This is a genomic window from Spirillospora sp. NPDC049024 (assembly GCF_040649235.1).
Classification (GTDB): domain Bacteria; phylum Actinomycetota; class Actinomycetes; order Streptosporangiales; family Streptosporangiaceae; genus Spirillospora.
This window is the reverse complement of record NZ_JBEZFD010000021.1, coordinates 1-56,398: the sequence shown is the minus strand read 5'-3', so window position 1 is coordinate 56,398 and position 56,398 is coordinate 1. Positions and strand designations below refer to the sequence as shown.

50 protein-coding genes (1 of these 50 cut by a window edge) are annotated in these 56,398 nt (G+C 72.7%); 28 read left to right on the top strand and 22 right to left on the bottom strand.

The features are described 5' to 3' along the window. From AB0C21_RS32165 to AB0C21_RS32155, 3 genes are all read left to right on the top strand, one after another. Positions 1 to 1,442: the 3' portion of an amino acid permease gene (locus tag AB0C21_RS32165; protein WP_500209304.1), read on the top strand. It extends 52 nt beyond the left edge of the window; 1,442 of the gene's 1,494 nt are visible here — the last part of the coding sequence; its start codon lies off the left edge, out of view; the stop codon is at positions 1,440 to 1,442. Positions 1,443 to 1,493: 51 nt separating this feature from the next. Next, complete coding sequence (locus tag AB0C21_RS32160; RefSeq protein WP_500209303.1) at positions 1,494 to 2,852, top strand: FAD-dependent oxidoreductase; 1,359 nt, start codon at positions 1,494 to 1,496, stop codon at positions 2,850 to 2,852. Positions 2,853 to 2,918: 66 nt separating this feature from the next. Beyond that, positions 2,919 to 3,284, top strand: a complete 366-nt coding sequence (locus AB0C21_RS32155) for a hypothetical protein (RefSeq protein WP_500209301.1) — start codon at positions 2,919 to 2,921, stop codon at positions 3,282 to 3,284. Here the strand turns inward: AB0C21_RS32155 and dxs are convergent. Continuing rightward, positions 3,281 to 5,203, bottom strand: coding sequence for a 1-deoxy-D-xylulose-5-phosphate synthase (gene dxs, locus AB0C21_RS32150; protein ID WP_149264841.1), 1,923 nt, complete (start codon positions 5,201 to 5,203; stop codon positions 3,281 to 3,283). The genes AB0C21_RS32155 and dxs overlap by 4 nt on opposite strands. Before the next feature lie 150 nt (positions 5,204 to 5,353). Here dxs and idi point away from each other — a divergent pair, with 150 nt between their 5' ends. The 6 genes from idi (at position 5,354) to AB0C21_RS32120 (ending at position 10,580) form a co-directional block, all read left to right on the top strand. Next, positions 5,354 to 5,932 carry an isopentenyl-diphosphate Delta-isomerase gene (gene idi, locus AB0C21_RS32145; protein WP_500209299.1) on the top strand — a complete coding sequence of 193 codons (579 nt, stop codon included), beginning with the start codon at positions 5,354 to 5,356 and terminating at the stop codon, positions 5,930 to 5,932. Between the two features lie 129 nt (positions 5,933 to 6,061). Further along, a complete protein-coding gene (locus AB0C21_RS32140; protein WP_500209297.1) occupies positions 6,062 to 7,366 on the top strand; it encodes an ABC transporter substrate-binding protein in 1,305 nt (434 codons plus the stop codon). After that, on the top strand, positions 7,363 to 8,271 hold the full coding sequence (locus tag AB0C21_RS32135; RefSeq protein WP_500209296.1) for a carbohydrate ABC transporter permease: 909 nt from the start codon (positions 7,363 to 7,365) through the stop codon (positions 8,269 to 8,271). Before AB0C21_RS32140 ends, AB0C21_RS32135 begins: the two co-directional genes overlap by 4 nt. Next, a complete protein-coding gene (locus AB0C21_RS32130) occupies positions 8,268 to 9,188 on the top strand; it encodes a carbohydrate ABC transporter permease (RefSeq protein WP_500209294.1) in 921 nt (306 codons plus the stop codon). Before AB0C21_RS32135 ends, AB0C21_RS32130 begins: the two co-directional genes overlap by 4 nt. A gap of 262 nt (positions 9,189 to 9,450) precedes the next feature. Then, on the top strand, positions 9,451 to 9,879 hold the full coding sequence (locus AB0C21_RS32125; RefSeq protein WP_500209293.1) for an ASCH domain-containing protein: 429 nt from the start codon (positions 9,451 to 9,453) through the stop codon (positions 9,877 to 9,879). A gap of 92 nt (positions 9,880 to 9,971) precedes the next feature. Further along, positions 9,972 to 10,580, top strand: a complete 609-nt coding sequence (locus tag AB0C21_RS32120; protein WP_500209291.1) for a Uma2 family endonuclease — start codon at positions 9,972 to 9,974, stop codon at positions 10,578 to 10,580. Here the strand turns inward: AB0C21_RS32120 and mug are convergent. From mug to AB0C21_RS32105, 3 genes are all read right to left on the bottom strand, one after another. Next, positions 10,567 to 11,130, bottom strand: coding sequence for a G/U mismatch-specific DNA glycosylase (gene mug / locus AB0C21_RS32115; RefSeq protein ID WP_500209289.1), 564 nt, complete (start codon positions 11,128 to 11,130; stop codon positions 10,567 to 10,569). The two genes, AB0C21_RS32120 and mug, sit on opposite strands and share 14 nt — an antisense overlap. 131 nt (positions 11,131 to 11,261) lie before the next feature. Next, positions 11,262 to 11,981, bottom strand: coding sequence for a sulfite exporter TauE/SafE family protein (locus tag AB0C21_RS32110; protein WP_500209287.1), 720 nt, complete (start codon positions 11,979 to 11,981; stop codon positions 11,262 to 11,264). 22 nt (positions 11,982 to 12,003) lie between these two features. Further along, positions 12,004 to 12,942 (bottom strand): aldo/keto reductase, encoded by a 939-nt coding sequence (locus AB0C21_RS32105; protein ID WP_500209285.1) that lies wholly within the window; start codon positions 12,940 to 12,942, stop codon positions 12,004 to 12,006. Positions 12,943 to 13,016: 74 nt separating this feature from the next. Here AB0C21_RS32105 and AB0C21_RS32100 point away from each other — a divergent pair, with 74 nt between their 5' ends. Next, positions 13,017 to 13,637, top strand: coding sequence for a LysE family translocator (locus AB0C21_RS32100; protein ID WP_500209283.1), 621 nt, complete (start codon positions 13,017 to 13,019; stop codon positions 13,635 to 13,637). Positions 13,638 to 13,667: 30 nt separating this feature from the next. Here the strand turns inward: AB0C21_RS32100 and AB0C21_RS32095 are convergent, their stop codons facing one another. Then, complete coding sequence (locus AB0C21_RS32095; protein ID WP_500209281.1) at positions 13,668 to 14,057, bottom strand: hypothetical protein; 390 nt, start codon at positions 14,055 to 14,057, stop codon at positions 13,668 to 13,670. An 81-nt stretch (positions 14,058 to 14,138) separates the two neighbouring features. Further along, positions 14,139 to 16,904 carry an aconitate hydratase AcnA gene (acnA, locus tag AB0C21_RS32090; protein ID WP_500209279.1) on the bottom strand — a complete coding sequence of 922 codons (2,766 nt, stop codon included), beginning with the start codon at positions 16,902 to 16,904 and terminating at the stop codon, positions 14,139 to 14,141. Between the two features lie 384 nt (positions 16,905 to 17,288). Between acnA and AB0C21_RS32085 the strand changes: the two genes are divergently transcribed. Then, positions 17,289 to 17,582 carry a DUF1905 domain-containing protein gene (locus tag AB0C21_RS32085; protein WP_500209277.1) on the top strand — a complete coding sequence of 98 codons (294 nt, stop codon included), beginning with the start codon at positions 17,289 to 17,291 and terminating at the stop codon, positions 17,580 to 17,582. Positions 17,583 to 17,713: 131 nt separating this feature from the next. On the opposite strand, the gene AB0C21_RS32080 is transcribed toward AB0C21_RS32085, so the two are convergent. Continuing rightward, positions 17,714 to 18,409 carry a hypothetical protein gene (locus AB0C21_RS32080; protein ID WP_500209275.1) on the bottom strand — a complete coding sequence of 232 codons (696 nt, stop codon included), beginning with the start codon at positions 18,407 to 18,409 and terminating at the stop codon, positions 17,714 to 17,716. 80 nt (positions 18,410 to 18,489) lie between these two features. Beyond that, positions 18,490 to 19,929, bottom strand: a complete 1,440-nt coding sequence (locus tag AB0C21_RS32075) for an HNH endonuclease signature motif containing protein (RefSeq protein WP_500209273.1) — start codon at positions 19,927 to 19,929, stop codon at positions 18,490 to 18,492. Between the two features lie 490 nt (positions 19,930 to 20,419). Here AB0C21_RS32075 and AB0C21_RS32070 point away from each other — a divergent pair, with 490 nt between their 5' ends. Further along, positions 20,420 to 21,226, top strand: a complete 807-nt coding sequence (locus tag AB0C21_RS32070; protein WP_500209271.1) for a hypothetical protein — start codon at positions 20,420 to 20,422, stop codon at positions 21,224 to 21,226. Positions 21,227 to 21,353: 127 nt separating this feature from the next. Here the strand turns inward: AB0C21_RS32070 and AB0C21_RS32065 are convergent, their stop codons facing one another. From AB0C21_RS32065 to AB0C21_RS32055, 3 genes are all read right to left on the bottom strand, one after another. Next, positions 21,354 to 21,515, bottom strand: a complete 162-nt coding sequence (locus AB0C21_RS32065; RefSeq protein WP_500209269.1) for a hypothetical protein — start codon at positions 21,513 to 21,515, stop codon at positions 21,354 to 21,356. A gap of 267 nt (positions 21,516 to 21,782) precedes the next feature. Next, positions 21,783 to 23,330 (bottom strand): carboxylesterase/lipase family protein, encoded by a 1,548-nt coding sequence (locus AB0C21_RS32060; RefSeq protein WP_500209488.1) that lies wholly within the window; start codon positions 23,328 to 23,330, stop codon positions 21,783 to 21,785. Between the two features lie 309 nt (positions 23,331 to 23,639). After that, positions 23,640 to 24,623 carry a DUF2804 domain-containing protein gene (locus tag AB0C21_RS32055; RefSeq protein WP_500209267.1) on the bottom strand — a complete coding sequence of 328 codons (984 nt, stop codon included), beginning with the start codon at positions 24,621 to 24,623 and terminating at the stop codon, positions 23,640 to 23,642. A gap of 134 nt (positions 24,624 to 24,757) precedes the next feature. Between AB0C21_RS32055 and hpnC the strand changes: the two genes are divergently transcribed. The 6 genes from hpnC to hpnH are packed head-to-tail and all read left to right on the top strand — an operon-like array spanning position 24,758 to position 31,872. Beyond that, positions 24,758 to 25,621 carry a squalene synthase HpnC gene (gene hpnC, locus AB0C21_RS32050; protein ID WP_500209265.1) on the top strand — a complete coding sequence of 288 codons (864 nt, stop codon included), beginning with the start codon at positions 24,758 to 24,760 and terminating at the stop codon, positions 25,619 to 25,621. Continuing rightward, positions 25,618 to 26,535 carry a presqualene diphosphate synthase HpnD gene (gene hpnD, locus AB0C21_RS32045; protein WP_500209264.1) on the top strand — a complete coding sequence of 306 codons (918 nt, stop codon included), beginning with the start codon at positions 25,618 to 25,620 and terminating at the stop codon, positions 26,533 to 26,535. The genes hpnC and hpnD overlap by 4 nt, the downstream gene beginning before the upstream one ends. Next, positions 26,532 to 27,851 (top strand): hydroxysqualene dehydroxylase HpnE, encoded by a 1,320-nt coding sequence (hpnE, locus tag AB0C21_RS32040; protein ID WP_500209262.1) that lies wholly within the window; start codon positions 26,532 to 26,534, stop codon positions 27,849 to 27,851. Before hpnD ends, hpnE begins: the two co-directional genes overlap by 4 nt. Further along, entirely contained in the window at positions 27,848 to 28,873 is a 1,026-nt protein-coding gene (locus AB0C21_RS32035; protein ID WP_149264820.1) for a polyprenyl synthetase family protein, read from the top strand. The genes hpnE and AB0C21_RS32035 overlap by 4 nt, the downstream gene beginning before the upstream one ends. Next, positions 28,873 to 30,867 (top strand): squalene--hopene cyclase, encoded by a 1,995-nt coding sequence (gene shc / locus AB0C21_RS32030; RefSeq protein WP_500209260.1) that lies wholly within the window; start codon positions 28,873 to 28,875, stop codon positions 30,865 to 30,867. The genes AB0C21_RS32035 and shc overlap by 1 nt, the downstream gene beginning before the upstream one ends. Continuing rightward, positions 30,868 to 31,872: an adenosyl-hopene transferase HpnH gene (gene hpnH, locus AB0C21_RS32025; RefSeq protein WP_500209258.1), complete on the top strand. Its 1,005-nt coding sequence runs from the start codon at positions 30,868 to 30,870 to the stop codon at positions 31,870 to 31,872. 123 nt (positions 31,873 to 31,995) lie between these two features. On the opposite strand, the gene AB0C21_RS32020 is transcribed toward hpnH, so the two are convergent. Then, complete coding sequence (locus AB0C21_RS32020; RefSeq protein ID WP_500209257.1) at positions 31,996 to 33,978, bottom strand: bifunctional phosphatase PAP2/O-acyltransferase family protein; 1,983 nt, start codon at positions 33,976 to 33,978, stop codon at positions 31,996 to 31,998. 214 nt (positions 33,979 to 34,192) lie between these two features. Between AB0C21_RS32020 and AB0C21_RS32015 the strand changes: the two genes are divergently transcribed. Then, complete coding sequence (locus AB0C21_RS32015) at positions 34,193 to 34,837, top strand: PadR family transcriptional regulator (RefSeq protein ID WP_353820597.1); 645 nt, start codon at positions 34,193 to 34,195, stop codon at positions 34,835 to 34,837. A gap of 2 nt (positions 34,838 to 34,839) precedes the next feature. Further along, complete coding sequence (locus tag AB0C21_RS32010; RefSeq protein WP_500209255.1) at positions 34,840 to 35,382, top strand: DUF1707 SHOCT-like domain-containing protein; 543 nt, start codon at positions 34,840 to 34,842, stop codon at positions 35,380 to 35,382. Positions 35,383 to 35,393: 11 nt separating this feature from the next. Here the strand turns inward: AB0C21_RS32010 and AB0C21_RS32005 are convergent, their stop codons facing one another. Then, a complete protein-coding gene (locus AB0C21_RS32005) occupies positions 35,394 to 36,038 on the bottom strand; it encodes a response regulator (protein WP_500209253.1) in 645 nt (214 codons plus the stop codon). After that, positions 36,035 to 37,387 (bottom strand): sensor histidine kinase, encoded by a 1,353-nt coding sequence (locus tag AB0C21_RS32000; protein WP_500209252.1) that lies wholly within the window; start codon positions 37,385 to 37,387, stop codon positions 36,035 to 36,037. The genes AB0C21_RS32005 and AB0C21_RS32000 overlap by 4 nt, the downstream gene beginning before the upstream one ends. A 130-nt stretch (positions 37,388 to 37,517) precedes the next feature. Here AB0C21_RS32000 and AB0C21_RS31995 point away from each other — a divergent pair, with 130 nt between their 5' ends. Next, positions 37,518 to 40,112 carry an FtsX-like permease family protein gene (locus AB0C21_RS31995; RefSeq protein ID WP_500209250.1) on the top strand — a complete coding sequence of 865 codons (2,595 nt, stop codon included), beginning with the start codon at positions 37,518 to 37,520 and terminating at the stop codon, positions 40,110 to 40,112. Positions 40,113 to 40,120: 8 nt separating this feature from the next. Here AB0C21_RS31995 and AB0C21_RS31990 read toward each other — a convergent pair whose 3' ends face one another. Next, entirely contained in the window at positions 40,121 to 41,041 is a 921-nt protein-coding gene (locus tag AB0C21_RS31990; protein WP_500209248.1) for a LysR family transcriptional regulator, read from the bottom strand. Positions 41,042 to 41,114: 73 nt separating this feature from the next. Here AB0C21_RS31990 and AB0C21_RS31985 point away from each other — a divergent pair, with 73 nt between their 5' ends. Continuing rightward, positions 41,115 to 41,285, top strand: a complete 171-nt coding sequence (locus AB0C21_RS31985; RefSeq protein WP_200842446.1) for a hypothetical protein — start codon at positions 41,115 to 41,117, stop codon at positions 41,283 to 41,285. On the opposite strand, the gene AB0C21_RS31980 is transcribed toward AB0C21_RS31985, so the two are convergent. The 4 genes from AB0C21_RS31980 to edd form a co-directional block, all read right to left on the bottom strand. Beyond that, a complete protein-coding gene (locus AB0C21_RS31980; RefSeq protein WP_500209246.1) occupies positions 41,266 to 41,655 on the bottom strand; it encodes a PPOX class F420-dependent oxidoreductase in 390 nt (129 codons plus the stop codon). The two genes, AB0C21_RS31985 and AB0C21_RS31980, sit on opposite strands and share 20 nt — an antisense overlap. Positions 41,656 to 41,691: 36 nt before the next feature. After that, positions 41,692 to 42,318: a bifunctional 4-hydroxy-2-oxoglutarate aldolase/2-dehydro-3-deoxy-phosphogluconate aldolase gene (gene eda, locus AB0C21_RS31975; RefSeq protein ID WP_500209245.1), complete on the bottom strand. Its 627-nt coding sequence runs from the start codon at positions 42,316 to 42,318 to the stop codon at positions 41,692 to 41,694. Beyond that, entirely contained in the window at positions 42,315 to 43,253 is a 939-nt protein-coding gene (glk, locus tag AB0C21_RS31970) for a glucokinase (RefSeq protein ID WP_500209243.1), read from the bottom strand. The genes eda and glk overlap by 4 nt, the downstream gene beginning before the upstream one ends. Positions 43,254 to 43,330: 77 nt before the next feature. Next, positions 43,331 to 45,142, bottom strand: coding sequence for a phosphogluconate dehydratase (edd, locus tag AB0C21_RS31965; RefSeq protein WP_500209241.1), 1,812 nt, complete (start codon positions 45,140 to 45,142; stop codon positions 43,331 to 43,333). A gap of 150 nt (positions 45,143 to 45,292) precedes the next feature. On the opposite strand from edd, the gene AB0C21_RS31960 reads away from it, so the two are divergent. The 6 genes from AB0C21_RS31960 to AB0C21_RS31935 all read left to right on the top strand — a co-directional run bounded on the left by AB0C21_RS31960 (position 45,293) and on the right by AB0C21_RS31935 (position 55,385). Further along, on the top strand, positions 45,293 to 46,423 hold the full coding sequence (locus AB0C21_RS31960; RefSeq protein WP_500209240.1) for an ROK family transcriptional regulator: 1,131 nt from the start codon (positions 45,293 to 45,295) through the stop codon (positions 46,421 to 46,423). A gap of 461 nt (positions 46,424 to 46,884) precedes the next feature. Next, complete coding sequence (gene lanL, locus AB0C21_RS31955; protein ID WP_500209239.1) at positions 46,885 to 49,740, top strand: class IV lanthionine synthetase LanL; 2,856 nt, start codon at positions 46,885 to 46,887, stop codon at positions 49,738 to 49,740. Beyond that, entirely contained in the window at positions 49,737 to 51,635 is a 1,899-nt protein-coding gene (locus AB0C21_RS31950; protein ID WP_500209238.1) for an alpha/beta hydrolase family protein, read from the top strand. Before lanL ends, AB0C21_RS31950 begins: the two co-directional genes overlap by 4 nt. A 5-nt stretch (positions 51,636 to 51,640) precedes the next feature. Beyond that, positions 51,641 to 51,796 (top strand): VenA family class IV lanthipeptide, encoded by a 156-nt coding sequence (locus AB0C21_RS31945; RefSeq protein ID WP_168221299.1) that lies wholly within the window; start codon positions 51,641 to 51,643, stop codon positions 51,794 to 51,796. Between the two features lie 146 nt (positions 51,797 to 51,942). Beyond that, a complete protein-coding gene (locus AB0C21_RS31940; RefSeq protein WP_500209236.1) occupies positions 51,943 to 53,679 on the top strand; it encodes an ABC transporter ATP-binding protein in 1,737 nt (578 codons plus the stop codon). Beyond that, entirely contained in the window at positions 53,676 to 55,385 is a 1,710-nt protein-coding gene (locus tag AB0C21_RS31935) for an ABC transporter ATP-binding protein (protein ID WP_500209234.1), read from the top strand. The genes AB0C21_RS31940 and AB0C21_RS31935 overlap by 4 nt, the downstream gene beginning before the upstream one ends. Before the next feature lie 93 nt (positions 55,386 to 55,478). Here the strand turns inward: AB0C21_RS31935 and AB0C21_RS31930 are convergent, their stop codons facing one another. From AB0C21_RS31930 to AB0C21_RS31920, 3 genes are read right to left on the bottom strand one after another with little or no spacing between them, the layout of a single operon-like run. Beyond that, positions 55,479 to 55,586, bottom strand: coding sequence for a DUF397 domain-containing protein (locus AB0C21_RS31930; protein ID WP_500209233.1), 108 nt, complete (start codon positions 55,584 to 55,586; stop codon positions 55,479 to 55,481). Further along, positions 55,583 to 55,774, bottom strand: coding sequence for a DUF397 domain-containing protein (locus tag AB0C21_RS31925; RefSeq protein ID WP_500209232.1), 192 nt, complete (start codon positions 55,772 to 55,774; stop codon positions 55,583 to 55,585). Before AB0C21_RS31925 ends, AB0C21_RS31930 begins: the two co-directional genes overlap by 4 nt. Next, the gene (locus AB0C21_RS31920) at positions 55,771 to 56,334 is read right to left on the bottom strand and encodes a DUF5753 domain-containing protein (RefSeq protein ID WP_500209230.1); all 564 of its coding nucleotides are present in this window, start codon (positions 56,332 to 56,334) and stop codon (positions 55,771 to 55,773) included. Before AB0C21_RS31920 ends, AB0C21_RS31925 begins: the two co-directional genes overlap by 4 nt. Positions 56,335 to 56,398 lie beyond the last annotated feature (64 nt).

Sequence of the window (56,398 nt, the reverse complement as noted above, 5' to 3'; positions counted from 1 at the left end):
AGCCGGAGCACCGGCTCCGCCGCGACCTGTCGGCGTTCGATCTCACCGTCTTCGGAATCGGCGTGATCATCGGAACCGGCATCTTCGTGCTCACCGGCGAGGTCGCCAAGGACAAGGCCGGTCCGGCGGTCGCGCTGTCGTTCATCCTCGCCGCCGTCGTGTGCGGCCTCGCGGCGCTCTGCTACGCCGAGTTCGCCTCCACCGTCCCGGTCGCCGGCTCGGCCTACACGTTCTCCTACGCCACGATCGGGGAGTTCCCCGCCTGGATCATCGGCTGGGACCTCATCCTGGAGATGGCCCTCGGCGCGGCCGTGGTGTCGGTCGGCTGGTCGGGGTACTTCGCCTCGCTGCTGGACGACGTCGGGATCACGATCCCGACGGCGCTCGCCGCCCCGCCGGGCGAGGGCGGCACGGTGAACATCCCCGCCATCTGCCTCGTGCTGGCGGTGACCGCGCTGCTCGTCCTCGGCGTCAAGATCTCCTCGCGGGTGAACGCGGTGGTCGTCTCGATCAAGGTGGCCATCGTGCTGCTGGTGATCTTCGCCGGGCTGTTCTTCGTCAAGGGCGCCAACTACCACCCCTTCATCCCGCCGTCCAAGCCGACGCCGAGCGTGGAGGGCCTCAAGGCGCCGCTGATCCAGGTCCTGACCGGCAGCGCGCCGGTCAGCTACGGCTGGCTCGGCATCTTCTCCGCCGTCGCCATCGTGTTCTTCGCCTACATCGGGTTCGACATCGTCGCGACCGCGGCCGAGGAGGCGCGGCGCCCGCAGCGGGACCTGCCGGTCGGGCTCATCGGCTCCCTCGTCATCACCGCCGTCCTGTACGCGGCCGTCGCGACCGTCGTCGTCGGCATGCAGAAGTACACCGAGCTGAGCGTCGCCGCGCCGCTCGCGGACGCGTTCAAGGCCGTCGGCCATCCCGTCTTCGCCACGATCATCAGTATCGGCGCGGTCGTCGGCCTCACCACCGTCGTGCTCATCCTGCTCCTCGGGCAGAGCCGCATCTTCTTCGCGATGGGCCGCGACGGCCTGATGCCGCCCTGGCTCTCGGCCGTCCACCCGCGCTTCGGCACCCCCTACCGCGCGACCATCATCATGGGCGTGATCGTCGCGGTGCTCGCCGGGTTCATCCCGCTCGCCGAGCTGGCCGAGCTGGTCAACATCGGCACGCTGTTCGCCTTCCTCGTCGTCTCGGTCGCCGTGGTGGTGCTGCGCAACACCCGCCCCGACCTGCCGCGCGCGTTCCGCACGCCGTGGGTGCCGGTCATCCCGATCCTGTCCGTGCTCGCCTGCCTGTTCGTGATGATCAACCTGCCGGTGGAGACGTGGCTGCGGTTCCTCGCCTGGATGGTCATCGGCGGCGTCGTCTACGCTCTCTATGGGTACCGGCACAGCATGGTGGGACGCCGGGGGGACGGGGAGCGCATCGTCTACAAGTCCTGACGCCCCCAGTGACGGGACTCACGGTGTCCTTTCGACCGACGGGTGGGCACAATGACCCGCATGGCTTCTCCAGCGCGCGTCGCGGTGATCGGTTCGGGCCCGGCGGGGATCTACGCCGCCGAGGCCCTCGTGAAGCAGGGCGGCGACGACGTACGGGTGGACGTCTTCGACCGGCTGCCGACACCGTACGGGCTGGTGCGCTACGGCGTCGCGCCCGACCACACGTCCATCAAGTCGATCGCCAAGTACCTGCAGCGGGTGCTGGAGAACCCGGCGGTCCGGTTCTTCGGGTGCGTCGAGCTCGGCCGCGACCTCACCCGCGACGACCTGCTCGGATGCTACGACGCCGTCCTCTACTCGACCGGCGCGATGGTCGACCGGCACATGCGGATCCCGGGTGAGGAGCTGCCCGGCAGCATCGCCGCGACCGACTTCGTCAACTGGTACTGCGGGCACCCCGACGCCGCCGACCACGCGTTCGACCTGTCGGTCGAGGAGGTCGCGGTGGTCGGCGTCGGGAACGTCGCGGTGGACGTCGTCCGGATCCTCGCCAAGACGGCCGCCGAGCTGCGCGACACCGACGTGCCCGAGCAGGTGATCGAGGCGCTGTCGCGGAGCCGGGTGAAGCGCATCCACATGATCGGGCGGCGCGGGCCGGCGCAGGCGAAGTTCACCACGAAGGAGGCGCGCGAGCTGGGCGAGCTGCCCAACGCGAGCATCCACGTCAGCCCGCAGGACATGGAGCTCGACCCGGCGAGCGCCGAGCTGGCCGAGAGCGACCGGCACGTCCGCGGCAACGTCAAGGTGCTGAACGGCTGGACGGGCGAGCCCGCCCCCGGGCGCGCCCGCCACATCGACGTGCGGTTCTGGCGCGCCCCCGCCGAGATCCTCGGCACCGACCGGGTGGAGGGCCTCCGGCTGGAGCGGACCCGGCTGGACGAGTCGGGCCGCGTCACCGGCACCGGCGAGTTCGAGACGCTGCCGGTCGGCATGGTGCTGCGGTCCGTCGGCTACCAGAGCGTCCCGCTGGAGGGCGTCCCGTTCGACGAGCGCTCCTTCGTCGTCCCGAACGAGGGCGGCCGCATCCTCGGCCCGGACGGCGGCTACGTCCCGCGCGAGTACGTCGCCGGCTGGATCAAGCGCGGCCCGTCCGGCGTCGTCGGGACCAACAAGTCCGACGCCGCCGAGACCGTCCGCAACCTCCTGGAAGACCTCGCGGACGCGAGGACGGCGCCGGAAGGGGCCATCGAGGAGCTGCTGGAGTCGCGGGGGCTGCCCGTCGTCACCTACGACGACTGGCTGAACCTCGACGCCGCCGAGATCGCCCTCGCCCGCAGCCTCGACCGCGGGGAACGCGTCAAGCTCGCCCGCTGGGAGGCGATGCGGTCCGCCTGCCGGGGGTCCGCGTAATCCACCGGTGAAGTCCCCACCGGGAAACTAGTGACTCGACGGTGAGGCTGGCGCTACGGTGCGCGTGTGACCGGCGGTCCAGAACTGTACGGGTTCCCCCCACCCGAGACGGTCCCCGACCTCAGGTGGCTCGGCCCCGACTACGTCTCCGTACTCGTGTACGACCTGACGCAGGGTCTCCTGCGCCAGGACCCGCACACGCTCGTGATGGGCGTGCGCTGCGAGGGCGCGCCCAGCCTCGCGCCCGTGGTGGACCCGGCGGGGGTCATCCGGGCGCACGACGCGTGCTTCCCGCTCAAGGTCTACGTCCAGGACGGCGCGGGGCGCCTCTGGTGCCTGCGCGGGCGATGGACGTACTCGGGACGTGAGCTCGGCACGTCCGCCGCGTCCATCACCCACGCGTGGCGGCTGCTGTCGGCGGAAGGCGGCTAGGACCGCTCCTCCGAGGCGGCGGGCTCGTCGGCGTCGGCGGTGAGGCGGGCCACCGACTCGGTCACGTCGCGGGCGAGGGCCTGCGGGGTGAGCCCGATGTCGGCGAGGATCTGCCCCCGGGACGCGTGGTCGAGGAACTCCTGCGGGATGCCGAAGGTGCGGAGGGGCGCGTCGACGCCGGCGTCGCGCAGCAGCCGGGCCACGGCGTCGCCGACGGCGCCGGTGCGGCCGTTGTCCTCGGCGACGGCGACGAGCGTGTGCTCGCGGGCGAGGTCGAGCAGCGCCGGGTCGAGCGGCTTCACCCACCGGGGGTCGACGACGGTGACGCCGATGCCCTGCGCGGCGATCAGCTCGGCCGCCTCGACCGCGGGCGTCGCCATCGAGCCGACCGCGACCAGCAGGACGCGGGCGCCGTTGGAGCCGTCGTGGCGGGCCAGCACGTCCATGCCGCCGGCCTTGCCGACCGCCTCGATGTCGGCGGCCGCCGGGCCCTTGGGGTAGCGGATCGCGGTCGGGCCGTCGGAGACGGCCACGCACTCGCGCAGCAGCTCGCGGAGCCGGGCCCCGTCGCGCGGGACGGCGATGCGCATGCCCGGGACGAGCTGCAGGATCGACATGTCCCACATGCCGTTGTGGCTGGCGCCGTCGCTCCCGGTCACGCCGGAGCGGTCCAAGGCGAAGGTGACGGGCTGGCGGTGCAGCGCCGTGTCCATCAGGACCTGGTCGAAGGCGCGGTTCAGGAACGTGGCGTACAGCGCCACGACCGGGTGCAGGCCGCCCATCGCGAGGCCGGTGGCGGAGGTGACGGCGTGCTGCTCGGCGATGCCCACGTCGAAGATGCGGTCGGGGAACGCCTCGGCGAACGGCGCGAGCCCGACCGGGTAGAGCATCGCGGCGGTGATGCCGACGACGTCGCGGCGCTCGCGCCCGATCGCCACCATCTCCTCGCCGAAGACCTTCGTCCAGTCGGGGCCGCCCTTGCCGGTGACGAACTTGCCGGTGGCGGGGTCGAACGCGCCGCCGCCGTGCATGCAGTCCTCGGTGTCGTTCTCGGCGGGGGCGTAGCCGCGGCCCTTGGTGGTGATGCAGTGCACGATCACCGGGCGGCCGAACCCGCGGGCGCGGCGCAGCGCCCGCTCGACGGCGTCCTCGTCGTGGCCGTCGATCGGGCCGACGTACTTCATGCCGAGGTCCTCGAACATGGCCTGCGGCTGGAGAACGTCCTTGAGGCCCTTCTTGATGCCGTGCAGCGCCTCGTAGGCCACGTTGCCGACCACGGGCGCCCGCGGCACCGTCTTCTTGATCAGGTCGAGCGCGTTCTCGTAGCCCTGGGTGACGCGCAGGTCGGCCAGGTGCGAGGCGAGGCCGCCGATGGTCGGCGAGTAGGAGCGGCCGTTGTCGTTGACGACGACGATGACGGGCCGGTCGACGCCCGCGGCGATGTTGTTCAGCGCCTCCCAGCACATGCCGCCGGTCAGCGCGCCGTCACCGACGACCGCGACGACGGCGCGGTCGCTCTCGCCGCGCAGCTGGAAGGCCTTGGCGAACCCGTCGGCGTAGGACAGGGCGGTCGAGGCGTGCGAGTTCTCGATGATGTCATGCTCGGACTCGGCGCGGCTGGGGTAGCCCGAGAGCCCGCCCCGCTGGCGCAGCAGCTCGAAGTCGTGCCTGCCGGTGAGCAGCTTGTGCACGTAGGCCTGGTGGCCGGTGTCGAAGAGGATCTTGTCGTGCGGCGAGTCGAAGACGCGGTGCAGCGCGATCGTCAGCTCGACCGCGCCGAGATTGGGGCCCAGATGGCCGCCGGTCTTGGAGACCGCCTGGACGAGGAACTCGCGGATCTCCTCCGCGAGCCGAGACATCTGAGCGGCGTCCAGTCGTTTGAGGTCGTCGGGACCTGTGATCGACTCCAGCAAGCTCACTCGTTTCAACTCCTCCGTCGGGGATTCGGTCTCCCCTGGCTCGGGCCGTTCTGAGTTTAATCCCGGTTCGCCCGCGACGCGCCGCGGACCACCCGCCCGGGGGGTGTGAAAAGACTGACCCCGGTAGGAGGGATGGGGTAGGAAGTGAGCATGGGCGTCGAAGAGATTGTGCTGCTCAACGCGGACGACGAGGCGGTCGGGACCGCGCCCAAGAGCACCAGCCACCACAGTGACACGCCGTACCACCTGGCCTTCTCCTGCTATGTCACGGATACGGACGGTCGCGTCCTGATCACTCAGCGCGCGCTGGACAAGCGGACCTTCCCCGGCGTCTGGACGGGAAGCTGCTGCGGCCATCCGGGGCCCGGCGAGAAGCTCCGCGACGCGGTGCTCCGGCGCCTGCAGGACGAGCTCGGCATCCAGGACGCGACGCTCACGTCTGTTCTGCCCCGGTTCCACTACCGCGCCGTGGCCGACGACGGGACGGTCGAGCACGAGCGCTGCCCCGTCGTGCGCGCCGTCGTCCCCGCGGGCACGGCCGTCCGCCCGAACCCCGAGGAGGTCGAGCACGCGGAGTGGTGGACGTGGGAGCGCTGCCTGGAGCTGGCCCGCCGGCCCGAGTCCTCCCTCTGGTACCGGCTCCAGCTGGCCGAACTGGCGCCGCTCGGCGCGCCGCTCGACTGGCCCGACGCCGGGCTCTCCGGCCTGCCGCCCGCCCTCGGCTGGTAGCCGCGGGCGCCCGCTCCGGCGGGGCCGCGGGCCGCCGCATCACCGAAAGATCACTATTCGGCGACCGGTGTTGACCGTCCGTCCGTCCAAGCAGACGCTTGTTTTTCGGGGTAACCGAAGGGACGGACGATGCGAGTACGTGCTCCCCGGCGGCGCCTGAAGGCGGTCGCCGCCGTGACGATGACCGCCGCCCTCGCCGTGTCGGGCTGCGGCGGCAGCGACGACAAGGGCTCCGACGACAAATCCCAGGTCGAGGTCTTCTCCTGGTGGACCGGTCCCGGTGAGGCGGACGGCCTCGCCGCGATGCAGGCTGACTTCGAGAAGAAGAACCCCGGCACCAAGTTCGTCAACGCCGCCATCGCCGGCGGGTCGGGCACCCAGGCCCAGGCGGTGCTGGCGAGCCGGCTGCAGAACCGCAAGCCGCCGGACTCCTTCCAGGGCCACGCGGGCGCCGAGCTGCTCGACTACATCAAGGCCGGGCAGATCGAGGCGCTGGACTCCTTCTACGACGACAACAACCTGAAGTCGGTCTACCCGCAGCAGCTCCTCGACCAGATCAGCTACAAGGGCAAGATCTACTCGGTGCCGGTGAACATCCACCGGTCGAACATGCTCTGGTACAACCCGGGCATCCTCAAGGACGCCGGGATCGCCGGGCCGCCCAGGACGATCGCCGAGTTCATCACCGCGCTGAAGGCCGTCAAGGACAAGACGAAGAAGGTCCCGCTGTCGCTCGGCGCGCAGTGGACGGCCGACCACCTGCTGGAGAACGTCCTGCTGGGCGACCTCGGCACCGACGCCTACAACGCGCTGTGGAAGCCGGGCGCCGACTGGAGCAGCCCGGCCGTCACCAAGGCGCTGACCGACTACGCCGAGATCATGAAGTACACGACGCTGGAGGCCGCGTCCACCGACTGGCAGGGCGCCGCCAAGGCCGTCGTGGACGGCAAGGCCGCGTTCAACATCATGGGCGACTGGGCGTACGGGTACTTCGTCGGCAGCGCGCCGAACGGCCTCGGCAAGAAGCTCGACACCGACTTCAAGTACGCGGCCTCCCCCGGCACGGACGGCACCTACATGTGGCTGTCGGACAGCTTCACCCTCCCGAAGGGGGCACCCCACCGCGGCGGCGCCCTCGCCTGGCTGAAGGAGGTGTCCAGCAAGGAGGGGCAGGACCTGTTCAACCCGAAGAAGGGTTCCGTCCCCGCCCGCAAGGACGCCGACAAGAGCCTCTACAAGGGCTACCTCCAGTACGCGTTCGAGCAGTGGAACAAGCCCGACATCAAGCTGGCGGGCTCGTTCTGGCACGGCGTCAACGCCAGTAAGAAGCAGCACACCGACATCGACACGGCGGTGGGCCTCTTCCTGCAGAACAAGGACGTCGCCAAGCTCCAGCAGGGGCTGGTGAGCGCGGCCAAGAACAGCGGCCAGTGAGCTCTCCCGGTTCCAGGTGGGCCCGTAGCCGCAGGTGGCTGCCCGGGCTGCTGCTGGTCTCGCCGTCCATCGTCGCGATCGGCCTGTTCGTCTACGGGCTCATCTTCTGGAACACGCGGGTCGCGCTGAGCGGCAAGCACGACGAGGTCACCGAGTACGGGTTCGACAAGGGCAGGAACTTCGTCGACCTGTGGGACCAGCCCAGCTGGCCCGGCGCGGTGAAGCACGCGCTGCTGTTCACGGCGGTGTTCGTCGTCGGCGCCCTGCTGCTCGGCGCGTTCCTGGCGTTCCTGATGGACAAGGGCATCAGGGGCGAGGCGTCCTTCCGCGTCGTCTACCTGTTCCCCATGGCGGTGTCGTTCATCGCCAGCGGCGTCGTGTGGCGCTGGCTGATGAACCCGGCGCCGCCGGAGCGCGCGGTCGGCTTCAACCAGCTGTTCGACAAGCTGCACCTCGGCGGGCTGGCGAACAGCTGGTGGCAGGACCCGAGCTGGGGCATGGCCGCCATGGCCCTGCCCGCGATCTGGCAGATGTCCGGCTACGTGATGGCGCTGTACCTCGCGGGGTTCCGCAGTGTGCCCGGGGAGCTGCGCGAGGCGGCGCGGGTGGACGGCGCGTCCGAGTGGAAGGTGTACCGGTACGTGGTCCTCCCGCAGCTCCGCCCGGTGACGCTGTCCGCGCTGATCATCCTCGGGCACATCTCGCTGAAGGTGTTCGACCTGATCATGGCGATCGCGGGCAAGCAGATCATCACCTACGTGCCGGCCGTCGCCACCTACGTCGAGATCTTCGACCGGCACGACCCGGCGAACGGCGCCACGATCGCCACCTACCTGCTGTTCGCGGTGGCCCTGCTGGTGATCCCCTATCTGGTCTGGTCGGTACGTTCGGAGCGGACGCGATGACGCGCGTGGAGGCGGCGCCCCCGGCGCCGGTGTGGCGGCGGCTGGCGCGCGGACTGCGCGGCCGGGGCGGCGGAGCGGCGGCGGAGCCGGGCGGGTCGTCGCGCGGCTGGCAGGCCGTCAAGCTGGTCGTCCTGCTGGCGTTCGTGCTGCTCTTCCTGATCCCCGTGTACGTGCTGGTGGTCACGAGCTTCAAGCCGCTGGACGAGGCGGACCCGAGCAGCGCGTGGAGCCTGCCGAGCAGCTGGAGCATGTCCGGCTGGACCTCCGCGTGGGACGCGCTGCGCCCCGGCCTGGAGAACAGCGTCAAGATCGCCGTCTCCGGGTCGCTGATCTCGGCGGTGCTCGGCTCGCTGAACGGCTACGTGCTGTCCAAGTGGCGGTTCCCGGGCGCGGACGTGGTCTTCACGCTGTTCCTGTTCGGCATGTTCATCCCCTACCAGGCGGTGATGATCCCGCTGGCCGGGCTGCTCACCGACATGGAGCTGGTGGGGACGATCCGCGGCCTCGTCCTCGCGCACGTCGTCTACGGCATCCCGATCTGCACGCTCATCTTCCGGAACTACTACGTGACGATCCCGGACGAGCTGGTCGAGGCGGCCCGGGTCGACGGCGCGGGGATGCTCCGCACCTACTGGTCGGTCGTCCTGCCCGTGTCGGGGCCGGCGTTCGCGGTGACGCTGATCTGGCAGTTCACCTCGATGTGGAACGACTTCCTGTTCGCGGTGTTCCTCGGCGCCCCCGACAGCTGGCCGGTCACGGTGATGCTGAACAACACGGCCGGGTCGGGCGCGGTGGCCGTCCAGTACAACCAGCAGATGGCCGAGGCGCTCCTCGCCTCCCTGCCGACCCTGCTGGTCTACCTGCTGCTCGGACGGTTCTTCATGCGCGGCCTCATGGCGGGCGCGCTGAAGGGCTGAGAATCGCACCGAAAGACGAGAATCACGCGCCACGTCAACCACATATGGGTCTCAGGCGTCACATGGGTGATCAATTCCACCATGGGTTCGAACAGCCCATGACGGACAACGACCCGTTCGCCTCGTACGTTGGCATTTCCTGCGGGATGCGCCTAGCCTCTCGGGCATCGTCGCGCGACCCCCGGCGTCCACCGCCGGGCGTCCCGGCGATACCCGGGGGCGCAGAGACCGGGCGAACACTGGAGGTGACCGCGTGCAGGCGATGAGTGTTCAGCAGCCCTGGGCGTTCGCGATCGCGCGTGGTGGCAAGGCCGTGTCCAACCAGAGCTTCCCGACCGCCTACCGCGGTCCGCTGCTCATCCACGCCTCGATGCGCGTCGACCTGAAGGCGTGCGACTCCCCGCTGATCCAGGCGGCCGGATGGGACCCCCGCGACCCGCTCGCCACGATCGGCGCCGTCATCGCGGTCGCCGAACTCGACGACGTCTGCTCGGCCGCCGTCCGCGGCGCCGCCTGCGACTGCGGCCCCTGGGCCGACCCCACGGCCCACCACTGGCGCCTGGCGGACATCCGGGCCCTCCCCCGCCCCATCATCGCCCTGGGCCGCACCGACCTGTGGCAGCCGACCCCCACCCTCGTCAAAGAGGTCGAGACGATGTTCGCCACCGCCGCCCTCAACAACGCCAACTGAGCGTAAAGAACTCGCTACGCTAGGTCGCGAAAGTCGGGCGGGGTAACGTAGTCCCTGCATGGATTCGGCACGCCACCAGCGGGAGCGGAAACGTGAGCGTCGCGCACGGTCATGGCGGGTTCGGCCCGTACACGGCGGAGGACCTGCACGCCCGAGAGGACGAAGGCCGCGGCCTTGAACTCGAAGACGGGTGGCTGATCGAGTTGTCCCCGAGCGCCCCTCACAATTGGGCCGCAAGGCAGGTGCAGGACATCCTCCAAGAGGCGGCGACGGACGCGAAGGCCTCCGTCTTCATCGCCGGCGGAGGCGAATGGGAGATCAGCACACCGGCGGGCATTCGCAAACCCGACGTGTTCGTGGTGCCGAGGAGCGTCGCCCGCGCCTCGATCGTCGACCGCAACCCCGTCGTGATTCCAGGCATCGAGGTCATGCTCGTCGTCGAGGTCGTGTCTCCGGGCAGTGGCAGCGAGCGCACCGACCGCGTGCGCAAGCTCAAGGAGTACGCGACCCTGGGCATTCCTCAGTACTGGCTCGCCGAGTTCGCTCCCAGCCCCAGCGTCCAGATCTTCGCCCTGGACGACGCCGCTGCCACCTACCGTCGAGTCCAAACGGTGGGCGCTGGGAACCTGGTAGACGCGAAGGTGGAGGCGGACACCACCATCACCATCCGGTTCGATCCGCGGGTTCTTACGGAGTTCTGAGGGCTTCGGCGGCTTTGCGGAGGCGGCGGAACTCGGCGGCGATGCGGTCGAGGGGCCAGCTCGCGTTGAGGCCGCTCGGGTTGGGCAGGACCCAGAGGCGCGCGGGGCCGAAGTCCTCGTCCTGCGGGCCTATCTGCGTCTTGGGGCGGCCGAAGGCCGTGCGGTAGGCGGTGACGCCGGCGACGGCCAGGTAGGCGGGGCGGTGGCGTTCGACCAGCGCGGCCAGGCGCTGTCCGCCCTCGCGGAGCTCGGCGTCGGTCAGCTCGTCGGCGCGGGCGGTGGTGCGCGGTGCCAGGTTGGTGATGCCGAGGCCGTAGCCGGGCAGGAGGTCCTGCTCGGACGGGTGCAGCCGGCGGTCGGTGAAGCCGGAGAGATGCAGCGCGGGCCAGAAGCGGTTGCCGGGGCGGGCGAAGTGGTGGCCGGTCACACCCGAGTACAGGCCCGGGTTGATGCCGCAGAACAGGACGCGGAGCGTTCCTGTGCCCTCGGGCAGGATGTCGGGGATCACGCGATCGCGGGCGGCCTCCAGATCGGCCTTGGTGGGGCGCATCAGAACAGGCTACGGGCGACCAACACCACCGCGAGCGGCCCCCAGGTCGGCCTCGGTGGGACACGTCAGATCAGGCTACGGGCGACCAACACCACCGCGAGCGGCCCCCAGGTCGGCCTCGGTGGGACGCGTCAGATCAGGTTGCGGACGATGAGCACCGCCGCGGACGTCCCGACGACTACGAGGAGCGCGACGCGGAGGCGTCCCGCGTCGAGGTAGCGGCGCAGCGGCCCGGCGGCGAGGAACCCGGCGAACACGAACGGGACCAGTTCGGCGCCCGCGACGACCTGCCGGGCGGGGAGGCGGCCGGCGGCGGCGAGGGTGAGGAGCGACAGCAGGGCGCCGGCGATGAAGAACACCGCCAGGGTCGCCCGGACGCGGGGGCCGCTCTCGCGCTGGTAGAGCAGCGCGATCGGCGGGCCGCCGATGCCGGACGCGGTGCCGGTCGTGCCGGAGATGACGCCGGCGGTGGCGAGCGTGCGGCGGTTGCGCGGCACGTCCGCGGTCCAGGCCGTCACGGCGAGCGCGGCGAGGACGACCACGCCGATCACGACGCCGAGGACGCGGTCCGGGGCGGCGGCCACCAGCCACACGCCGAGCGGCGTGCCCGCGAGGCGGCCGGTGAACGCCCAGCCGAGCCCGCGCAGGTCGGCGTGCCGCAGCTCCTGGGCGAGCGTCGCGAACGGCAGGACGAGCGCGATGACGAGGATCGCGCCGGGCATCAGGGACGGGAACAGCATCGTGACGATCGGTGTCGCGACGAGCCCGACGCCGAGGCCGACGCTGCCCTGCACGATCGCGCCGGCCAGCGCGGCCAGGCCCCCGATCAGGACGAACTCGACAGGTGGCACGTCGAGCGACCCTATCGCCCCTTCACGACGACGCTTCGGCCAGGCGTTCGAGCTGGTCGGCGGTCAGGGTCGTGTGGGCGGCCTCCACGAGCGGCGGGAGTTGGTCCAGGGTCCGGGCACTCGCGATGGGCGCTGCGACGGTCGGCTGGGCGGCGAGCCAGGCGAGCGCGACGGTCGCGACCGGCACGTCCTGCTCCTCGGCGACGATGTCGAGCGCGGCAAGGACGGCGCGTCCGCGTTCGGTCTCCAGGTGCCGCGCCGCGCTCCCGGCGCGCGCGCTGTCCACCGTGGAGCCGGGACGGTACTTGCCGGTGAGGAAGCCGGACGCGAGGCCGTAGTACGGAACGGCGGCCAGCCCGTACCGTTCTGCGAGGTCGCGGCGCGGGCCCTCGTAGGAGTCGCGGGAGACGAGGTTGTACTGCGGCTGGATGGCCGTGTAGCGGGCCGTCCCTTCGCGCTCGCTGAACTCCAGGGACGCCTGGAGCCGGTCGAGCTCGATGTTCGACACCCCGATCTGCCGGATCTTTCCCGCGGCGACCAGCTCGTCCAGCGTCGTCATGATCTCCTCGACGGGCACGGACGGGTCGTCGAAGTGGGTGAAGTACAGGTCGATGCGGTCGGTGCGCAGCCGCCGCAGGGAGTCGTCCACGGCCGCCCTCATCGTCGCGGCGGCCAGGCCCTGGTGCTCGGGGTGGCGGCCGCCCTTGGTCGCGATGACGAGGTCGTCGCGGTTGCCGCGCGACTGCGCCCACTCCCCGATGATCGACTCGGACTCGCCGCCGTGGTTGCCCTCGACCCACGCCGAGTAGGAGTCGGCGGTGTCGAGGAAGTTGCCGCCGGCCGCGGCGTAGGCGTCCAGGATCTGGAACGAGCGCTCCCGGTCCGCGGTCCAGCCGAAGACGTTGCCGCCCAGGCAGAACGGGAAGACGTCCAGGTCACCGATCTTCTTGATGTCAGTCATGGAGTGATCCAATCAAAGGTTCCGAGGCGGCCATTCCCCTTCACCCGTCGGATGATTCCTGGGAAAATGCCCGGGTGCTGACCGCCTGCCTGGCCTTCGCCGCCGTCGCCGCCCTCGTCACGATCACACCTGGGCTGGACACCATGCTCGTCCTGCGCACCACCGTGACCGGCGGCCGGCGGACGGGTAGCCTCGCCGCGACGGGCGTCGCCTCCGGCTGCCTGTGCTGGGCGCTGGCGAGCGCCGCCGGGCTGACCGCGCTGCTCGCCGCGTCCCGCATCGCGTTCGACGTGCTGCGCGGCGCGGGCGCCTGCTACCTGCTGTGGCTCGGCGGGCAGGCGCTGTGGAGGGCCCGCCGCGCGTCCGAGGACACCGCCGGGACGCCGGACGCGGATCTCTCCGGGACCGCCGCGCTGCGCACCGGATTCACCACCAACCTGCTCAACCCCAAGATCGGCGTGTTCTACATGAGCCTGCTGCCCCAGTTCGTGCCGGACGGGGCGTCGGTGTTCTGGACGAGCATGCTCTTCGCCGCGATCCATGCCGTCCAGGGTCTGCTGTGGTTCGCGCTCGTCGTCGGCGCCGCGGGCGCCGCGCGCCGCGCCCTCGCCCGTCCCGCCGTGAAGCGCCGCATCCAGCAGGTCACGGGCCTGGCGTTCATCGGCTTCGGCGTCCGGCTGGCCGTCGAGCCCTAGCTGTACTGCCCGTTGGGGCCGGGACGGGGCCTACGTGTTGGACGCCCACACGGCGACCGCGATCCCGATGGTGCCGATCATGGAGAAGGTGATCCACACCAGGGAGACCTTGTCCACCTTGACCTTGATGTCGGGGGTTTGCTCCTGCCGCAGGATGTCGGCCGCGACCCTCCTCCGCACCGGAGCGATCATGATGACGAAGATGAGGAGCACGGCGCTGTACCAGTACAGGGTGACGGAGAAGGAGTAGCCCTTCACCGCCGCGGACATCAGCATGGCCGCCCCGAGGACGAGCGGGATGAACGAGACGCTCTTCTTCCCCTTCGGCGTCGGCATGGCGTAGCGCATGAACGCGATGTGAGCCGGGGTGAGCAGCGCGGCGACGAGAACCCAGACGTATGCGGGCAGATGCAGGAACAAGGCCGGCGACGCTTTCTCTCACGTGGAACAGGCCATGCCCCCGGTCAGGTGGGCATGGCCTGTTCGGTCGGGCGGTGTCGGTTACTTGCGGAGCAGGTTGCGCAGGACGTACTGGAGGATGCCGCCGTTGCGGTAGTAGTCGGCCTCGCCCGGGGTGTCGATGCGGACGACGGCGGTGAACTCCTTGCCGTCGGCCTTGACGGTGACCTCCTCCGGGATCCCGCCCTCGTTGAGCGCGGTGACGCCGGTGATGTCGAACGTCTCGGTGCCGGTGAGGCCGAGGGACTCGGCGGACTCGCCCTCCTTGAACTGCAGCGGCAGGACGCCGAGGCCGATCAGGTTGGAGCGGTGGATGCGCTCGTAGGACTGCGCGATGACGGCGCGGACGCCGAGCAGCGCGGTGCCCTTGGCCGCCCAGTCGCGGGACGAGCCGGAGCCGTACTCCTTGCCGGCGATGACCACGAGCGGGGTGCCCTGCGCCGCGTAGTTCTGCGCGGCGTCGTAGATGAACGACTGCGGCGCGTCGTCCTGGGTGAAGTCGCGGGTGTAGCCGCCCTCGACGCCGTCCAGGAGCTGGTTGCGCAGCCGGATGTTGGCGAACGTCCCGCGGATCATGACCTCGTGGTTGCCGCGGCGCGAGCCGTAGGAGTTGAAGTCCTTGACGGCGACGCCGTTGTCCTCCAGGTACTGCGCGGCGGGCGTGCCGACCTTGATGGAGCCCGCCGGGGAGATGTGGTCGGTGGTGACCGAGTCGCCGAGCTTGGCGAGGACGCGGGCGCCGTGGATGTCGGCGACCGGCGCCGGCTCGGCGCCCATGCCGTCGAAGTACGGCGCCTTGCGGACGTAGGTGGACTGCTCGTCCCACTCGAACAGGTCGCCGGTCGGGATGTCGAGGCCCCGCCAGCGGTCGTCGCCCTTGAAGACGTCCGCGTAGCTCTCGGTGAACATCTCCTGCCCGATGGACGACTCGACGATCGAGGCGACCTCCTCCGGCGCGGGCCAGATGTCGGCCAGCCGGACCGGGCCGTCGGCGCCCTCGGCGATCGGGTCGTTGAGGATGTCGATGTCCATCGTCCCGGCGAGCGCGTAGGCGATGACCAGCGGCGGCGACGCCAGGTAGTTCATCTTGACGTCGGGGCTGATGCGGCCCTCGAAGTTGCGGTTGCCGGACAGGACCGCGGTGACCGCGAGGTCGTTGTCGTTGACGGCCTTGGAGATCTCCGGCTGCAGCGGGCCGGTGTTGCCGATGCAGGTGGTGCAGCCGTACCCGACCAGGTTGAAGCCGATCTTGTCGAGGTACGGGGTGAGGCCGGCGCGCTCCAGGTAGTCGGTGACGACCTGGGACCCGGGCGCGAGGGAGGTCTTCACCCACGGCTTGCGGGTCAGGCCCTTCTCGACCGCGTTCTTGGCCAGCAGCGCCGCCCCGATCATCACGTACGGGTTGGACGTGTTGGTGCAGGAGGTGATGGCGGCGACGGCGACGTGGCCGTGGTCGAGCTCGAACCGCGTCCCGTCCTCCAGCGTGACCGGGACGGGGTTGTGCGGGCGGCCGGAGCCGTTGGTGCCGTGCGGCCGCGGCTTGTCGCCGTTGGAGTCGTGGCTGATCGCCGGGGAGTCCGAGGCCGGGAACGACTCGTTGGAGGCCTCGTCGGCCGAGCCCTGGATGCTCTCGACGTAGTTCTGCACGTCGCGGCGCCAGGTCTGCTTGGCCTCGGACAGGGAGATGCGGTCCTGCGGGCGCTTCGGGCCGGCCAGCGACGGGACGACCGTCGCGAGGTCGAGCTCCATGTACTCGGAGAACTCGGGCTCCACCGACGGGTCGAGCCACAGGCCCTGGGCCTTGGCGTAGGCCTCGACGAGCGCGATCTGCTCCTCGTCGCGGCCGGTGAGCCGCAGGTACTTCAGCGTCTCGTCGTCGATCGGGAAGATCGCGCAGGTGGAGCCGAACTCGGGGCTCATGTTGCCGATCGTGGCGCGGTTCGCCAGCGGCAGCGCGTGCACGCCCTCACCGTAGAACTCCACGAACTTGCCGACGACGCCGTGCTCGCGCAGCATCTCGGTGATGGTGAGCACGAGGTCGGTCGCGGTCGTGCCGGCGGGCAGCTCGCCGGTCAGCTTGAAGCCGACGACGCGCGGGATGAGCATGGAGATCGGCTGGCCGAGCATCGCGGCCTCCGCCTCGATGCCGCCGACGCCCCAGCCGAGCACGCCGATGCCGTTCTCCATCGTCGTGTGCGAGTCGGTGCCGACGCAGGTGTCGGGGTAGGCGACCCCGCCCCGGTCGAACACCACGCGGGCCAGGTGCTCGATGTTCACCTGGTGGACGATGCCGGTGCCGGGCGGGACGACCTTGAACTCGTCGAACGCCGTCTGCCCCCACCGCAGGAACTGGTAGCGCTCCTTGTTGCGCTCGTACTCGCGCTGCACGTTGCGCTCGAACGCGTCCGGCGAGCCGAAGTAGTCGACGATCACCGAGTGGTCGATCACCATCTCGGCCGGCGCAAGCGGGTTGATCCGGGTCGGGTCGCCGCCGAGGTCCCGCACCGCCTCGCGCATCGTGGCAAGGTCCACCACGCACGGCACGCCGGTGAAGTCCTGCATGATCACCCGCGCGGGGGTGAACTGGATCTCCTTGCTCGGCCTGGCATTGGCGTCCCACTGCGCGAGCGCGCGGATGTGCTCGGCGGTGACGTTCGCACCGTCCTCGGTGCGCAGCAGGTTCTCCAGGAGCACCTTCAGGCTGTACGGGAGACGGGCCGAGCCCTCGACGGCGTCCAGCCGGTAGATGTCGTACGACCTGTCGCCAACCTGCAGCTTGTCAAGGCTGCCGAAGCTGTTCGCGGACACGGACTCCTCCTCCGTCGCCACCGCGCGTCGGGTCCGGGACATGAGCGCGCGGCGCTGGGTTGATCTTCAGTACGGCCCGTCCCCGAGGCCGACGCGGGACGGCGCGCGGCGGGACGGGAGCTTCGTCTCCCTTGATCCTGCCTTAGTCGGACTCCTGACCGGGAATCAGGGCCGCCTAACTTCCGCCTCTTTTCTCTTGACGTCAAGCTATCTCCAATTTATCTCGACATCAAGCTACTTGCACCCGGCACGACAGCGCTCGACGAGCCTTCGGGGCGGGCAGGTGCGAGCCGGTCGTCCTCGGACCGATGAGTTCCGCCGCCCCGCGTGGTCTCATTCACAACACGTCAGCATGGGTGATACGAGGCCCGGAGAGGACGCACCATGACCGCGCAGACGAAGAGCACCCCGCTCGACAAGGAGTTCACCGAGACCCTGCGGAAGAGCCCCGCCAAGGGCGGCTGGACCTACGTCGTCTGGCCCGAGTCGGCGGACTTCTTCGGCACCCGCGGCCTGGTGAAGGTCAAGGGGACCGTCGACGGCCACCCGTTCCGGGGCTCCTTCATGGCACTGGGCGACGGCAACCACAAACTCGCCGTGAAGGCGGAGCTCCTCAAGGCCCTCGGCAAGGAGGCGGGCGACACCGTCACCGTCAACCTCACCGAGCGCCTCGACTAGGGCGGCATGTGCCCGGCAACAAGGACGGGTGCGTTCTCCACTTGAGCCAGAGGCCACGGGCGGCGCGCTCCTGCGGGCGCTCGACTTCGAGGGAGCCTTTCAGGTCTCCTCAGCTCGGCCGTCCGCGCCGGCTATGCGTTCTCTGCGGTGAAGGGGTAGCCGACGATGTCGAGCGTTTCGGTCAGGGAGGCGAGGTCGGTGTCCGGGTTGAGGCGCCGGATGAGGTCGTCGGTCAAGGGCCGGTGTTCGAAGATCTCCCTGACGGCGGCGGGGTCGAGGGAGACCTCGAAGTAGTCGGTGGCGTAGGCGCAGTAGGCCTCGGGAGTGCCCTTGGCCAGGAGGTCGAACAGCCAGTCCGACCCGTCGGGGGCCCCGCTCTGCTCCTCCTGTGGCGGGTACTCGATGTCCCCGGTCCTCCAGGCCGGATCGTCGTTCAGGCGCCACAGGCAGACGGTGGCCGCCAGAAAGGATCCTGCACCCCAGTCATGGCTGAAGGCCGGTTCTGTGGCCTGGGCGGCGAACTGCTCCGGGACCGACTCGACCAGGCCGGGCCAGAGCGCGTAGTCGTCGTCGGCGTACGGGCTCATCTGCGACTCGTGGTCGAACCCGCGGATGAAGGCGCCGGCGGGGGTGAAGGCGATCGAGTATTCGTCGCCGCTGCCGTTGTCCATCGAGGCGAGTTCCTGGCCCTCGGCCCACTGGCCGTCGAAGGTGTAGGTGGCGTAGCCCTCCGGGCTCAGGATCGCGTCGAGGACGGCGAAGGACTGGCTCAGCGCCCGGACGGTGGCGATGGACGGGAGACGCTGGGCGAGATCTGCGGCGGTCATGGCCGCATTCAAACAGTTGCGCCCGACACGCGACCTTGGCCCTTCCCTCCGGGGCCGTGTCATCGTTGCGGCGTGGCGGCTCACTGCCGGTCGGGGCGGACGATGCGCCAGGCGCCGGAGGGAGTGACCCAGATCAACAGGCCGGGCCAGATCTGGAAGAGCTTCCAGTCGTGACGCTGCTTGAGCCTGTGGTGGCGTCTGCAGAGCGGGGCCAGGTTGCAGCGGCAGGTGATGCCGGGCCGCCACGGCATGGTGTGGTCGAGGTCGCAGCGGTGCGACGGCTGGTTGCATGTGGGAAACACGCAGGTCTCGTGGCGAGCCTCGACCTCGCGGCGCATCTGGGCAGGCGGCCGGTAGCCGGGCCGTCCGTGGCTCGGCTGATCACCTTGGCAGGCCATGTCCCGAGCCCCGGCCAGCCGATGGTGGATGCGTTGCAATGCCCCTCCGACGGCGGCGCGCCTGTCCTCGGGCCGAGCGCGCTCACTGGCATCGGCCAGAAGCCCCCCGACAACCTCGGCCAATGAGGCGACCGCCGCATCCACACCGCCATCGTCGTCGTCCAGACGGGCGGAAGCACTGCGAACGGCGTAGCCGGTAGAACCGACCGTGGCGCGGACAATCTCCGCGCCGATGACACCGGAGCCAGTGACCTCAGCACCACCGACCTGAACGCCGGTGGCTGCGGGGGCGGGGGGCCGAGGGGTGGTGCAGGTCTGGGTGAGGACGGCTCGGATGGCTTCGGGGAGGTCGGTGCCGTGGAGGAGTTGGAGGGCCAGGTCGGCGCGAATGGTGCTGAGCGGGCGGGGGTCGCCCTCGTCCTTCAGGCCGTGGGCGGCGGCGGTGATCTTGTTGTAGACGGCGTGGGCGTCTTCGACGGCCAGATCGCACAGCGCCAGGTCGGCGGTACCGGACGGGTTCTCCCACAGCTCCATCCGTCGCCTGCGCTCAGCCTCCCGCTTGCGCTCCTCGATCGACTCGGGAGCCAGCCGTTGGGCGATGCGCTTGATACGGCGGCGCAACTGCCCGGTGGTCTGGTCGGACGCCTTCTCCAGCGCGGCGGCTTCGACCAGCTCGGCGGCCTCGCCGGGAAGGCCGTCGGTGGCGTCGCAGATGACGCGGGCTTTGGCCAGGTCGATCCGTCCGGCTTCAAGTGCCGCGCCGGTCGCGGCCAAGGGCCCGGTGAGACGGTCGGCCACGTGCACAAGGGTGGCGGCGGCGTTGCCGGTGACCGTCAACGCGACGGCGACCTCTTCGACGACCGACTCGTGCGCGGACAGGAAGCGCGGGTCGAGCTCGTCGTCACTTTCCGCGTCCGTGCGGCGCCGGTGAAGTTCGGCGATGGCGGCCAGTTCCCGCGCCTGCGCCCACGAAGCATGCCGCCGAGCGGCTTTGGCGACTTCGAGCAGCTCGTCATCGGCGAGATCGGCCAGCCGCTCCTTCTGGCCAGAGAGCCGCACGACCGGCAGGCACCCCGCCCGCTCGCCCCATTCCCGCTCATGATCGACCGTCGCGGCGGACATCAACACAAAACCTCACCCCCTTAATCCCCACCCTAATTTTATGCCACATTCACCTCAACAGCTTGCGGCAATTCAGACATGCCACGCCATCATCACATCTTTTCTCCGACTTTCTTTAATCAACAAGAAGCACCACAGCCACCTTCAGAGAACCGCCCCACCAGCCACCACCTAGGCGCCTACCAGCCGCGCGCAGCGCGGCAGGAGCAAAAACCACGCACAGACCGCCACGACAAAACCCAACCTCACTCCAACGACCGCAACCAAAGTGACAGCAACCGGCAGCAAGACAAACAAGCGAGACAACCTACGGAAGGCACCTCAGCCACCGACCCACCAGCACCACACCAATACCGAGAGAAAAAGAGACGCCAGCCACGCACCCGGCAGCAGAGGAATGTGCCACAGAGAGGCCACCACAGGCCCCCACGTCGCACCAAACGACGATCAGCGGCAAAATGATCCACATCAAGAGATCGAGGGGAGACCCATGGGCGTTGACTGGGTACGGATGCGGCCACGCCCGGAAGTCAGCAAGACTTCGCTCGACGCGGCGATACACGCGCAGGCCACAGCGTTCGTAGCATCCGGCCACTGGTTCCCCGACGAGTTCGGCCACCTCCCCCGCCCCGAACCCGCTGGCTCTGCCGAACCCGCCGAACCCGCCGAACCCGCCGAACCCGCCGAACCCGCCAGGGACGGTCAGCAGATCATCGGAATGGTCGACGTCGACCCTCACCCCGGCAACTCGCATCGAGTGAACGCACTGGTCCTCACACCTCTACTGCCGGCTGAATGGCGCTTCGCCATGTACCGGAGTTACCAACCAGAAGATCTGGACCGCCAGGTGCGGCGATGGCGCACCCATATCGATGAGGTGCGGGACGGCGGCCACCGACCGTACCTGGACGCCTGGTACGCCTATACGGTGAGTCAGCGAATCGCCGAGCAATGGACCATACTCCGGCAACGAGCCAAGGACGCCAGGACACGCACGAACGCCTGGGCCGCCCGCCCGGCATTGCTCGACATACGCGATCGCATCCTGGCACTGCCCGAACCGGATGTCAGCCCACCACCGAGATGGGAGCGCCCAACGGAGGCCCGTCCCATCGACCCGACGCCCTTCGTCGAACTGGCCCGCGAATGGAACAGGCGCGTACCCGCCAACCAGAAAGCACACATGGCTCATCCGCCTTCGTTCGAAGCTTTCCTGGCAGAGAACTCACCTGACGAAACGCTGCAGTGGATGGAAGAGGCGGCCCAAAAGGGATACGGCCTTCTCCTGGACTGGTGAGACGTCCCGGATGGCAACCACGAGTTGACCCCGCCAAACGCCGCAGCCAGCCCCCCATTTGCCCGGCAACAGAGACGGGTGCGGCCGGAAGGAGTTTCGGCCGCACCCGCCCTCATGCTGCGTTGCTCTACTTGAGCCAGAGGATCCACGGCGGGTAGCCGAGGTCCTGCGTGCACTTGTAGGAGTTGAACCCCTCACGCACGTACTGCTGCCCGGCGTCGATGCACTTGGACTTGCTGGTGTAGCGGCCGTAGGACTTCCAGTCGGCGGCATGGGCGGGCACGCTCATGCCGCAGACCGCAGCGACGGCGAGCCCGACACCAACGGCTGACCTGCGAAGGCGCATACGCATCCTCCTCCCTCTGGGGGGCGGCCGAAATGATCTTCGGCGCGATGGGTCCACGATGCGCTCAAGATCCAGTCCGCGCAAGAGGTCCAATGGCACCCGTTGTGGATCATGGATTCCTGCCGAGAACAAGGGCTCCGCGTGGTCATCTTCCGCCATGCCGCCCCGCCTGTCGCACCGTGCGACAGGCGGGGCGTCGGGCGCGTCGGGTCAGAGGGAGTTCCAGAAGGAGCAGTTGCTGGTCTCGGTGGTGTCGGTCGGGTGGATGCCGCCGGAACCGGGCGCCAGGTACAGGACGTCGTCCGGCGAACGGAAACGGGGCCAGTCAGGGGCTTGGCGCGCCATCGGCCTGCCGTTGCGGGCGAAGGACGTCCAGTAGCCCACCATGGCGTCGGAGAGCCGCTCCTGCGGCGGCTTCAGGTCGCCGTACAGGCCGGGGAACAGGTAGGTCAGCTCGCTGGTGTGCTCGGCGCCCTCTTCGAAGCCGGGGACGTCGAGCAGCGGTGGAGCGTCGCGGTCGGCGAACTGGTACGCGTACACCGGGACGCCCGCACGCTTGAGCAGGCGGAACGCGTCCTGGTGGGCGCAGGCCGACACCAGTTCGTTGGAATCGGTCTGGAGCGCCGCCAGCGCGAGCCTGGGTTCGGGGTAGTCCGCCGCCGGGTAGCGGGCCAGGATCTTGTCCGCGTCGGCGCCGTAGGTGGAGCGGACGACGTCCTCGTACTCGGCCGCGGTGATGGGGTTCGGGAAGCCGAGGGAGACGAACAGGCGCATCTCGTCCAGCGTGTTGCCGTGCATCACCGGCACCCGGTTGATGCGGCCTTGTTCGATCGCCTGCGCCGGCTCCAGCGGCAGGACGCGGTCGCCGCCCGCGACGGGGCCCGCCTCCGTCGCCTTGGCCTCGAAGGTCTCCAGCAGCGTCTTGACGGGCACCGCGCGCAGGCACGCGGCATTGGCCGGGGCCGAGCCCTTGTCGCACCCCATGGCCTTGGCGATCGCCGCCCCTTCGGCCTCGGCCGAGGCCTCGGCGCGGACGGGTGCGGTACAGGTGTAGCTCTGCGCGATGACCTTGTGGAACAGCCCCGCGGCCGTGGGCGAGGCGAGGTTGGCGCAGGTGTCCGCGCCACCGGCGGACTCGCCGAACAGCGTGACGTTCCCGGGGTCACCGCCGAAGGTCTCGGCGTTGCGCCGCACCCAGCGCAGGGCGGCCTGCTGGTCGAGCAGGCCGTAGTTGCCCGCCTGGTAGCCGCGGTCTGCGCCGGTCTCCAGGGACGGGTCCGCGAGCCACCCGAGCGGGCCGAGGCGGTAGTTGATCGTGACGACCACGACGCCGCCGTTCACGGCCAGTTTGGCGGCATTGTGGATGCTCGCGGTGCCGGTCGTGTTACCGCCGCCGTGCACCCACACCATTACGGGCAGTCCGTGCCGGCGATTCTTGCGGTCCGGCGTGGTGACGTTCAGATGGAGGCAGTCTTCTTCGTAGCTCGTCTCACCACCATAGGGGGCGGGGAGTTGCGCGCATTGGCCGCGCGGGGACGTGGCGTCGTAGACGCCCTTCCACGCGCGCGCCGGCTGCGGTGGCCTGAAGCGCAGGTCCCCGGTCGGCGGTGCGGCATAGGGAATGCCCTGGAACAGCCGGTAGCCGTCTTTGACCAGGCCTCGCACCGGCCCGAGGTCGGTCCGGACGACGGCGGACGAATCCGGTGCCCGGTGCTGGGCCGCCGCTGGAGCAGCACCTCCTAAAACGAGGGCGGCCACGAGTAGCGGAATGGTTCTGAGCCTCACAGGGTCCCCTTTCAGCGCGACTCTTTCCGGCACCCCCGATGCCCGGTCCGCCGAAGCAGGGCCCCGGAAACCCGGTCGCCGAGAACCGGATCCCCGAGAACCCGGTCCGCCGGACCAGATCCCCGATCTTCCTGATCAAAAGGAGAACTTGATCCCGAAAGGGAGGCAAGCGCGCTACCGGCAAATCGTCCAGTATGTGGTGATTTCGTTGTCCGCCCGTGACAACGAAGGACGGCGCCGTTCAGCACCCCGAGGACCCGGCGCGGTCGCTGAACGCGCGGCTCACCAGCGCTGACGCGCCTCCTCGGCCCATCCCGTGAGGCCGTCCACGTCGATCCACGTGCCGTCGTCGCTCTGGACGCGTCCGCTGAAGTGCCCGAAGCACTGATGCGTCTCGGTACCGACGACGCCCAGCTCGGTGCGCGTGGCCTTCTCATGGAACGGCCGGAACTCGACCTCGACGCGCGCCCCGCGGATCGTCCACGGGCGCAGCCAGTCGGCGCGGTCGTACGACCAGTCGAGCTCCTCGCCGATCTTGTGGAGCCGGCCGTCCACGAACAGCGCGTTCTCCGTCATGCCCGTGCCGTCGGTCCACTTGCCGCCGAGCTGGAGAGCCAGGCCGGGCCCGCACGCCGCCGCCCAGTTCCACGTCATCCGGTACGGCCACTTGCCGCGCCCGTGGTCGAGGACGGCGAAGGCGCCCTCCCCGATCTCGTGGTCGCCGGACGGGAGCCGCAGCCGCCCCCGCACGGGGCGCCCGAGGTCCTTGACCGTGTACTGGAACCGCCGGTCGCTCCAGGGGACCACCACACCGAGCGACTCGTGGCCGTCCGGCAGCGGGATCCGGACGTCCAGGTCCACCAGTCCGGGGACGAGCGCCCGCACGCGCGAGCCGGACGGGTCCTGCCGGACGCCGACCGCGAACCCCGCCCCGCGCACCGACGCCTCCCCCTCGCCGCTGCGGTCGGGGAACACCGCGCCGCGCGCGAACGGGACCACGCCGTCCCTGGAGGTCTCCTCGCCGGTCTCGCGGTCCAGCACGTACACGCCGTGGACCGCGGCGTAGTCAAGCGACGAGGCGACCAGCCCCACGATGTGCCGCGGGGTGACGATGCCCCAGTACTCCCAGCGCTTGGCCCGCCCCCAGCCGCGCAGGTTCGCGCGGTGCAGCGGGCGGCGGGTCCAGCCGACCGCCGCGGGATCGAGGCGCCCGTCCGGCGTGCACAGGTCGACGGGCTCGGTGATCTCGCGCTCATGGGTCGGCATGCCCCGAGGCTACCGAGCGGGCCCGCGCGGCCCCGCGTCCCCCGGAACGGTTCAGCCCCGGACACGCCGCCGTTTAAACAAGCCCATACCTCGGCCAGAGTTTCTCTCGTGCCGGACCGGTCGATGTCCTCTAGGTGATCATTGAACCGCCCTGGAGCGCCGAGGAGCACGACCGCGCGCTGGACCGGCTCGCCGCGCGGGAGAACTTCCCGGTGGCGGCGCGGGTCCTGCCCGCCCGGCACCGCGCCGCCCTGCGGGCCGTCTACGGCTTCGCGCGGCTCGTCGACGACATCGGCGACGAGGCGCCGCCGGAGCAGCGGTCCAAGCTGCTCGGCCTCGTGGACGACGACCTGGACCGCGTCTTCGCCGGGCGGACGCCCGTCCTGCCGCAGCTGCGGAGGCTCGCGGGGACGGTGCACGCGCACCGGCTCCCGGAGGACCCGTTCCGCGACCTCGTGCAGGCGAACCGGCAGGACCAGACCGTCCACCGGTACGAGACGTTCGCCGATCTCAAGGGGTACTGCGCACTGTCCGCCGCGCCGGTGGGACGCATCGTCCTGCACCTGTTCGGCGCGTACACGCCAAGGCTGGCGGCCGCGTCCGACGACGTCTGCGCGGCGCTGCAGATCATCGAGCACGTCCAGGACGCCGGGCAGGACCACCGCGCCGGCCGGATCTACCTGCCCGGCGAGGACCTGCGCCGGTTCGGCTGCGCCGAGGAGGACCTCGCGCGGCCGGTGACGCCGACCCGGCTGCGCGGCGTTCTGGCGCTGCAGGCAGGCCGCGCCCGCGAACTGCTGGACGGCGGCGCCGTGCCCCTGATGTCGGGCCTGACGGGATGGGCGCGCATCGCCGTGGCGGGCTACGTGGCCGGCGGGCGCGGGGCGCTGTCGGCTCTGGAACGCGGGCGGTACGACGTGCTCGCGCATGCGCTGCGTCCACGGCGGGCCACGCTGCCGGCCGGGTGGGCGCGGGCCCTTGGAAGGAGGGGGCGATGACGGTTTCGGAGGCGTGCGAGCGTTCCGACCGGGTTGTCGAGGCGTACCGGCACTGCGAGCGGGTGGTGCGCGAGGAGGCGCGCAACTTCTCCTACGGGATCCGGCTGATGCCGGCCCCGAAGCGGCGGGCGATGAGCGCCGTCTACGCGTTCGCGCGCGGCATCGACGACATCGGCGACGGCCCCGAGCCGGCGTGCGTGCGGCTCGACCTGCTGGACCGGTCGCGGCAGCGGCTGACGACCGTGCAGGAGGTGCTGCGGCGGCGCGTGGACGTCCGGGCGCTGGAGGGGCATCCGGTGCTGACCGCGCTGGCGGACGCGGCGAGCCGCTTCCCGATCCCCCTGGAGGCGTTCGAGGAGCTGATCGACGGCTGCGAGGACGACGTGCGCGGCGCCGACTACGAGACCTTCGACGACCTGCTGCGCTACTGCCAGCGGGTCGCGGGCTCGGTCGGGCGGCTGTCGCTCGGGGTGTTCGGGGCCGAGGGCCGGCAGCGGGCCGAGGGCCTCGCCGACTCGCTCGGTGTCGCGCTGCAGCTCACCAACATCCTGCGGGACCTGCGCGAGGACCGGCTGGCCGGGCGGATCTACATCCCGGCCGAGGACCTCGCGCGGTTCGGCTGCACGCTGCAGCTGGACGAGTCGGGCGCGTTCGTCGACCCGCCATGGCGGCTGAGCGAGCTGATCGGCTTCCAGGCGGAGCGGGCACGGGCCTGGTACGCCGAAGGGCTGCGGCTGCTGCCGCTGCTGGACCGGCGCAGCGCCGCGTGCACGGCGGCGATGGCCGGCATCTACCGGCGGCTCCTGGAGAGCATCGCCGCGAGCCCGCAGATCGCGCTGAACGCGCGGATGTCGCTGCCGACTTGGCAGAAGGCCGTGGTGGCGGCGCGCGCGCTGTCGGGGGTGGAGCGGTGAGCGTCGTCATCGTGGGCGGGGGGCTCGCGGGCATCAGCGCGGCCATCGCGCTCCAGGAGTCGGGCGTGCCGGTCACGCTCCTGGAGTCCCGGCCATGGCTGGGCGGCGCCACGCACTCGTTCGGCCGGGGCGAGCTGAGCGTCGACAACGGCCAGCACGTGTTCCTGCGGTGCTGCACCGCCTACCAGGGGCTGCTGCACCGGCTCCGCGCCGACCACCTCGTCGACGTGCAGGACAGGTTCGACGTCCCCATCCTGCGCGCGGGCGCCCCGCCGGCGCGGCTGCGCAGGTCGGGCCTGCCGAGCCCGCTGCACCTGCTGCCCGCGCTGGCCCGGTACGCGCCGCTGTCGGCCGCCGACCGGCTGCGGGCCGTGCGCGCCGCCGCGGCCCTGCGGCGCCTCGACCCCGACGACCCGGCGCTCGACCAGGTCTCCGCCGGGGCGTGGCTGGCGCTGCGCGGGCAGCGGCCGTGGGCGCGGGAGGCGCTGTGGGGGCTGTTCCTCACGTCCGCGCTGAACGCCGAGGTGGACGAGGCCGCGCTCGGGCTGTCGGCGATGGTGTGCCGCCGGGCCCTGTTCGGACGCCCCGACGCGGCCGACATCGGGCTGCCGCTCGTCCCGCTGGAGGAGCTGCACGGCGGCCCGGCGCTGCGGCGCATCGCGGAGATGGGCGGGACCGTCCGGCTGAAGGCCCGGGTCGAGGCGGTCACCGCCGACCCGAAGGTGGTCGTGGACGGGGCGCCGATCGCGGCGGACGCGGTGATCATGGCGGTGCCGCACGAGGCGGCGGCGCGGCTGCTGCCGATCGAGGCGCTGCCCGACCCGCTGCGCTGGCCCGAGCTGGACGCCAGCCCGATCGTGAACGTGCACGTCGTCTACGACCGCACGGTCATGGACGCGCCGTTCGCCGCCGCCGTCGGCTCGCCCGTGCAGTGGGTGTTCGACCGGACGGCGGTGAGCGGGCTGCGCCGCGGCCAGTACCTCGCGGTCTCGCTGTCGGCCGCCGACCGGTGGATCGACATGCCGACCGCCGAGCTGCGCTCACGGTTCGTCCCGGAGCTGCGGCGCCTGCTGCCCGCCGCGTGGGGCGCGGAGGTCCGGGAGGTGTTCGTGACGCGGGAGCGGCGCGCGACGTTCCGGCAGCGCCCCGGCAGCGGGGCCGCCCGGCCGGGCGCGGCGACGCGCGCGCCGGGCCTGTACCTGGCCGGCGCGTGGACCGACACGGGCTGGCCCGACACCATGGAGGGAGCAGTGCGCAGCGGTCTCACCGCCGCCCGCCTGGTCCGCCGCCACCTGGAGAAGGTGAAGGACCGATGACGGCCGTGCCCGTTTCGCTGACCGATGTCCGTGAGCTGGTCGACGGCGCGCTGCGCGCCGCGGTCGGGCGGCTCGACCCGCGCACCTACCGGGTCGCGGCCTACCACCTCGGCTGGACCGACGAGGAGGGCCGCCCCCGCAAGGCGCCGGCGGGCAAGGCGCTGCGCCCGGCGCTGGCGCTGCTGTCCGCGCGCGCCGCCCTGGCGCCCCCGGAGAGCGGGCTGCCGGGCGCCGTCGCCGTCGAGCTGGCCCACGCGTTCTCACTCCTGCACGACGACATCATGGACCGCGACCGGACGCGCAGGCACCGCCCGGCGGCGTGGACCGTGTTCGGCGAGGCGTCCGCGATCCTCGCCGGCGACGCGCTCCTCGCGCTCGCGGGCGAGGTCCTGCTGGAGGCGCCCGGCCAGGGCTCGGCGCGGGCGGCACGTGCGCTCGCCGGAGCCGTCCGCCGCCTGGTCGCCGGGCAGTCCCTCGACATGGACTTCGAGACGCGCAGGCAGATCAGCGTGGACGAGTGCGTCGCGATGGCGTCCGGCAAGACCGCCGCGCTGCTCGCGTGCTCCTGCTCGATCGGGGCCGTCCTGGACGGGGCGTCGGACCGGCTGTGCACGGCGCTGGAGGCGTTCGGCGAGGACCTCGGCCTCGCGTTCCAGCTCGTGGACGACCTGCTGGGCATCTGGGGCGACCCGGCGGCCACCGGCAAGCCCGCCCAGTCGGACCTGCGGTCCCGCAAGATGTCGCTGCCGGTCGTCGCCGCGCTGAACTCCGGGACCCCGGAGGCGGCGCGGCTGGCCGAACTTTACGCGCGGCCCCTTCCGGCCGACGAGGAGCCCGCCGAGGAGGAGCTGGCCGAGGCAGCCGCGCTGGTGGAGGCGGCGGGCGGGCGCGCGTGGGCCGAGATGGAGGCCGAGAGCCGCATCCAGCGCGCCGCCGAGCACCTCCTCGCCGCGCGGCTGCCGGACCCCGTCCGCACCGAGTTCCTGCACATCGCCGACTTCGTCACCCGCCGGGACCACTGATGACGACCACGGAGCCCACCACAGAACCGGTGCCCGCCACAGCACCGGCACCCGCCACAGGACCGGCACCGATCGCGGAGATGCCGCCCGCCGCAGAGGCGATGCCCACCGCGGCGCCGCCGCACCCTGACGGGCCGGCCAGGCTCAGGACGGCCGCCGAGGCGCTGGCGGCCGCTCGCGACCACCTGCTCCGCCTCCAGTCGCCCGAGGGCTGGTGGAAGGGCGAGCTCCAGACCAACGTGACGATGGACGCCGAGGACCTGCTGCTGCGCGAGTTCCTCGGCATCCGCGACGAGGCGGACACCGTCGAGGCCGCGCGCTGGATCAGGTCGCAGCAGTCCGCCGACGGCACCTGGGCGAACTTCCACGACGGGCCACCGGACCTGTCCACGACCGTGGAGGCCTACGTCGCGCTGCGGCTCGCGGGAGACCGGCCCGACGAGGGCCACATGGTCCGCGCCGCCGCGTTCATACGGAGCGGGGGCGGGATCCCGGCGACCCGCGTCTTCACGCGGTTCTGGCTGGCGATGTTCGGCCGCTGGCCGTGGGAGGAGCTGCCGGCGCTGCCGCCGGAGATGGTGCTGCTGCCGCGCTGGTTCCCGCTGAACGTCTACGACTGGGCGTGCTGGGCGCGGCAGACCATCGTCCCGCTGACGGTGGTGGCCGCGCTGCGTCCCGTCCGGCCGCTGCCGTTCGCGCTGGACGAGCTGTACCCCGACTACGACGTCCCCCATGACGGCGGGCAGGGCCTGTCCGGATGGGACGCGGCGTTCGGGGCGCTCGACAAGGCCCTGCACGTGTACGAGCGGCGCCCGGCGAAGGGGCTGCGCAGGGCCGCCCTCCGCCGCGCCGCCGAGTGGATCATCGCGCGGCAGGAGCGGGACGGGTCCTGGGGCGGGATCCAGCCGCCCTGGGTGTACTCGCTGCTCGCGCTGCACCTGCTGGGCTACGGCCTCGAACACCCGATCGTCCGGCGGGGCCTGGACGGGCTGGAGCGGTTCACGATCCGGGACGCCGGGGGCCGCCGGCTGGAGGCCTGCCAGTCCCCCGTCTGGGACACCGCCCTCGCGATGAACGCGCTGGCCGACGCGGGCCTGCCCGCCGGGCATCCCGCCCTGGAACGGGCCGCCGAATGGCTGATCCGCGAGGAGGTGAAGGGGCCGGGCGACTGGTCGGTGCGGCGCCCCGACCTGCCTCCGGGCGGCTGGGCGTTCGAGTTCGACAACGACTGCTACCCCGACACCGACGACACCGCCGAGGTGATCCTCGCGCTCGGCCGCGTCCGGCACCTGGCGGCCGGGCCGGCGATCGAGCGGGGGCTGCGCTGGATGGCGGGAATGGCCTCCCGGGACGGCGGGTTCGGCGCGTTCGACGCCGACAACACCCGCGCCCTGTGCCGCCGGCTGCCGTTCTGCGACTTCGGCGAGGTCATCGACCCGCCGTCCGCCGACGTCACCGCGCACGTCGTGGAGGCGATGTCGCACCGCGGCATGGCCGACTCGCCGGTGGTCAAGCGGGCCGTCGTGTGGCTGCTGAAGGCGCAGGAGCCGGACGGGTCGTGGTTCGGCCGCTGGGGCGCCAACCACGTGTACGGGACGGGCTGCGTCGTGCCCGCGCTCGTCGCGGCGGGCGTCCGGCCGGGCAAGCGGGCGATCCGCGACGCGGTCGGCTGGCTGGAGCGCCACCAGCGCGACGACGGCGGCTGGGGCGAGGACCTGCGCTCCTACCGGGACCGGACGTGGATCGGGCACGGCGTCTCGACGCCGTCGCAGACCGCGTGGGCGCTGCTCGCCCTGCTGGCCGCCGGGGAGCGCGGACCGGCCGTCGAGCGCGGGGTCCGCTGGCTCGTGGAGCACCAGCGCGCGGACGGGACCTGGGACGAGGACCACTTCACCGGCACCGGGTTCCCGGGCGACTTCTACATCAACTACCACCTGTACCGGATCGTGTTCCCGCTCTCGGCGCTCGGCCGGTACCTGAAGGAGATCTCCTAAATGGCGATGCCACTGCGCCAGAGCCTGCGCGTCGGCGGCTACGTGCTGCGCAACAGGCTCGCGGGGCGGACGAAGTATCCCCTGATCATGGAGCTGGAGCCGCTGTTCGCGTGCAATCTGGCGTGCGCGGGCTGCGGGAAGATCCAGCATCCGGCGGACGTGCTCAAGCAGCGGATGCCGGTCGAGCAGGCGGTCGCGGCGGTCCGCGAGTGCGGCGCCCCGATGGTGTCGATCGCGGGCGGCGAGCCGCTGATGCATCCGCGGATCGGCGAGCTGGTCGCCGAGCTGGTCCGGATGAGGCGGTACGTGTTCCTGTGCACGAACGCCGCGCTGATCCCCAAGAAGATCGATCAGTTCCGGCCGTCGCGCTACTTCGCCTGGGCGGTGCACATCGACGGGCTGCGCGAGCGGCACGACGCGTCCGTCTGCAAGGAGGGCGTGTTCGACCAGGCGGTGGACGCGATCAGAATGTGCCAGGAGCGCGGGTTCCGGGTCACGACGAACACGACGGTGTTCAACACCGACACCCCGCAGACCGTCATCGACGTCCTCGACTACCTCAACGACGAGCTGCGCGTCGACCAGATGATGATCTCGCCCGCGTACGCGTACGAGAAGGCGCCCGACCAGGACCACTTCCTCGGCGTGCAGGAGACCCGGAGCCTGTTCCGCAAGGCGTTCGCCGACGGCCGGCGCAAGCGCTGGCGGTTCAACCACTCGCCGATGTTCCTGGACTTCCTCGAGGGGAAGGTCGACTTCCCGTGCACGGCGTGGGCCATCCCGTCGTACTCGCTGAAGGGCTGGCAGCGGCCCTGCTACCTGATGGACGACGGCTACGCCGCGACCTACCAGGAGCTCCTCGACACCACCGACTGGGACGCCTACGGGCGGGGCCGCGACGACCGGTGCGCGAACTGCATGGCGCACTGCGGCTACGAGCCCACCGCCGTGTTCGCGACGATGGGCTCGCTCAAGGAGTCGCTGCGCGCCGTGCGAAGCGTGTGATCAGGCCCGCCCGGCTTGTGAGCAGGCGGGACGTGTGATCAGGCCGGGCGCGTGATCAGGCGGGGCGCGTGATCAGGCCGGACATGTGATCAGGCCGGACATGTGATCAGGCCGGACATGTGATCAGGCGGGGCCTTCCCGGAGCTCCTCGATGACGTCGTGGACGGCGTCCATCAGGGCGTCGGCGTCCTCCGCCAGGCCCGGGTCGACCGAGAGGCCGAAGCACAGCTCGCCGTTGACGCCGAGCCCGGCGATCGCCAGGGGCGTGCCGGGGGCGAGCGGGACGATCGGGTACACGGCGGTGATCGGGGCGCCGCACAGCCGCAGCTGCGTGTCGGGCCCGGGAAGGCTGGAAACGGTGCCCTGCAGGAACCGGCCGCTGTAGGACATGCGCGCGAAGCGGGCGTGCAGCGGGGGCGGCATCAGCCGTCCGGCCTGCCACATCACGAACCACGCCGCCTGGGCCCGCGTCCCGGAGCGCAGCACCCGGCCGCGCTCGGCGATCAGGGCGAGCCGCTCGGTCTCGGTCATCTTCCCGATCGGCAGGTCCACCATCACGGCGGTGGTGTGGTTGCCCACCATCGCGCTGCCCGGCGGCCGCATCATCAGCGGGACCGCGACGCGGCACGTGCCGGGCCGGCCGGCCTCCTCGCTGACGCTGCGGTTCAGGGCGCCCGCGACCGCGCACAGCACGACGTCGGTGACCCGGGTGCCGTAGCGGCGGGCCACGTCCCGCACCATGCCGAGCGGCAGGACCATGGTGCCGAACCGGCGCTCGCTGGTCCCGGAGGCGGGCAGCGGCTCAGGCCGGCCGACGGCGGTGGCGAGCTGGCCGAGCCCGACCACGGTGGCGAGCGCCTTGCGGAACGGCGCCCGGGGAGGCGCGGCGACCGGCTCTGGCGGCGGCTCCATCAGGTGGACGGCCTGCGCCACGATGCCGACGCCGTCGGCGACCACGTGATGCATCATGTAGGCGACCGCCGTGCGGCCGGGCTCGGCGCCCTTGAGCACGACCATCCGCCAGGGCGGGCGGTCCAGCGGCAGCATCTCGGACTGGAGCCGGGCCACCTCGGCGCGCAGCCCGTCCATGCCGTCGACCTGCTTCTCGGCGACGTGCCACTCCCAGTCGACCCGGTCCTGGTCGCGCCAGAAGGGACGGCGCCAGCGGCCCCGCCGGACGAGCCGCTGCCGGAAGCGCGGCAGCCCGTCGAGGCGCTCCTCGATCACCCGGACGAGGTCGGCGCGGCCGACGCCGGCCCGCGAGGTGTCGAGCATGATGACGCCGCCGGCCTGCTGGGGCGCCTCGGGCGTCTCCACCGCGAGGAAGAACGCGTCCGGGCCCTGGACGCGCCCCGCGGGCGGGGCCGCACGGCGCTCGGCGAGGTAGACGGGCACGACGACGAACGGGATCGCCGCCACGGCGTCCAGCAGGTAGTGGTTCGCGGTCGCCAGGATGACGTAGAGGGTGACCAGGATGTGCACGGTGTTCAGCCCCTGCACCCAGCGCTTGGCCTTCACCCGCGCGAGTTCGACGCCGACCCACAGCGTCCAGGCCATGTGCAGGGACGGGACGGCGGCGAACTCGTCGGCGTACTTGACCAGCGGGGACCCCCACGACCCCCAGGTGCGGCCGTTGGCGACGGTGTCGACGAAGCCGAGGTCGGGGTGCATCAGCCTGGGCGGCATGACGGGGTAGAGCGCGAAGCACGCGAGGCCGGCGAGGTTGAGCATGACGAAGGCGTTGCGGGCCGTGCGGTACCGCTCGGGGTGGCGCAGGAACAGCCACACCAGCAGGGCGAGCGCGCTGGCGACGTAGGTGATGGCGTACTCGTAGTTGGCCAGGGCCCGCAGGACCGGCTGACCCGCCAGCCAACCGTTGAGGGTCGGCTCCACGTCGAGGTGGAGGGCGCGCTCCAGGGCGTACAGCGACTCCCCGTGCCCGCGGGCCGCTGTCGCCCGCGCCTGCTCGGGAAGCATCGCCACCAGCGCGTAGAGCGCGAAAAGCGCCAGGCCGAGCACGAGCTCGTTCCTGGCGCGGAGCCTGGTACCCGTGACGCCCGGGGTGAAGGCCGCGTCCTGCGCGGCGACCGCTTCCTGTGTGCCCATCGTCCCCTCGCCACGGTGGTACCCAAACACGCGCCGCCTCAGACGGCCCCGCGTCCGGCATTCGGAGAGCGGCTCCGGCCGGTTCCGGCGCACTCGCCGGATCGTGCCGGAAATCGGGGAACCATCTGGCCGATCCGTACGTCTTCGATATATCGTTGTCGTATCGCGAGAGGTCAGAGAGAGCTCTCAGAAGGTGGTGCAGAACATGGGGCACATGCACGGTCGCGGTCCCTGGGGCCGCGGTGACTTCCCGAACTTCGGCGCCCTGTTCGGCGGCGGGCCGGGCCCCTTCGGCCCGCCCGGCGGGTTCGGGCACGGGCCCGGTCCGCGCCCGCCGTGGGCGCGCGGGCGCGGCGGGCCGTGGGGCCGGGGCGCCAAGGCGCGCAAGGGGAACGTCCGGGCGGCGATCCTCGTGCTGCTGGCCGAGGAGCCGCGCAACGGCTACCAGATCATCCAGGAGATCAACGAGCGCAGCGACGGGGCCTGGAAGCCGAGCCCCGGCGCGGTCTACCCGGCGCTGCAGCAGCTCGCGGACGAGGGGCTGATCGTCGGCGACGAGGCCGGCGGCCGGCGCACCTTCCACCTCACCGACGAGGGCCGCGCCCACGTCGAGGAGAACGCCGACCGGCTCGCCGAGCCGTGGGCGGAGATGACGCCCGAGTTCGGCGAGGGCGTCCCCGAGCTGTTCAAGCAGGCCGCGCAGACGGGCGCCGCGGTGATGCAGATCGTCCACTCCGGCTCGCCGGAGCAGGTCGCCCAGGCCAAGGACGTCCTGTCGGAGACCCGGCGCAGCCTGTACCGCATACTGGCCGACGACCTCGGCGACCCGGGGCCGACGGCCGACGACACCGAGGAGTGATCATGGCCCGGCACGACGAGACGGCCATGCACGACGCGCTCCGCATCGGCGACGCCGAGCGGGACGCCGTCATGGTCGCCCTGCACGACCACTTCGCCGAGGGCAGGCTCGACCGCGCCGAGCTCGACGAGCGGCTGGAGGCCGTGCTGAGCGCCAGAACGCGCGGCGACCTGCGCGCCATCGTCCGGGACCTGCCGTCCCCGACGGGGCTGCCCGACCCCCGGAAGGAGACGCCCTGGGAGCCCGGGCACGCGTGGGAGCCGGGCATGGCGGTCATGTTCGGCGGCCCGGGGCACCCCGCCTGGCACCGCCATCAGCGGCATATGGCCCGCCGCCAGCACCACATGGCCCGCCGCCACCGGCCCGGGCCGCTCTTCCCGGCGTTCCCGGTCGTGTTCGCGGTGTTCCTGGTGCTCGCCTTCACCGCCGGGCCGGGCACGGGCCTCCTCGTCGCCCTGCAGATCGCCCTGGCCGTCTGGATCCTCCGCGCGGTCCTGCTGGCCTTCGGCATCCGCCGATCCCGCCGCCACGCCCCGGGCTCCTGACCCGGGACGGCTCAGCCCAGGCCGGCGTCCCGGGCCAGGAGGCCGGCCTGGGTGCGGTTGGCGCACCCGAGCTTGTCCAGCAGCCGGGAGACGTGGCCCTTGACGGTGGCCTCGCTGAGGTGGAGGCGTCCCGCGATCTGCGCGTTGGACAGGCCCTCGCCGAGGCAGGCCAGCACCTGCGTCTCCCGCCCGGTGAGCCCGCCGACGAGGGCGCGCGTCCGGTCGCGGCCGGACGCGCGGGCGTCGGCCGTGCCGAGCAGCCGCATCGTCGCGGCGGCCGACATGACCGTGTGCCCGTCGGCGGCGACCCGGACGAGCTTCACGAGGTCCTCGGGCGGCGTCGACTTCAGCAGGAACCCCGCCGCGCCCGCCCGCAGCGCCCGGATGACGTACTCGTCGGCGTCGAACGTGGTCAGCGCGACGACCACCGGCGGCGAGCGCAGCGCGGCGATCCGCTCGATCGCGGCGAGGCCGTCCACGCCCGGCATCCGCAGGTCCATGAGCACGACATGCGGCCGGTACCGGACGACGGCCTCGACGCCCGCCGCCCCGTCGCGCGCCTCCCCCACCACCCGGACGTCGTCCGCCGCGCCGAGGATCGTGCGCAGGTGCGCGCACACCATCGGCTCGTCGTCGACCAGCAGCACCGTGATCACGGGACGGGCCCGGCGAGGGGGAGGTAGGCGGGAAGGGACGCCTCGACGCGGAACCCGCCCAGGTGGGGCCCGGCCGCGAACGTCCCGCCGAGCAGCTCGACGCGCTCGCGGAGCCCCGCCAGGCCCGTCCCGGATCCGCTGGCGGCCAGCTCGGCGTCCGGTTCGCGGGACGGGGCGGCGTTGCGGACGGTCAGGGTCACGCCGTCCGTCCGGTAGCGGACGTCCACCCGGACGGCGGCGCCCGGCGCGTGCTTGCGGGCGTTCGTCAGCGCCTCCTGGACGATCCGGTACGCGGTGCGCCCGACGGCGGGCGAGGCGGACGGCGGGTCGCCGTGCTCGGCCAGCTCGACGGGGACGCCGACCGCCGCCGAGTCGGCGACCAGCTCGGACAGGTCGGGCAGCGGCGCGGACGAGGGGACGGGCGCCTCCCCGGGGTCGCGCCGCAGCAGGCCGATCACGTCGCGCAGCTCCTCCAGGGCCTGGCACCCGGTGCCGCGCAGCTCCTCGGCGGCCGCGCGGGTCGGCTCGTCCCGCGCCCGGACGCGCAGCGCCCCCGCCTGCAGCACCATCAGCGTCACCCGGTGCGCGACGACGTCGTGCATCTCGGCGGCGAGGCGGGCGCGCTCCTCGGCGCGGGCGCGCTCGGCCAGCAGGTGCCGTTCCCGCTCGGCCCGCTCCGCCCGCTCGGTCAGGCCCTGCAGGACGCGGCGCCGCGCGGCGGCGTACAGGCCGAGGAGCGCCCCGCCGACCACGACGGCGACGCTGCGGAAGACGATCCCCTCGACGCTCCCGGTGTCCTGCGCGGGTATCGAGCGCAGGGACGCCTCGGGCAGGACGTCCTGGAGGCGGACGATCGGAACGAGCATCGCGGCGACCGGCAGGGCGCGGAGCCAGGCGGGGCGGGCCGCGTCGCGGGGGAACGCCATCACCGCGTAGGCGGCGAGCGGCGCGGTCGGCGGCCACCAGGGCACGGGGGCGAGCGCGTGGTCGGCGTCCACCCTCAGCAGCGCGCCGGGGGCGATCAGCTCCACGACCCACACCAGGCCGGCGAATCCGGCGGTGAGCCAGGCGACGGTCATCGGCAGGCGCCGCCGGAGGATCAGCGCGGCGGCGGGCGCCATGAGCAGCGCGGCCGACGCGCCGCCGTACGGGCGGACGATCCCCGCCGGGTTCGTGGCGACGCTCACGCAGAGCGCCGCCCCGGCCAGCACCGCCACCGTGTCCGCGACGCGGTCGCGGCGCCGTCCGGGCGGCAGGAGCCGCGCCAGGACGGGAGGCGGTGAGGGCAGGCGGACCCGTCCCCGCCGCGGGCGGCCGTCCTCCCGCTCCCCGCGGTCCGCTGCGCTCATGCCCATACGGTACGCACCCCCGCCCGGCCCGCCACCCCTACGAAAGTCGCGTCCTGCGGGCCTTTCGCATGGCCCGGACGCGACGATCCGCGCTCCCGCCGGGACTGCCCGCCCGGCTGGAATCGGCCGCATGACGGTCAGAGGCGTTCTCCGCGGACGGCGGCTCCCCCACGCACCCCGGCTCACCAGGCTCGTGTTGCGGGGCCTCGTCGCACACCGGGCCCGGCTGCTGCCGTCGACGGCCGCGGTGGTCGCCGGCGTCGCGTTCGTCGCGGGGACGCTGGTCTTCTCCGCGACGCTGGACCGCTCGTTCGACCGCGCCTTCGCCGACCTCGGCGGCGGGACGGACGTGATCGTCCGTTCGCGGCGGGCGTTCGAGCCGGGACCGGGCGAGCAGGCGCCGCAGCGTCCGGTTCCGGCGTCGCTGCTGGTGCCCGTTCGGCGCGTGGACGGCGTCGAGAAGGCGCACGGGGTCGTCAGCGGCTTCGCCGCCGTCGTGGACCGGCGGGGCAGGATTGCGGGCGGCGAACCGCAGACCGGAGTCGCGTGGGACGGCGACCGGGACCTGTCCCTGCCCCGCCTCGTCTCCGGGAGGCCCCCGGCGGCGCCGGACGAGGTCGCGGTCGACGTCGCGACCGCCCGCGAGGCCCGCTACCGGCTCGGCGACCGCGTCACGGTGGCGCTGCTCTCCGGCACCCGGACGTTCCGGCTGGCGGGCCTGTTCGAGGTCGGCGACTCCGGGCTCGGCGGCGCGGTCTCGATGACGGCGTTCGCGCCCGGAACGGCGGAGCGGCTGCTGTCCGAGCGGCCGGGGACGTACGCGCGGATCGCGGTGCACGCCGAGGCCGGGGTCTCGCAGGAGCGGCTCCGGAACGCGGTGGCGGCGGCCCTCCCACCCGGGGTCGAGGCGGTCACCGGGCGGAAGGCCGTCGCCGAGCAGGCCGGGGCCGTCAAGCCGATCCTCACCGCGATGCGGACGTTCCTCCTGGTCTTCGCCGCGATCGCGGTCTTCGTCGGCTCCTTCGTCATCTTCAACACCTTCGCGATGCTGGTGAGCGGCCGGGTCAGGGAGCTGGCGCTGCTGCGGGCGGTCGGCGCGTCGCGCGGCCAGGTGACCGGGGCGGTGCTCGGCGAGGCGGCCGGGGTCGGGCTCGCGGGCTCCACGCTGGGCCTCGCCGCGGGCGCGGGCGTCGCGGCGGGGCTCGCCCGGCTCCTGGCGGCCCTCACCGGCGGTGAGGAGCTGCCGTTCGGGCCCTTGGCGCTGCCCGCGTCCGCGGTCATCACGTCCTACGCGGTGGGGACGCTGGTGACGCTCGCGGCCGCGCTCGTCCCGGCGCGGCGCGCGTCCAGGATCCCGCCCGTCGCCGCCCTGCGCGAGGCGGCAACGGACGGGACCCGCCCGCTGCGGCGGCGGGCGCTCGGCGGCGCGGCCCTGTGCGCGGCGGGCGCGGGACTGATCGCGGGCGGCTTCGCGGCGGCCGGGGACACCGCGCTCACGCTGACCGGGGCGGGCGCCATGGCCGTCCTCACCGGGGTGGTCGCGGTCTCGCCGGCGCTGAGCCGTCCCGCGGTCCGCGTCCTGGCGTGGCCGTTCGCGCGGTGGGGCGGCGGCACGGGGCGGATGGGCGGCCGGAACGCCCTGCGCGAGCCCCGGCAGACCGCCGCGACGGCGTCCGCGCTGACGATCGGGCTGGCGCTGATCGCGGCGGTGTCGGTGGTCGTCCAGTCGATGGCGGCCTCGGTGGACCGGCGGCTCGACGCGAGCCTCACCGCCGACTACCAGGTCGAGGGCCGGAGCGAGGTCACGCCGGTGCCGGGGGGCGCGGCCCGCGCCGTGGCGGCGGTGCCCGGCGTGCGGACGGCCGTCACGATCCGCACGGCCCGGCTCAGGCTGGCCGGTTCCGTCCCGGCCGGCGCGGCCGGATCGCCCGGAGAGCTGCTGAGCCACTTCCGGCTCCCGCTCCGGGAAGGGTCCTCCGGGCTGCGCAGGGACGAGCTGCTCGTCGGCAGCACCCTCGCCCGGGCGCACGGGTGGAAGGCCGGCACGACGATCGAAGGCCAATACCAGGACGGGACGAAGCGGACGTTCCGCGTCGCGGGCGTCTACGCGGACCGCCCTGCCCTCACCCCCACCGCACCCGCCCTGATCGTCGATTGGGCCGGCTACCGGAAGCACGACCCGCAGGCCCCCGTCGACCGCATCGAGATCAACGTCGGGACGGCGGACCGCGCCGCTCTGGAGCGGGCGCTCGCCCCATGGCCCAACCTGGAACTCAAGGACCGCGCGCAGGTCAAGCACGACGCCGCCGGGGGGATCGACCTGTTCCTCCGGCTCGTCCTCGGCCTGCTGGTGCTGTCGGTCCTGATCGCGGCGCTCGGCATCGTCAACACGCTCGCCCTGGCGGTGACGCAGCGGACGCGCGAGATCGGCACGCTCCGCGCCCTCGGCATGCAGCGCCGCCGGCTCCGCCGGATGATCCGCTACGAGGCGGTCGTCGTCTCCCTCTTCGGCGCGGTGCTCGGCGTCGGCACGGGAGCCCTGCTCGGGATCGCCCTGCAGCACGCGCTCGCCGGCGGTGACAGCGGCATGGAGGTGCTCGCCGTCCCCTACGCGCGGCTGGCGACGTGCGTCGGAGCGGCCGCGGTCATCGGCGTCGCCGCCGCCGTCTGGCCTGCCCGCCGCGCCGCGCGGATGGACGTCCTGGAGGCGATCGCCGCCGAGTGACTCAGGGGTCAGGCGGCCGCCAGGGCGCAGGGGGCGGGGACGGCTTCGTGGAGGGCGTGCAGGGCGCGCGCGATCAGGGGGTGGGAGCGGCTGCCGCGGCGCACGCAGGTCAGCACGCGCCGCTTCGGGACGCCGTCCCCGGCCAGCGGCACCCGCACGACCTGCGAGCCCGCCGGATCGCCGGCCAGCCGCGGCACGAGGGACACCCCCAGCCCGTTGGCGACCAGCGCCCAGATGACCGACCAGGTCGTCGCGTTGTGCGCGATCCGCGGCGTGAACCCGGCCGCGGCGCAGTAGGCCATGACCTGCTGGTGGTGGACGCAGCCGTGGACGCTGATCCACGGCTCGCCCGCCGCGTCCTCCAGCCGGACGCCGTCGCGGAGCGCGAGCGGGTGCCCCGCCGGGACGATGAGGTCGAGCGCCTCCTCCAGGAGCGGTTCCCGGTCGAAGCGCGGATCGCCGGACGGCGGCGCGCCGGGCGTCGGCTCGATCACCGCGATGTCGGTCTCCCCCGCGGCGAGCAGCCCGACGGCCTCGTCGGTGTCGCACTCGCGGACCTCGATCGCGAGATCCGGGTCCTCCCGCAGCAGGGCGCCGGCGGCGGGCGCGACGAGCCCGGAGACCGCCGTGGTGAACCCGCACATCCGCAGCGGCCCGACCTCACCGGCGCGGTGCGACGCCAGGTCGGCGAGGGCCTCCTCCCACCGGGCGAGGAGGCCGTCGGCGTGCCCGATCAGCAGGTGCGCGGCCGGGGTGAGCCGCACCTTGCGGCCCTGCGGCTCCAGCAGCGGGACCTTCAGCTCCCGCGCCAGCTCGCGGAGCTGGTGGGAGACCGCCGACGGCGTCAGGTGCATCGCCTCCGCCGCGGACGTGACCGTCCCGTACTGGTGGACGAGCCTCAGCATGTGCAGCCTGCGCAGGTCGATCATGCAACCATCTTGCACGATTCCCTGAGGAAATCTGAAATAGACGGCAACGTTGGAACGGTCGCAGACTGCTGGCATGAGCGAACACACCACTCTCGTGTCCCGGCACATCACCAGCGACGGCGTCGTCACGTGGACGCGCTGCGCCTGCGGGCGGCTGCGGATGGACCTCGTCCCCACCGGCGGCGGCCAGGGGCTCGCCGCCGGGCCGTGCCCGCACCGCGCGGTCAGCCCTCGTCGAGCGTGAGTTCGTAGTGGAGCGTCCGGTACCGCTTCAGCCTGTGGGCCAGCGGCACCGCGAAGCCCTGCAGGAGCGGGTGCTTGCGGGCCAGCAGCCTGCGGATCGGCCGCGCCTCCTCCTCGGTGAGCAGGCGGACGCGGCCGTGCGCCGCCGGACCGGTGGCCTCGCCCCGGAGGGTGCTCGGCGCGATCTCCACCTCCGGGTTGCGCGCCAGCCGCTTCGCCTTGAACGCCTTGTCGTAGGTGCGGAAGTAGGCGCGGTCGCCGCGGACGACGACGCTCACGGGCGTCCCGACCGGCGTCCCGTCCCTGCGGTAGCTCGTCAGCAGGACGGTGCGCTGCTTCCTCAGAGTCTCAAGCGTCGATTTCGTGTCCATACCCGGGAGACGTGATGCCCGGCGCCCGATGTGACATCACCGCGAGCGGAGGGCCGCCGCCTCGGAGGCGAGCTTGCGGACGCGGTCCCAGTCGCCGTCGCGGACGGCGTCCGCGGGGGTGAGCCAGGAGCCGCCGACGCATCCGACGTTCCCGAGCGCGAGGTAGTCGGCGGCGTTCCGCAGGCCGACCCCTCCCGTCGGGCAGAACCGGATCTGCGGCAGCGGCCCGCCGAGCGCCTTCAGGTAGGCGGCGCCGCCCGCCGCCTCGGCCGGGAAGAACTTCATCGCCGTGATCCCGCCCTCCAGCAGCGCGATCGCCTCGGAGGCGGTCGCGACGCCCGGCAGGAACGGCAGCCCGGTCGCGACCATCGCCGCCTGGAGGCGGGACGTGCAGCCGGGGCTGACCAGGAACCGCGCCCCGGCGGCGGCCGAGCGCTCGGCGTCCTCGGGGCGCACGACCGTCCCCGCCCCCACCACCGCGTCCGGGACCTCGGCGGCGATCCGCGTGATCGCCGCCAGCGCGGACGGCGTGCGCAGCGTCACCTCGATCACCGGCAGGCCGCCCTCGACCAGGGCGCGGGCCAGCGGGACGGCGGCCTCCTCGTCGTCCAGCACCACGACGGGGATGACGGGCGCGAGGTCGAACAGGTCTTCAGCGATCATGCGGGCTCCAGGTGGGGCAGGCTCTGCGCGAGCCGGACGGCGGCGCCGACCAGGGCCGGGCCGGGATGGACGATGAGCGAGGTCGGGATGGCGCGCATGTAGTCCTCGACGGGGGGCTTCCCCTCGAAACGGGCACGGAACGCGCTGCCCCGCAGCACGTCCGCGATCCGCGGCAGGATGCCCCCGCCGAGGAAGACGCCGCCCCGGGCGCCGAGCGTGAGGGCGACGTTGCCCGCGAGCGACCCCAGCAGCGCGCAGAACATCTCCGCGGCCTCGCGGTTCAGCGGGTCGTCCAGGTCCTCGCTGATCTGCCGCGGGGTCAGGTCGCGCGCCGGCGCGCCGTCGATCGCGGCGAGGTAGCGGCGGAGGCGGGCGAGACCCGCCCCCGACAGCAGGAACTCCGCGGTGGCCGCGCCCTTCTCGGCGCGCAGCAGCCGCGCCACCGCCGTCTCCCGGTCGGTGGCGGCCGGGACGTCGACCTGGCCGCCCTCACCCGGCAGCGGCACCCAGCCCGACGGCGTCGGAACGAGCCCGGCGACGCCGAGGCCCGTGCCCGGCCCGACCACGGCCAGCGGCGCGCCGGTGTCCGCGGTTCCCGCCCCGACGGGGACCAGGTCGTCCTCGCCGAGGCGCGGCAGGGCCAGGGCGAGCGCCTCGAAGTCGTTGATGACCTCCAGGTGCGCCAGGCCGAGGTGGGCGCGCACCGCCTCCGGGCTGCCCTTGGGCCAGCCCGCGTTGGTGAGGTGGAAGGTGCCGTTCGTGACGGGCCCCGCCACCGCCAGGCACGCGGCCGCCGGACGCACGCCGACCATGTCGAGGTAGGCGGCCGCGGCCTCCGCCAGGCCCGGATGGTCGCGGGTCGGCAGCGACCTGACCTCGGCCGGGACGCCGTCCGGGCCGTCCACCAGCGCGAACCGGGCGTTCGTCCCGCCCACGTCCGCGACGAGCCAAGTCCCACGCTGTGTTCCCTGTGGGGGGACGACCCCCCACACCCCCCGCCTCGCTCCGCTCGTCATGAGAGCACCCCGGCCCCGCGCTCGGCCGGGCCCACGGCCTGGCGGAACACCTGGAACAGCTCCCGTCCCGTGCCGTAGGTCTGGTCGGGCGGCCCCGCGGCGGCCTCGCGGGCGGCGAACTCCTCGTCGGGGACGAGGACCTCCAGCACCCCGGCGTCCGCGTCGAGCCGGACGACGTCGCCGTCGCGGACGCGGGCGAGCGGCCCGCCCGCCGCGGCCTCCGGCGACACGTGGATCGCGGCGGGCACCGCCCCTGAGGCGCCCGACATGCGACCGTCCGTCACCAGCGCGACGCGGTGCCCCCGGTCCTGGAGCACCGACAGCGGCGGGGTGAGCCGGTGCAGTTCCGGCATCCCGTTGGCGCGCGGGCCCTGGTTGCGGACGACCGCCACCACGTCCCGGTCCAGCTCACCGGCGGCGAACGCCTCCTGGAGGGCCTCCTGCGAGTCGAACACGCGGGCTGGGGCCTCGATGGCGCGGTGCTCCGGCCGGACCGCCGACACCTTGACGACCGCCCGCCCCAGGTTGCCGCGCACCGTGTGCAGGCCGCCGTGCGAGTCGAACGGCTCGGCGACCGGGCGCAGCACCTCGGTGTCGCCGGACTCCCCGACCGCCGCGCGCCATTCGACCTTGCCGCCGACGAGCTCGGGAACGTTCCGGTACGCCGCGAGGGTGTCGCCCCCGACCGTCCGCGCGTCCTCGTGCAGGAGCCCCGCGTCGATCAGCTCGCCGATGAGGAACGCGGTGCCGCCCGCCGCGTGGAAGTGGTTCACGTCGGCGGTCCCGTTGGGGTAGAGGCGGGTGAGCAGCGGCGTGACCTTGGACAGCTCGTCGAAGTCGTCCCAGGTCAGCTCGATGCCCGCCGCGGCGGCCATCGCCACCAGGTGCAGCGTGTGATTGGTGGAGCCGCCGGTCGCGAGCAGCGCCACGACCCCGTTGACGAACGCGCGCTCGTCGAGCAGCTCCCCGATCGGGGTGTAGCCGTCGCCGAGGTCGGTGAGCTTGAGGACGCGCCTGCCGGCCGCCTCGGTCAGGGCCTCGCGCAGCTTCGTCCCGGGCGGGACGAAGCTGGCCCCCGGCAGGTGCAGCCCCATGACCTCCATGAGCAGCTGGTTGGAGTTGGCCGTCCCGTAGAAGGTGCAGGTGCCGGGCGAGTGGTAGGACGCGGCCTCGGCGGCGAGCAGCTGCTCGCGGCCGATCTCCCCCGCCGCGAACCGCTTGCGGACCTTCGCCTTCTCGCCGTTCGGCAGCCCCGACGCCATCGGCCCGGCGGGCACCAGGAGCACCGGCAGGTGCCCGAACGACAGCGCCCCGATCACCAGCCCCGGGACGATCTTGTCGCAGACGCCGAGCAGCAGCGCGCCGTCGAACATGTCGTGCGACAGCGCCACGGCCGTCGCCATCGCCACCACGTCCCGGCTGAACAGCGACAGCTCCATGCCGGCGCGGCCCTGGGTGATGCCGTCGCACATGGCGGGGACGCCGCCGGCGAACTGCGCCGTCCCGCCCCCCGCGCGGATCGCCGCCTTCAGGATGTCCGGGTAGTCCTGGAGCGGCTGGTGCGCGGACAGCATGTCGTTGTACGCCGACACGATCGCGATGTTGGGCGTCACGTCGCCGCGCAGCCACAGCTTGTCCTGGACGCCGCAGGCCGCGAAGCCGTGCGCGAGGTTCGCGCACCCCATCCCGCCGCGCACCGGGCCGTCCGACCGGGCGGCCCGGATCCGGTCCAGGTAGGCGCCGCGGGATCCGGCGCTCCGCTCGACGACGCGCCGGGTCACTGCCGCCAGCACGGGATGCACAGCCATCAGAAGCTCCAAGCCCAGGGGGGATCGCTGGATCACCAAGGTAGCGAGACATAGGTCACCCGTTCAACAGGACTTATGAACTTCAGATGACAAAAGTCTGGAAGTTCTCCCAACTGGACGTACCGAAGCCCCGGCTGCTTGACTGGCCGGATGCCCCGCCCCGTCACCCGTCCGGCCTCCGGCGGCGACATGCTGCGCCTGATCCGCGAGGACGGCGTCGCGACCCGCGCCGAGCTGGGCCGCCTCACCGGGCTGTCCCGTCCCGCCGTGGCGTCCCGCGTCGCGGCGCTGATCTCGCGCGGGCTGGTGGTCGAGCGCGCCGACGGGCCGTCCACCGGCGGGCGCCCCCCGGCGCGGCTGGAGTTCAACGCCGCGGGCGGCGCCGTCCTGGTCGCGAACCTCGGCCAGTCCCGCGGCCAGCTCGCCGTGTGCGACCTCGCCGGCACGGTCCTGGCCCGCGCCGACGGGCCCCCGGCGGAGACGACCCCGGGCAAGACGCTTCCGCGACTGTTCGACCAGTGGGCGTCGCTCCTCGACGCGTCCGGCACCGACCCGTCGACCGTCCGCGGCGTCGGCCTCGGCGTCCCCGACGCCGTCGAGCACGTCGCGGGGCGCTGGGACGCGGTCGAGATCGGCGCGCCGGTCGCCGAGCGCTTCGGCGTCCCCGCCTACCTCGACAACGAGGTCAACGCCGCCGCCCTCGGCGAGCACCAGGCCCATCCGGGCGTCGGCGACCTGCTGTTCGTCAAGGTCTCGACCGGGATCGGCGCGGGCATCATCGCGGGCGGCCGCATCCAGCGCGGCGCGCTCGGCGCGGCCGGGGAGATCGGGCACGTCCCCGTCCCGTTCCCCGGTGAGGCGCCCTGCCGCTGCGGCAACGTGAACTGCGTCGAGGCCGTCGCGGGAGGAACCGCGCTGCTGGCCCGCTCCCCCGCCGACGACCTGCCCGCCCTGGCGGCCCTCGCCCGGGCCGGCGACCCCGCGACCGTCGCCCTGCTCCGCGACGCCGGCCGCCGCATCGGCGAGGTCGTGGCCACCGCCGTCAACCTGCTCAACCCCGCGGTCGTCGTCCTCGGCGGCGACCTCGCGGGCGCCGACGAGCCGCTGATCGCCGGCCTGCGGGAGATCGTCTACCGGCGCTCCACGGCGCTGGCGACCCGGGACCTGCGGATCGAGCCGAGCCGCCTGGGCGAGGGCGCGGGCCTGGCCGGCTGCGCCGCCATGGTGCTGGACAACATCCTCTCCCCGGGCGCCGTGGACGCGGCCGCCGCCGGCGCCTGAGCGGCCGGAACCGCAGGCGAGAGCGCGGCCGCCCTTTTCGTGCGCGACGGGGCGTTAGCACAACCGCACCGCGGGTCGCCAGCGGCCCGTGTGGCAGTCATCGGCCATGAGGTGTCCGGAAACCGGACCGCAACCCGGCGAGAAAAAGCGATCATCGTTTCCGGGTGATGGCAAACTCGACATTTCCCCCCATTGCGGGAACGACGCCGGAAAAGATCGTCACTCTCTGCACACGCGTCACATGACATATTTCCCGTCAGGTAAGTCTTTTCTACCGATCAAGTGGATGCCGGACAGAACTCGCGCTCTAGCGTTTCCGGATGATTCGTGGTTACCGTGTCCCTGCTCGACGAAAGTTACATCCCATTGCTTTTCCCGGCTTTTGATCACAAAAGCCGACACGTTCCATAGCAAGCGCCGGCGACCTTGACGGTCGAGCGGAAGAGAGAGGACGAGCGGAGATGGCGGACTTCCATTTCAGTGTCCTGTCCGGGGCGTCCGCCGCGGACGACGGCGACACCCGCCTGCTCGACGTCCTCGACCGGGCGCTCGCCGCCGCGGCCGGTCCGGTCCGGTGGACGACGGTGCGCAGCGGCATGTGGGCGCAGGTGCGCCCGCGGAACGTCGAGTGCCCCCAGCAGGGCTGGAAGCTGCACGTCTCCGCCACGCCGGCGTCGGCCGAGCAGGTGCTCGCCCGCTCGCTGCCGGTGCTGCTGGCGGGCCGCTCCCTCTTCAAGTTCGCCGCCACCCGCGACCTGGTCGCCGCCCTGAACGCCCGCAACACCTCGCGCGGCCATTCCGGAAAGTTCATCACCGTCTACCCGGTGGACGACGACGAGGCCGTCCGGCTCGCGGCGGAACTGCACGTGGCGACCGCCGGCCTGCCCGGCCCGCGCATCCTCTCCGACCGCCCTTACGGGCCGGGAAGCCTCGTCCACTACCGCTATGGAGCCTTCGTCGAGGTGCGGCGGATCACCAACGACGGGTTCTACGCCTGGGTCATTCTCGACCCCGACGGCAATCCCGTTGAAGACCGCCGCGGCGCCACCTACGCGCCGCCTCCGTGGGCCGTCTGCCCATTCCCCCAGGACGTTCCGCCGACGGCGAGCGAGAACGGCGCGGACACGACCGGCGGGACCGAAAACAACCGAAATAGCACAGCCGTCGGGAATGGCGCGGAGAACCGGAAAGGCGTTCTGATCGGATCGCGGTTCACCGTCCACGAGGCGATCCGCCACACCAACAAGGGCGGCGTGTACCGGGCGACGGACAACGAGACCGGCGAGGCGGTCGTCATCAAGGAGGCGCGCCCGCACGTGGACGTCGACGCGAGGGGCAGGGACACCCGCGACCGGCTGCGCACGGAGGACCGCGTGCTCAGGGCGGTCGAGACCCTGGGCTTCGCGCCGCGCCCGGTCGAGCTCTTCACCCAGAGCGGCCACCTCTTCCTGGCGCAGGAGATGATCCCGGGCATCTCGCTGCGGCAGTGGATCGCGGACCTGATCGGCGACGCGGGATGGGGCCCCCACCTCGCCCCGGCCCTGGAGATGGGCCGGCGCCTGGCCGAGCTGATGGCGAACGCGCACCGCGCCGGGCTCATCGTGCGCGACTTCAACCCGAGCAACATCATCGTCCGCCCCGACGGCGCCCCGGTGATGATCGACCTGGAGCTGGCCCTCACCCGGGACGACACCGAGCGCGAAGGGATGCGGGTGGGCACCCCCGGCTACAGCGCGCCGGAGCAGATGGACGGCGCCGCGCCGGCCCGGTCGGCCGACTGCTTCGCCCTGGGCGCGACGCTCTGCCACGTCCTCACCGGCGGACCCCCCTACCTCCTGGAGGAGAGCCCCCCGGCCAGGTCCCTGAACGAGCGCCTGGCGGAATGGCTGGCCGCCCGCACGCTGGACCTCGACCTGCCCGACGGGCTCGTCCCGCTCCTGCTCGGCCTGATGGCCGACCGGCCCGGCCACCGCTGGGGGCCGCCGAGGGCGAGGGAGGAGCTGGCCAGGATGGCCCCGGAGCGCGAAGGCGAAGGCCGCGAGGCCGGTGGCGTTCCGGCGGGCCGGCGCGGCGGCGCGCCGCGCACCGTCCGCACCCCGTCGCTGCAGGGGCAGTGCAGGCTGTCCATCGCCGGGATCGTCGACCAGCTCATCGCCACCATGACCCCGGAGTCGGCCGAGACGCTGTGGCCCGCCTCGTGCGTCCACGGCGCCCCCGACCCCTGCAGCCTCCAGCACGGCGCCGCGGGCGCGCTGGGCGCGCTGACCCGGTGCTACGAGGTCGGCGCCGACCCGCGCCTGGCCGAGGCGATCAGCGACGCGGGCCACTGGGTCCTGCGGCGGCTGGACAGGGACGGCGACCGGCCCCCCGGGCTGTACTTCGGCACGGCGGGAGCCGCGTGGGCGGTGCTGGACGCCGGCCTGGCCCTGGACGACGGAGAGCTGGTCGACGGGGCGCTCGCCGTCGCGGAGCGGCTGCCGGAGGCGGTCCCCAGCCCGGACGTGACGCACGGGACGGCCGGTCTCGGCTTCGCGGCCCTGCACATGTGGGCCCGGACGGGGCGGGCGCGGTTCGCCGAGCGGGCGGTCGCTGCCGCCGACGCCCTCGCCGCGACCGTCGAGGAGCGGGACGGCGGGCTCGACTGGAGCACGCCCGCCGAGATCGAGTCCAAGCTGGCCGGACGGCGCTACTACGGATTCGCGCACGGCGTCGCGGGCGTCGGCGCCTTCCTGCTCGCCTGCGCCGGGTCGGTCGGGGGCGACGCCCACCGGGCGCTCGCGGCCGGCGTCGGGGAGACGCTGCTCGACACCATGATCGACACAGGGCGGTCGGCGATGTGGCCGGCGAACTCGGGGGACATCGCCACCGCGCCGTACTGGTGCCACGGCTCGGCCGGCATCGGCGGCTTCCTCGGCCGCCTCGGCCGGGCCACCGGGGAGCGGCGCTTCCGCCGGGCCGCCGAACTGTCCGCCCGCGCGGTGATGGACAACCGCTGGCGCGCGACGCTCGGGCAGTGCCACGGCCTGTCCGGCAACGGCGACTTCCTGCTCGACCTGGCCGCCCTCACCGGCGACGAGCGCTTCCGGGAGGACGCGTGGCGGCTCGCCCGCATGGTCCTGGCCAACCGGGCGCATCGCGGCGGGCGGACGGTGTTCCCCGACGAGCAGGGCAACGTCTCGATCACCTGGGGGGACGGACTCAGCGGCGTCCTCGGCTTCCTGGTGCGCCTCCAGCACGGCACGCCGCGCCAGTGGACGGCCGACGAGGCCGCCGGCTCCGCGGCCCCCGAGCCGACGACCGCCGGGCGGGCGTCATGACCGGGGCCCTGCCGGACCTTCCGCCCGTGCCGAGCCGGTTCGGCTTCGCCTTCTCGGCCGACGGCCGCTGGGCCACCTGCCTGCGGTCCGCGCAGGACAGCGTCGTCCTGGAGCGCTGGGACCTGACGTGGCCCGCCGTCAACCCGGGGCCGTCCCTGCGGACGCTCGACGACGCCGCCCTCCAGGACGGGGACGGCCCGGGCGGCGGGATCATCGACCGCCGCTGCGGGGCGCTGCCGCTGAACGACGGCCGCGTGCTGGTCGTGCGGCCCGCCGTCGGCGACCACGGCGAGCCCGCCGGGCACGGGACCCTCGTCGCCGCCGAGCCGACCCCCGCCGGGCTGAAGGCCGTCCGGTCGTGGCCGGTGCCGGAGATGCTCGCCGGGTTCCTGCTGGCCTCTCCGGGGCAGGCGCAGACCGCGCTGCTCGTGGCCGTCGAGGACGAACGGCACTCGCGCATCTGGCGGGTGTCGCCCTCGTCCCCCGCGCTGGAGCCGGTGCTGCGGATCCCCGGCGTGCTGTCGGGCGGCGTCTGGGCCGACGAGGGCCGCACCCTCGCCCTCGACCACGACGGCGCCGGGCACCGCACCGAGGGGATCCTGGTCGACCTGCGCGAACGCACCTGGCAGCGCTTCTGGTCGGTGTCCGACACCACCAGCGACCGGATAGCGGCCTACAGCCCCCGCTCGGGGGTCCTCGCGGTGACCACCACCACGCCGGGCGCCCAGCAGCGGGGCGCGCCGCAGATCGGGCTGCGCCTGCCCGGCGGCGGCCCCGTCCGGTTCCCCGAGAACCTCAACCGGTCGGCCGCGTACCGGACCCCGCTGGCCTTCGACGCCTCCGGCGAGCGGCTGCTCGTCCGGGAGATCGCCGGCGCCGCCGCGCGCCTCGCCGTCTACTCCGCCGGGGACGACCGGATCACCCCGGTCCCCGGCCCGCCGGGCATGCTCTGGCCGCCCGCGCACTGGGGCGGCGACGGCCGGGTCCACGTCCGGTTCTCGGCCCCGCACCAGCCGCCGACCCTCGCGACGGTGCGGCGTCCCGCGCCCTCCGGCTGGGACCTGGCCGCGCATCCCTCCGACGGCGCGGCGGCCTGGCGGGGCGCGGAACTCGTCGAGCTCTCCGGACCGGCGGGGCCCATCGAGGCGATCGTCTACGGCGGTCCCGGCTGGCGCGCCCGGCCCCGGCTGGTGCTGGCCCTGCACGGCGGCCCGCTGTCGGCGTGGCGGTACGAGTTCGAGCCGCTCTTCCAGTACCTGGCCGCCGCGGGCGCCGCCGTCGTGGCCCCCAACTACCGGGGCAGCACCGGCTACGGCGACGCGCACCTGCGGCCGGTCATCGGCGACTGGGGCGGCCCCGACCTCGACGACGTCGTCCACATCGCGGACGCGCTCGTGGAGGGCCGCGGCACCGCGCTGCCGCTCCCCGTCGTGCTCGGCGGCAGCTACGGCGCCTTCCTGGCCCTGCTCGCGGCCTGCCGCCGGCCGGACCTGTGGTCGGGTTGCGTCGCGCTCGCGCCGTTCACCTCGGCGGCCGGCCTGCACCGCACCGCAAGCGGCGCGGTCAGGGAACGCGTGTCGCGGCTCAGCCGCCTCGACGCTCGCGACGAGCAGGACGCCGGGCGCGACGTCCTGCGGGCGTGCGAGTCGCTGACGGCGCCGCTGCTGGTGGCGCACGGCGTCCGGGACGAGGCCGTCCCGGTCGAGCAGTCCAGGGCGCTGCGCCGCCGCCTCCTCGAACTCGGCAGGACCGAAGGAGTCGACTTCGACTACCTGGAGACCGCCGGCGACCACCACGAGGTCGTCCAGGCCTGGTCCCCGGTCCTGCGTGAAGCGGTGGTCCGCTTCTGCCTCACGGCGGGGCGGGCCTTGGCCCTCGACAAGGAAGGGAGGTGAAACGCATGAACACGTTCGACGGCGACCTCGTGGCCGCTCTGCAGGAGCTGCCCGAGACCGACCCCGTGGAGATCGACGGCATCCAGCTCGGCGGCACCTGCGCGTGTGTCGGCCTGCTGACGCTGCTCAACACGATCTGCATCGGCATCTCCTGCGCCTGATCAGCGCAGCCCATGCGGAACCCGGGACCCCTGAATGAACCCCGGCCCGCAGAACCCCGGTCACGGACCGGCCACGAGCCGGTCCGTGACCGGACCCACTTACGAGTGTAGAAGACATCCCCCGGAAGCGAACGGAGTCGTGGCGCATGGCCCTCACCGGCACATCGGGCGACTCCGCGGCGCTGCGCGCCGGAGGCAGGCGGCTGCTGCGCACCGCGACGGCCCGCTTCCGGCCGGCGATGGGCGTGCTGGTCCTCCTCACCGTCGTCCGCGTCGCCGCGACGCTGGCGACGCCCGTCATGCTCGCCCGGGCGGTCGATGCCGCCCGCGCCCAGCAGGACGTCGGCGCCTCCGCGGCATGGCTCGCGCTCGTCCTGGCCGCGGCGGCGATCGCCACCACCGGCGAGGACGTGCTCGGCTCCTACTGCGGCAGCGACATCACCGCCTGGCTCCGGCACCGGCTGCTGCGGCACGTGCTGGCCCTCGGGCCGGAGGGGCGCCGGCGCTTCCCCGCCGGGGACGTGCTGTCCCGGCTCACCGAGTCCGCGTCGGGTCCGGCTGCGTTCCCCGTCCTGCTGCTGTCGGCCGCCGCCGCGCTGGCCACGACCGCCGGCGCGCTGGTCGGCCTGGCCCTGATCGACTGGTGGCTCGCCGCCGCGTTCGCGGCCGGGGTGCCGCCGCTGCTGGTCGCGCTGCGGGTGTTCGTCGTCCGGGCCACCGAGCCGTTCGCCCGCTACCAGGCCTGCCAGGCGGCGATCGCGACGCGGCTGCTCGACGCCCGGCAGGGGATCCGGACGATCCGGGCGAGCGGCACCGCCGCCGCCGAGGCGCGCCGCATCCTCGCGCCGCTTCCCGGCCTCGGCCGGGCGGGCCGGGAGACGTGGGCCGTGCAGGGCATCGTCAGCCGCCGGCTCGCGCTGCTGGCCCCGCTCACCCAGGTCCTGGTGGTCGGCGTCGCGGGCGTCCGCCTGGCCACCGGTGACATCACCACCGGTCAGCTCGTGGGCGCCCTGTCCTACGCCGCCCTGGCCGTCGCGGCGGCGTCGGTGTTCGACACGGTCGTGGCACTGCTCAACTGCCAGGTCGGCGCGGGGCGGATCAACGAGATCCTGACGGCCGTCCCGGCGGTGCGGCACCCCGAACGACCGGTGCGGCTGCCGGACGGGCCGGGCCGGCTGCGGCTGCGCGGCGTCACCGTCCGGCTCGGCGGCCGCGCCGTCCTCGACGGACTCGACCTCGACGTGCCGCCCGGCACGACGCTCGCGGTGGTCGGCACGTCCGGGACGGGCAAGAGCGTGCTGATGTCGACCGTCGGGCGGCTCCTCGACCCCGACGAGGGGGTCGTCGAACTCGACGGCGTCCCCGTCACCGCCGTCCCGCTCGCGGAGCTGCGGCGCGCCGTCGCCTACGCCTTCGAACGCCCCGCCCTGCTCGGCGCGACCGTGCGCGAGACGATCGCCTACGCCCGCCCCGGCGCGACCCGCGCCGAGGTGCACCGCGCCGCCCGCGACGCCGTCGCCGACGCCTTCATCCGGGCCCTCCCCAACGGATACGACACGCCCCTCGACCGCGTGCCCCTGTCCGGAGGCGAACTGCAGCGGCTCGGCCTGGCCCGCGCCGCGCTCGCCGACGCCCGGATCGTCCTCCTCGACGACGCCACCAGCAGCCTCGACACCGCGACGGAGATGAAGGTGACCCAGGCGCTCCGGCAGATCCTCGCCGGGCGGACCAGCCTCGTGGTGGCGCGCCGCCCCGCGACCGCCGCCCGCGCCGACCTCGTCGCCTGGCTGGACGCCGGCCGCGTCCGAGCGCTCGCCCCCCACGCGGAACTGTGGGCCGACCCGGACTACCGCGCCGTCTTCTCCACCGGAGCGGCTCCATGACGGCCCCGCCCGCCGCGCGCCTCCTGCACCGCCACCTGCGCGGCCAGTGGCCCGCGGTACGACGCCTCGCCGCCTGGTCGGCCGTGGAGTCCCTCCCCATGTTCGCGTCCGGGCTGCTCCTCGCCCGCGCCGTCGACCACGGGTTCCTCGCGGGCCGCACCCTGACCGGGCTCGGCTGGCTGGCCGTCCTCGCGGCCCTGTACGCGGTCGGCGCGTTCGCGACCGGGCGGGTCTACCCGTGGCTCGCCGCGACCGTCGAGCCGCTGCGCGACTCCCTGGTCATCGAGGTCGTCGCGGCGGCCCTCCGCCGGATGGCCGACCGGACCCCGGACGCCGCCGGCGCGGGCGTCTCCCAGGTCACCGAGCAGGCCGAGGCCGTCCGGGCGCTGGTCGGGACCGCGCTGCGCAACGTCCGCCAGCTCCTGTCCGCCGGCGCCGCCGCGCTCGTGGGCCTGGCCCTGCTGTCCCCGCCGCTGGCCCTCGTCATCTGCCTGTCGGTGGGGCTGGCCCTCGCGGTGTACGCGGCGTTCGTCGGCATGCAGATCCGCCGCTACCGGGCGGTCATCCGCCAGGCCGAACGGATCGGGGAGGCCGCCGCGACCGTCGTCCACGGCGTCCGCGACGTCACCGCCTGCGCCGCCGAGGACCGCGCCGCCGCCGCGGTGGGCGAGGTCGTGGACGCACAGGCCGAAGCCCTGCGCGCCTACGCGCGCACCCGCTGGGTCCGGCTCCCCGTCCTGGCGCTCGGGGTGCACCTGCCCCTGCTCTCCCTGCTCGTCCTGTCGCCCTACCTGACCGCGCACCACGGGCTCACCGCCGGGCAGATCGCAGGCGGTGCGGGCTACCTGGTGACGGGACTCCAGCCGGGCATCACCGTCCTCGTGGACGCGGGCGGCACTCTCCTGCTCAGCCTCGCGGTGGTCCTGGGCCGCCTGGCCGAGGTCTGCGCCGTCCCCAAGGCCCCGCCCTCCGGCACCGCGACGGCCGAGTCGTCCGGCATCGAAGCCGACCACGTGACCTTCGCCTACTCCCCGCACGCCGCCCCGGTGGTAGAGGACCTGTCGCTGCACGTCCCCGAGGGCACCCACCTGGCCGTGGTCGGCCCCAGTGGCGCCGGCAAGTCCACCCTGGCGAACCTGCTCACCGGCATCCTGGAACCCCAGAAAGGCAAGATCACCCTGGGCAAGGTCCCCCTCCCCCGCCTGGACCCGTCCCACCTGCGCGCCTCGATCACGCTGATCCCGCAGGAGAGCTACGTCTTCGCCGGCACCCTCCGCGAAAACCTGACCTACCTGAGCCCAGAGGCCTCCACCCCAGCCCTGGACGAAGCCGTAGCCGCCGTAGGCCTCGGTGACACAGTCCGGCGCCTAGGCGGATACGAGGCCGACATCCCACCCGGCGGGGGCGGCCTCTCCCAGGGGGAACGCCAACTCATCACCCTGGCCCGCGCCTACCTGTCCCCGGCCGCGGTCATCGTCCTGGACGAGGCCACCAGCCACCTGGACCCGTCGACCGAGGCCCGCGCCGAACAGGCCCTGGCAGCCCGCGGCGGCACCCTGATCGTCATAGCCCACCGCATAACCTCCGCCGAACGAGCCCACCAGGTCCTGCTGATGGACGGCCCCGTCCCCACCCTCGGCACCCACGAGACCCTCCTGACCCGCAGCCAGACCTACGCAGAGTTGGTAGGCCACTGGCACACCTGAGCCACCGGTCCCCTAAAGATCCAACTCTCCCCGCCGGATCCGGGAGAGCAGCACAGCGAACTCCGGAACAGTGAACTCTAGGCGGCCATCGAATCAATTCTTGGAATCCCGCATCCCAACGCGATCGTCGAGCCTGGCCAGCTCAACACACGCGTTGTCGTTGACTCCACCGCTCCGAGAACTCTTTCGCCATTCGGTCACAAGCGGTCCAGCTCCCCACGCCGGATCCGCGCCAGCAGAGCACCGAAGGCTTGGGGGTTGAGGTCCAGATGTGGCCCCTCCGGATCCTTGGAATCGCGCACGCCGAGGCTGTGCCCCAATCTCGCCAACTCAACGCAGGCTTCATCATTGACGCCGCCGCTGTACGAACTCTTCCGCCACTTCGTCAAGGCAGATCCTTCAGCTTCCGCTCTATCAGGGACCGCGAATCGGACCGGGACAGTGCCTCAGAGCCGATCTCATCGAACCGTACCCCGAGGGTGCGGACCTCGTCACCGGCCTCGATCAGCCGTCCACCGATCTGCGCCCCCGCGTAGGCGATGTCCCTGGAACCGACGGTGAGGATCTGGAACGGTCCGTCGAACCCCGGATGCGCTCCAGCGGACAGCGGAACGACACGGATAATGATGTGGGGCAGTTCTCCCAGCTCAAGCAATCGGCGGAGTTGGTCGCGCATGACGTCCACGCCGCCGACGCGGCGGTCCAGAACCGCCTCGTCGACCAAGATCCACACTCGCGGCGGCTGGGCCTTGCTCAGGATCTCCTGCCGCTTGAGCCGAATCTCCAACGCGCCCTCGATGTTCTCGGCCCCCGCTCCGGCCAACAAGAGAGAACGCGCATACTCGTAGGTCTGCACCGGCACCGGAAGCGATTGGCCGTGATAAACCTTGATCACGGCGGCCCCTGATTCATACTGCATGTACTGCTTGGTCGGGTAGCGGGGACGCATTACTGCGTCCCCGCCCCCTCAGAACCGTGCGTGCCATTCGTCACGGCACACGGCTCAAGCAGAT

What these genes read in the sequence shown, in the direction of transcription:
- AB0C21_RS32160 (WP_500209303.1), top strand. Translation starts at nt 1,494, where the DNA reads ATGACCCGCATGGCTTCTCCAGCGCGCGTCGCGGTGATCGGTTCGGGC.
- idi (WP_500209299.1), top strand. Translation starts at nt 5,354, where the DNA reads ATGGGCGTCGAAGAGATTGTGCTGCTCAACGCGGACGACGAGGCGGTC.
- AB0C21_RS32140 (WP_500209297.1), top strand. Translation starts at nt 6,062, where the DNA reads ATGCGAGTACGTGCTCCCCGGCGGCGCCTGAAGGCGGTCGCCGCCGTG.
- AB0C21_RS32130 (WP_500209294.1), top strand. Translation starts at nt 8,268, where the DNA reads ATGACGCGCGTGGAGGCGGCGCCCCCGGCGCCGGTGTGGCGGCGGCTG.
- AB0C21_RS32125 (WP_500209293.1), top strand. Translation starts at nt 9,451, where the DNA reads ATGAGTGTTCAGCAGCCCTGGGCGTTCGCGATCGCGCGTGGTGGCAAG.
- mug (WP_500209289.1), bottom strand. Translation starts at nt 11,130, where the DNA reads ATGCGCCCCACCAAGGCCGATCTGGAGGCCGCCCGCGATCGCGTGATC.
- AB0C21_RS32105 (WP_500209285.1), bottom strand. Translation starts at nt 12,942, where the DNA reads ATGACTGACATCAAGAAGATCGGTGACCTGGACGTCTTCCCGTTCTGC.
- AB0C21_RS32085 (WP_500209277.1), top strand. Translation starts at nt 17,289, where the DNA reads ATGACCGCGCAGACGAAGAGCACCCCGCTCGACAAGGAGTTCACCGAG.
- AB0C21_RS32080 (WP_500209275.1), bottom strand. Translation starts at nt 18,409, where the DNA reads ATGACCGCCGCAGATCTCGCCCAGCGTCTCCCGTCCATCGCCACCGTC.
- AB0C21_RS32075 (WP_500209273.1), bottom strand. Translation starts at nt 19,929, where the DNA reads ATGTCCGCCGCGACGGTCGATCATGAGCGGGAATGGGGCGAGCGGGCG.
- AB0C21_RS32070 (WP_500209271.1), top strand. Translation starts at nt 20,420, where the DNA reads ATGGGCGTTGACTGGGTACGGATGCGGCCACGCCCGGAAGTCAGCAAG.
- AB0C21_RS32065 (WP_500209269.1), bottom strand. Translation starts at nt 21,515, where the DNA reads ATGAGCGTGCCCGCCCATGCCGCCGACTGGAAGTCCTACGGCCGCTAC.
- AB0C21_RS32055 (WP_500209267.1), bottom strand. Translation starts at nt 24,623, where the DNA reads ATGCCGACCCATGAGCGCGAGATCACCGAGCCCGTCGACCTGTGCACG.
- hpnD (WP_500209264.1), top strand. Translation starts at nt 25,618, where the DNA reads ATGACGGTTTCGGAGGCGTGCGAGCGTTCCGACCGGGTTGTCGAGGCG.
- AB0C21_RS32035 (WP_149264820.1), top strand. Translation starts at nt 27,848, where the DNA reads ATGACGGCCGTGCCCGTTTCGCTGACCGATGTCCGTGAGCTGGTCGAC.
- shc (WP_500209260.1), top strand. Translation starts at nt 28,873, where the DNA reads ATGACGACCACGGAGCCCACCACAGAACCGGTGCCCGCCACAGCACCG.
- hpnH (WP_500209258.1), top strand. Translation starts at nt 30,868, where the DNA reads ATGGCGATGCCACTGCGCCAGAGCCTGCGCGTCGGCGGCTACGTGCTG.
- AB0C21_RS32020 (WP_500209257.1), bottom strand. Translation starts at nt 33,978, where the DNA reads ATGGGCACACAGGAAGCGGTCGCCGCGCAGGACGCGGCCTTCACCCCG.
- AB0C21_RS32015 (WP_353820597.1), top strand. Translation starts at nt 34,193, where the DNA reads ATGCACGGTCGCGGTCCCTGGGGCCGCGGTGACTTCCCGAACTTCGGC.
- AB0C21_RS32010 (WP_500209255.1), top strand. Translation starts at nt 34,840, where the DNA reads ATGGCCCGGCACGACGAGACGGCCATGCACGACGCGCTCCGCATCGGC.
- AB0C21_RS32000 (WP_500209252.1), bottom strand. Translation starts at nt 37,387, where the DNA reads ATGAGCGCAGCGGACCGCGGGGAGCGGGAGGACGGCCGCCCGCGGCGG.
- AB0C21_RS31995 (WP_500209250.1), top strand. Translation starts at nt 37,518, where the DNA reads ATGACGGTCAGAGGCGTTCTCCGCGGACGGCGGCTCCCCCACGCACCC.
- AB0C21_RS31990 (WP_500209248.1), bottom strand. Translation starts at nt 41,041, where the DNA reads ATGATCGACCTGCGCAGGCTGCACATGCTGAGGCTCGTCCACCAGTAC.
- AB0C21_RS31985 (WP_200842446.1), top strand. Translation starts at nt 41,115, where the DNA reads ATGAGCGAACACACCACTCTCGTGTCCCGGCACATCACCAGCGACGGC.
- AB0C21_RS31980 (WP_500209246.1), bottom strand. Translation starts at nt 41,655, where the DNA reads ATGGACACGAAATCGACGCTTGAGACTCTGAGGAAGCAGCGCACCGTC.
- eda (WP_500209245.1), bottom strand. Translation starts at nt 42,318, where the DNA reads ATGATCGCTGAAGACCTGTTCGACCTCGCGCCCGTCATCCCCGTCGTG.
- edd (WP_500209241.1), bottom strand. Translation starts at nt 45,142, where the DNA reads ATGGCTGTGCATCCCGTGCTGGCGGCAGTGACCCGGCGCGTCGTCGAG.
- AB0C21_RS31960 (WP_500209240.1), top strand. Translation starts at nt 45,293, where the DNA reads ATGCCCCGCCCCGTCACCCGTCCGGCCTCCGGCGGCGACATGCTGCGC.
- lanL (WP_500209239.1), top strand. Translation starts at nt 46,885, where the DNA reads ATGGCGGACTTCCATTTCAGTGTCCTGTCCGGGGCGTCCGCCGCGGAC.
- AB0C21_RS31950 (WP_500209238.1), top strand. Translation starts at nt 49,737, where the DNA reads ATGACCGGGGCCCTGCCGGACCTTCCGCCCGTGCCGAGCCGGTTCGGC.
- AB0C21_RS31945 (WP_168221299.1), top strand. Translation starts at nt 51,641, where the DNA reads ATGAACACGTTCGACGGCGACCTCGTGGCCGCTCTGCAGGAGCTGCCC.
- AB0C21_RS31940 (WP_500209236.1), top strand. Translation starts at nt 51,943, where the DNA reads ATGGCCCTCACCGGCACATCGGGCGACTCCGCGGCGCTGCGCGCCGGA.
- AB0C21_RS31935 (WP_500209234.1), top strand. Translation starts at nt 53,676, where the DNA reads ATGACGGCCCCGCCCGCCGCGCGCCTCCTGCACCGCCACCTGCGCGGC.
- AB0C21_RS31920 (WP_500209230.1), bottom strand. Translation starts at nt 56,334, where the DNA reads ATGCGTCCCCGCTACCCGACCAAGCAGTACATGCAGTATGAATCAGGG.